73 protein-coding genes and 4 pseudogenes (2 of these 77 running past the window's edge) are annotated in these 53,251 nt (G+C 49.1%); 54 read left to right on the top strand and 23 right to left on the bottom strand.

Annotated elements, in window-relative coordinates:
- Together BDE27_RS08115 and BDE27_RS08110 are read left to right on the top strand one after the other, a co-directional pair.
- Positions 1 to 417, top strand: the 3' portion of a protein-coding gene (locus BDE27_RS08115; RefSeq protein WP_099134136.1) for an antiterminator Q family protein. The gene continues 99 nt to the left of window position 1, outside the view; 417 of the gene's 516 nt are visible here — the last part of the coding sequence; its start codon lies beyond the left edge, outside the window; it ends in the stop codon at positions 415 to 417.
- A gap of 181 nt (positions 418 to 598) precedes the next feature.
- On the top strand, positions 599 to 778 hold the full coding sequence (locus BDE27_RS08110) for a hypothetical protein (protein WP_099134137.1): 180 nt from the start codon (positions 599 to 601) through the stop codon (positions 776 to 778).
- Between the two features lie 10 nt (positions 779 to 788).
- Here the strand turns inward: BDE27_RS08110 and BDE27_RS19610 are convergent, their stop codons facing one another.
- The 6 genes from BDE27_RS19610 to BDE27_RS08090 all read right to left on the bottom strand — a co-directional run bounded on the left by BDE27_RS19610 (position 789) and on the right by BDE27_RS08090 (position 3,177).
- Positions 789 to 1,196 carry a hypothetical protein gene (locus BDE27_RS19610; RefSeq protein WP_208638576.1) on the bottom strand — a complete coding sequence of 136 codons (408 nt, stop codon included), beginning with the start codon at positions 1,194 to 1,196 and terminating at the stop codon, positions 789 to 791.
- Complete coding sequence (locus BDE27_RS19605) at positions 1,171 to 1,401, bottom strand: hypothetical protein (RefSeq protein ID WP_208638575.1); 231 nt, start codon at positions 1,399 to 1,401, stop codon at positions 1,171 to 1,173. Before BDE27_RS19605 ends, BDE27_RS19610 begins: the two co-directional genes overlap by 26 nt.
- A gap of 48 nt (positions 1,402 to 1,449) precedes the next feature.
- Complete coding sequence (locus BDE27_RS19600) at positions 1,450 to 2,109, bottom strand: IS4 family transposase (RefSeq protein WP_208638574.1); 660 nt, start codon at positions 2,107 to 2,109, stop codon at positions 1,450 to 1,452.
- A gap of 130 nt (positions 2,110 to 2,239) precedes the next feature.
- Positions 2,240 to 2,596: a type II toxin-antitoxin system HicB family antitoxin gene (locus BDE27_RS08100; RefSeq protein WP_099133748.1), complete on the bottom strand. Its 357-nt coding sequence runs from the start codon at positions 2,594 to 2,596 to the stop codon at positions 2,240 to 2,242.
- Positions 2,593 to 2,871 (bottom strand): type II toxin-antitoxin system HicA family toxin, encoded by a 279-nt coding sequence (locus BDE27_RS08095; RefSeq protein WP_208638584.1) that lies wholly within the window; start codon positions 2,869 to 2,871, stop codon positions 2,593 to 2,595. The genes BDE27_RS08100 and BDE27_RS08095 overlap by 4 nt, the downstream gene beginning before the upstream one ends.
- Before the next feature lie 126 nt (positions 2,872 to 2,997).
- Positions 2,998 to 3,177, bottom strand: a complete 180-nt coding sequence (locus BDE27_RS08090; protein ID WP_208638573.1) for a hypothetical protein — start codon at positions 3,175 to 3,177, stop codon at positions 2,998 to 3,000.
- A 99-nt stretch (positions 3,178 to 3,276) separates the two neighbouring features.
- Here BDE27_RS08090 and BDE27_RS08085 point away from each other — a divergent pair.
- The 3 genes and pseudogenes from BDE27_RS08085 (at position 3,277) to BDE27_RS08075 (ending at position 4,698) form a co-directional block, all read left to right on the top strand.
- A pseudogene (locus BDE27_RS08085) lies at positions 3,277 to 4,044 on the top strand (phage antirepressor N-terminal domain-containing protein).
- Between the two features lie 70 nt (positions 4,045 to 4,114).
- On the top strand, positions 4,115 to 4,288 hold the full coding sequence (locus BDE27_RS19895; protein WP_244208725.1) for a hypothetical protein: 174 nt from the start codon (positions 4,115 to 4,117) through the stop codon (positions 4,286 to 4,288).
- Positions 4,285 to 4,698: a type II toxin-antitoxin system death-on-curing family toxin gene (locus BDE27_RS08075; protein WP_099133747.1), complete on the top strand. Its 414-nt coding sequence runs from the start codon at positions 4,285 to 4,287 to the stop codon at positions 4,696 to 4,698. The genes BDE27_RS19895 and BDE27_RS08075 overlap by 4 nt, the downstream gene beginning before the upstream one ends.
- A 583-nt stretch (positions 4,699 to 5,281) precedes the next feature.
- Here BDE27_RS08075 and BDE27_RS08070 read toward each other — a convergent pair.
- The 7 genes and pseudogenes from BDE27_RS08070 to BDE27_RS20380 all read right to left on the bottom strand — a co-directional run bounded on the left by BDE27_RS08070 (position 5,282) and on the right by BDE27_RS20380 (position 9,020).
- Entirely contained in the window at positions 5,282 to 5,752 is a 471-nt protein-coding gene (locus BDE27_RS08070; protein WP_255430602.1) for a DUF1367 family protein, read from the bottom strand.
- 93 nt (positions 5,753 to 5,845) lie between these two features.
- The gene (locus BDE27_RS08065) at positions 5,846 to 6,469 is read right to left on the bottom strand and encodes a hypothetical protein (RefSeq protein WP_099133746.1); all 624 of its coding nucleotides are present in this window, start codon (positions 6,467 to 6,469) and stop codon (positions 5,846 to 5,848) included.
- Between the two features lie 82 nt (positions 6,470 to 6,551).
- On the bottom strand, positions 6,552 to 6,929 hold the full coding sequence (locus BDE27_RS08060) for a hypothetical protein (RefSeq protein ID WP_208638572.1): 378 nt from the start codon (positions 6,927 to 6,929) through the stop codon (positions 6,552 to 6,554).
- A 454-nt stretch (positions 6,930 to 7,383) separates the two neighbouring features.
- Positions 7,384 to 7,626, bottom strand: coding sequence for an Acb2/Tad1 domain-containing protein (locus BDE27_RS08055; RefSeq protein ID WP_099133745.1), 243 nt, complete (start codon positions 7,624 to 7,626; stop codon positions 7,384 to 7,386).
- 42 nt (positions 7,627 to 7,668) lie between these two features.
- Positions 7,669 to 8,166 (bottom strand): lysis system i-spanin subunit Rz, encoded by a 498-nt coding sequence (locus BDE27_RS08050; RefSeq protein WP_244208724.1) that lies wholly within the window; start codon positions 8,164 to 8,166, stop codon positions 7,669 to 7,671.
- A 245-nt stretch (positions 8,167 to 8,411) separates the two neighbouring features.
- Positions 8,412 to 8,679, bottom strand: a pseudogene (locus tag BDE27_RS20385) (IS1 family transposase).
- Between the two features lie 65 nt (positions 8,680 to 8,744).
- On the bottom strand, positions 8,745 to 9,020 hold the full coding sequence (locus tag BDE27_RS20380; RefSeq protein WP_370588224.1) for an IS1-like element transposase: 276 nt from the start codon (positions 9,018 to 9,020) through the stop codon (positions 8,745 to 8,747).
- Between the two features lie 228 nt (positions 9,021 to 9,248).
- Between BDE27_RS20380 and BDE27_RS08040 the strand changes: the two are divergent.
- A pseudogene (locus tag BDE27_RS08040) lies at positions 9,249 to 9,332 on the top strand (IS5/IS1182 family transposase); the annotation flags it as partial.
- A 102-nt stretch (positions 9,333 to 9,434) separates the two neighbouring features.
- Here the strand turns inward: BDE27_RS08040 and BDE27_RS08035 are convergent.
- On the bottom strand, positions 9,435 to 10,478 hold the full coding sequence (locus BDE27_RS08035) for a hypothetical protein (protein WP_099133744.1): 1,044 nt from the start codon (positions 10,476 to 10,478) through the stop codon (positions 9,435 to 9,437).
- Positions 10,479 to 11,421: 943 nt separating this feature from the next.
- Complete coding sequence (yegD, locus tag BDE27_RS08030; RefSeq protein WP_099133743.1) at positions 11,422 to 12,774, bottom strand: molecular chaperone; 1,353 nt, start codon at positions 12,772 to 12,774, stop codon at positions 11,422 to 11,424.
- Between the two features lie 372 nt (positions 12,775 to 13,146).
- Here yegD and BDE27_RS08025 point away from each other — a divergent pair, with 372 nt between their 5' ends.
- Positions 13,147 to 14,556: an aminotransferase-like domain-containing protein gene (locus tag BDE27_RS08025; protein WP_099133742.1), complete on the top strand. Its 1,410-nt coding sequence runs from the start codon at positions 13,147 to 13,149 to the stop codon at positions 14,554 to 14,556.
- A 55-nt stretch (positions 14,557 to 14,611) separates the two neighbouring features.
- Here BDE27_RS08025 and efeB read toward each other — a convergent pair whose 3' ends face one another.
- The 6 genes and pseudogenes from efeB to BDE27_RS19890 all read right to left on the bottom strand — a co-directional run.
- A complete protein-coding gene (gene efeB / locus BDE27_RS08020) occupies positions 14,612 to 15,904 on the bottom strand; it encodes an iron uptake transporter deferrochelatase/peroxidase subunit (protein WP_099133741.1) in 1,293 nt (430 codons plus the stop codon).
- On the bottom strand, positions 15,901 to 16,800 hold the full coding sequence (locus BDE27_RS08015; RefSeq protein WP_099133740.1) for an EfeM/EfeO family lipoprotein: 900 nt from the start codon (positions 16,798 to 16,800) through the stop codon (positions 15,901 to 15,903). The genes efeB and BDE27_RS08015 overlap by 4 nt, the downstream gene beginning before the upstream one ends.
- Positions 16,790 to 17,629 carry an FTR1 family iron permease gene (locus BDE27_RS08010; RefSeq protein WP_099133739.1) on the bottom strand — a complete coding sequence of 280 codons (840 nt, stop codon included), beginning with the start codon at positions 17,627 to 17,629 and terminating at the stop codon, positions 16,790 to 16,792. The genes BDE27_RS08015 and BDE27_RS08010 overlap by 11 nt, the downstream gene beginning before the upstream one ends.
- Before the next feature lie 22 nt (positions 17,630 to 17,651).
- Positions 17,652 to 17,978 (bottom strand): cupredoxin domain-containing protein, encoded by a 327-nt coding sequence (locus BDE27_RS08005; RefSeq protein WP_274540010.1) that lies wholly within the window; start codon positions 17,976 to 17,978, stop codon positions 17,652 to 17,654.
- Between the two features lie 90 nt (positions 17,979 to 18,068).
- Positions 18,069 to 18,623, bottom strand: a complete 555-nt coding sequence (locus tag BDE27_RS08000) for an iron transporter (protein WP_099133737.1) — start codon at positions 18,621 to 18,623, stop codon at positions 18,069 to 18,071.
- A gap of 109 nt (positions 18,624 to 18,732) precedes the next feature.
- A pseudogene (locus BDE27_RS19890) lies at positions 18,733 to 18,889 on the bottom strand (IS630 family transposase); the annotation flags it as partial.
- A 291-nt stretch (positions 18,890 to 19,180) separates the two neighbouring features.
- On the opposite strand from BDE27_RS19890, the gene BDE27_RS07990 reads away from it, so the two are divergent.
- The gene (locus BDE27_RS07990; RefSeq protein ID WP_099133736.1) at positions 19,181 to 19,750 is read left to right on the top strand and encodes a HutD/Ves family protein; all 570 of its coding nucleotides are present in this window, start codon (positions 19,181 to 19,183) and stop codon (positions 19,748 to 19,750) included.
- A 302-nt stretch (positions 19,751 to 20,052) separates the two neighbouring features.
- Positions 20,053 to 20,994: an omptin family outer membrane protease gene (locus BDE27_RS07985; protein ID WP_099133751.1), complete on the top strand. Its 942-nt coding sequence runs from the start codon at positions 20,053 to 20,055 to the stop codon at positions 20,992 to 20,994.
- 362 nt (positions 20,995 to 21,356) lie between these two features.
- Here BDE27_RS07985 and BDE27_RS07980 read toward each other — a convergent pair whose 3' ends face one another.
- Entirely contained in the window at positions 21,357 to 21,992 is a 636-nt protein-coding gene (locus BDE27_RS07980; RefSeq protein WP_099133735.1) for a hypothetical protein, read from the bottom strand.
- Positions 21,993 to 22,173: 181 nt separating this feature from the next.
- Between BDE27_RS07980 and BDE27_RS07975 the strand changes: the two genes are divergently transcribed.
- The 45 genes from BDE27_RS07975 (at position 22,174) to BDE27_RS07755 (ending at position 53,193) form a co-directional block, all read left to right on the top strand.
- Positions 22,174 to 22,413, top strand: coding sequence for a helix-turn-helix domain-containing protein (locus tag BDE27_RS07975; RefSeq protein ID WP_099133734.1), 240 nt, complete (start codon positions 22,174 to 22,176; stop codon positions 22,411 to 22,413).
- A 2-nt stretch (positions 22,414 to 22,415) separates the two neighbouring features.
- The gene (locus BDE27_RS07970; protein WP_099133733.1) at positions 22,416 to 24,452 is read left to right on the top strand and encodes a Mu transposase C-terminal domain-containing protein; all 2,037 of its coding nucleotides are present in this window, start codon (positions 22,416 to 22,418) and stop codon (positions 24,450 to 24,452) included.
- Between the two features lie 17 nt (positions 24,453 to 24,469).
- Positions 24,470 to 25,363 carry an AAA family ATPase gene (locus BDE27_RS07965; RefSeq protein ID WP_099133732.1) on the top strand — a complete coding sequence of 298 codons (894 nt, stop codon included), beginning with the start codon at positions 24,470 to 24,472 and terminating at the stop codon, positions 25,361 to 25,363.
- A gap of 10 nt (positions 25,364 to 25,373) precedes the next feature.
- Positions 25,374 to 25,649 carry a hypothetical protein gene (locus tag BDE27_RS07960; protein ID WP_099133731.1) on the top strand — a complete coding sequence of 92 codons (276 nt, stop codon included), beginning with the start codon at positions 25,374 to 25,376 and terminating at the stop codon, positions 25,647 to 25,649.
- Between the two features lie 13 nt (positions 25,650 to 25,662).
- Positions 25,663 to 25,869 carry a hypothetical protein gene (locus tag BDE27_RS07955; RefSeq protein WP_099133730.1) on the top strand — a complete coding sequence of 69 codons (207 nt, stop codon included), beginning with the start codon at positions 25,663 to 25,665 and terminating at the stop codon, positions 25,867 to 25,869.
- A 23-nt stretch (positions 25,870 to 25,892) separates the two neighbouring features.
- Positions 25,893 to 26,531, top strand: a complete 639-nt coding sequence (locus BDE27_RS07950; protein WP_099133729.1) for a DUF3164 family protein — start codon at positions 25,893 to 25,895, stop codon at positions 26,529 to 26,531.
- Between the two features lie 87 nt (positions 26,532 to 26,618).
- The gene (locus BDE27_RS07945) at positions 26,619 to 26,807 is read left to right on the top strand and encodes a hypothetical protein (RefSeq protein ID WP_099133728.1); all 189 of its coding nucleotides are present in this window, start codon (positions 26,619 to 26,621) and stop codon (positions 26,805 to 26,807) included.
- Between the two features lie 93 nt (positions 26,808 to 26,900).
- On the top strand, positions 26,901 to 27,437 hold the full coding sequence (locus BDE27_RS07940; RefSeq protein ID WP_099133727.1) for a hypothetical protein: 537 nt from the start codon (positions 26,901 to 26,903) through the stop codon (positions 27,435 to 27,437).
- Positions 27,434 to 27,742 (top strand): hypothetical protein, encoded by a 309-nt coding sequence (locus BDE27_RS07935; protein ID WP_099133726.1) that lies wholly within the window; start codon positions 27,434 to 27,436, stop codon positions 27,740 to 27,742. Before BDE27_RS07940 ends, BDE27_RS07935 begins: the two co-directional genes overlap by 4 nt.
- Positions 27,729 to 27,971, top strand: a complete 243-nt coding sequence (locus BDE27_RS07930; RefSeq protein ID WP_099133725.1) for a hypothetical protein — start codon at positions 27,729 to 27,731, stop codon at positions 27,969 to 27,971. The genes BDE27_RS07935 and BDE27_RS07930 overlap by 14 nt, the downstream gene beginning before the upstream one ends.
- Positions 27,964 to 28,497, top strand: a complete 534-nt coding sequence (locus BDE27_RS07925) for a gp16 family protein (protein WP_099133724.1) — start codon at positions 27,964 to 27,966, stop codon at positions 28,495 to 28,497. The genes BDE27_RS07930 and BDE27_RS07925 overlap by 8 nt, the downstream gene beginning before the upstream one ends.
- Positions 28,494 to 28,994: a hypothetical protein gene (locus tag BDE27_RS07920; protein WP_244208722.1), complete on the top strand. Its 501-nt coding sequence runs from the start codon at positions 28,494 to 28,496 to the stop codon at positions 28,992 to 28,994. Before BDE27_RS07925 ends, BDE27_RS07920 begins: the two co-directional genes overlap by 4 nt.
- Entirely contained in the window at positions 28,976 to 29,428 is a 453-nt protein-coding gene (locus tag BDE27_RS07915) for a Mor transcription activator family protein (RefSeq protein WP_099133723.1), read from the top strand. The genes BDE27_RS07920 and BDE27_RS07915 overlap by 19 nt, the downstream gene beginning before the upstream one ends.
- Before the next feature lie 15 nt (positions 29,429 to 29,443).
- Complete coding sequence (locus BDE27_RS07910; protein ID WP_099133722.1) at positions 29,444 to 29,962, top strand: hypothetical protein; 519 nt, start codon at positions 29,444 to 29,446, stop codon at positions 29,960 to 29,962.
- A 92-nt stretch (positions 29,963 to 30,054) separates the two neighbouring features.
- Positions 30,055 to 30,513, top strand: coding sequence for a mor transcription activator family protein (locus tag BDE27_RS07905; protein ID WP_099133721.1), 459 nt, complete (start codon positions 30,055 to 30,057; stop codon positions 30,511 to 30,513).
- Positions 30,514 to 30,652: 139 nt separating this feature from the next.
- Positions 30,653 to 30,907: a phage holin family protein gene (locus tag BDE27_RS07900; protein ID WP_099133720.1), complete on the top strand. Its 255-nt coding sequence runs from the start codon at positions 30,653 to 30,655 to the stop codon at positions 30,905 to 30,907.
- Positions 30,908 to 30,909: 2 nt separating this feature from the next.
- Positions 30,910 to 31,446, top strand: a complete 537-nt coding sequence (locus BDE27_RS07895) for a lysozyme (RefSeq protein WP_099133719.1) — start codon at positions 30,910 to 30,912, stop codon at positions 31,444 to 31,446.
- A complete protein-coding gene (locus BDE27_RS07890) occupies positions 31,443 to 31,904 on the top strand; it encodes a lysis protein (protein ID WP_099133718.1) in 462 nt (153 codons plus the stop codon). Before BDE27_RS07895 ends, BDE27_RS07890 begins: the two co-directional genes overlap by 4 nt.
- A gap of 5 nt (positions 31,905 to 31,909) precedes the next feature.
- A complete protein-coding gene (locus tag BDE27_RS07885) occupies positions 31,910 to 32,113 on the top strand; it encodes a hypothetical protein (protein ID WP_143707538.1) in 204 nt (67 codons plus the stop codon).
- Positions 32,110 to 32,325, top strand: coding sequence for a hypothetical protein (locus BDE27_RS07880; protein ID WP_099133716.1), 216 nt, complete (start codon positions 32,110 to 32,112; stop codon positions 32,323 to 32,325). The genes BDE27_RS07885 and BDE27_RS07880 overlap by 4 nt, the downstream gene beginning before the upstream one ends.
- Before the next feature lies 1 nt (position 32,326).
- Positions 32,327 to 32,827 (top strand): DUF1804 family protein, encoded by a 501-nt coding sequence (locus BDE27_RS07875; RefSeq protein ID WP_099133715.1) that lies wholly within the window; start codon positions 32,327 to 32,329, stop codon positions 32,825 to 32,827.
- A complete protein-coding gene (gene terL, locus BDE27_RS07870) occupies positions 32,820 to 34,451 on the top strand; it encodes a phage terminase large subunit (RefSeq protein ID WP_099133714.1) in 1,632 nt (543 codons plus the stop codon). Before BDE27_RS07875 ends, terL begins: the two co-directional genes overlap by 8 nt.
- Positions 34,452 to 34,466: 15 nt before the next feature.
- Positions 34,467 to 36,047, top strand: a complete 1,581-nt coding sequence (locus BDE27_RS07865; RefSeq protein ID WP_099133713.1) for a DUF935 domain-containing protein — start codon at positions 34,467 to 34,469, stop codon at positions 36,045 to 36,047.
- A complete protein-coding gene (locus BDE27_RS07860; RefSeq protein ID WP_099133712.1) occupies positions 36,034 to 37,203 on the top strand; it encodes a phage head morphogenesis protein in 1,170 nt (389 codons plus the stop codon). The genes BDE27_RS07865 and BDE27_RS07860 overlap by 14 nt, the downstream gene beginning before the upstream one ends.
- Positions 37,190 to 37,726: a phage virion morphogenesis protein gene (locus tag BDE27_RS07855; RefSeq protein ID WP_099133711.1), complete on the top strand. Its 537-nt coding sequence runs from the start codon at positions 37,190 to 37,192 to the stop codon at positions 37,724 to 37,726. The genes BDE27_RS07860 and BDE27_RS07855 overlap by 14 nt, the downstream gene beginning before the upstream one ends.
- Positions 37,727 to 37,984: 258 nt before the next feature.
- Entirely contained in the window at positions 37,985 to 39,085 is a 1,101-nt protein-coding gene (locus tag BDE27_RS07850) for a phage protease (RefSeq protein ID WP_099133710.1), read from the top strand.
- The gene (locus tag BDE27_RS07845; protein ID WP_099133709.1) at positions 39,085 to 39,483 is read left to right on the top strand and encodes a hypothetical protein; all 399 of its coding nucleotides are present in this window, start codon (positions 39,085 to 39,087) and stop codon (positions 39,481 to 39,483) included. Before BDE27_RS07850 ends, BDE27_RS07845 begins: the two co-directional genes overlap by 1 nt.
- 9 nt (positions 39,484 to 39,492) lie before the next feature.
- Positions 39,493 to 40,401, top strand: a complete 909-nt coding sequence (locus tag BDE27_RS07840; protein ID WP_099133708.1) for a Mu-like prophage major head subunit gpT family protein — start codon at positions 39,493 to 39,495, stop codon at positions 40,399 to 40,401.
- On the top strand, positions 40,401 to 40,727 hold the full coding sequence (locus BDE27_RS07835; RefSeq protein ID WP_099133707.1) for an HI1506-related protein: 327 nt from the start codon (positions 40,401 to 40,403) through the stop codon (positions 40,725 to 40,727). Before BDE27_RS07840 ends, BDE27_RS07835 begins: the two co-directional genes overlap by 1 nt.
- 2 nt (positions 40,728 to 40,729) lie before the next feature.
- Positions 40,730 to 41,158 carry a gp436 family protein gene (locus BDE27_RS07830; RefSeq protein WP_099133706.1) on the top strand — a complete coding sequence of 143 codons (429 nt, stop codon included), beginning with the start codon at positions 40,730 to 40,732 and terminating at the stop codon, positions 41,156 to 41,158.
- A complete protein-coding gene (locus BDE27_RS07825; RefSeq protein ID WP_099133705.1) occupies positions 41,155 to 41,805 on the top strand; it encodes a DUF1834 family protein in 651 nt (216 codons plus the stop codon). The genes BDE27_RS07830 and BDE27_RS07825 overlap by 4 nt, the downstream gene beginning before the upstream one ends.
- Complete coding sequence (locus tag BDE27_RS07820; RefSeq protein WP_099133704.1) at positions 41,802 to 41,993, top strand: DUF2635 domain-containing protein; 192 nt, start codon at positions 41,802 to 41,804, stop codon at positions 41,991 to 41,993. The genes BDE27_RS07825 and BDE27_RS07820 overlap by 4 nt, the downstream gene beginning before the upstream one ends.
- On the top strand, positions 41,986 to 43,419 hold the full coding sequence (locus BDE27_RS07815; RefSeq protein ID WP_099133703.1) for a phage tail sheath C-terminal domain-containing protein: 1,434 nt from the start codon (positions 41,986 to 41,988) through the stop codon (positions 43,417 to 43,419). The genes BDE27_RS07820 and BDE27_RS07815 overlap by 8 nt, the downstream gene beginning before the upstream one ends.
- A gap of 10 nt (positions 43,420 to 43,429) precedes the next feature.
- On the top strand, positions 43,430 to 43,804 hold the full coding sequence (locus tag BDE27_RS07810; RefSeq protein ID WP_047769769.1) for a hypothetical protein: 375 nt from the start codon (positions 43,430 to 43,432) through the stop codon (positions 43,802 to 43,804).
- Positions 43,801 to 44,148, top strand: a complete 348-nt coding sequence (locus tag BDE27_RS07805; RefSeq protein ID WP_099133702.1) for a hypothetical protein — start codon at positions 43,801 to 43,803, stop codon at positions 44,146 to 44,148. Before BDE27_RS07810 ends, BDE27_RS07805 begins: the two co-directional genes overlap by 4 nt.
- Positions 44,148 to 44,342, top strand: coding sequence for a hypothetical protein (locus BDE27_RS07800; protein ID WP_099133701.1), 195 nt, complete (start codon positions 44,148 to 44,150; stop codon positions 44,340 to 44,342). The genes BDE27_RS07805 and BDE27_RS07800 overlap by 1 nt, the downstream gene beginning before the upstream one ends.
- A gap of 3 nt (positions 44,343 to 44,345) precedes the next feature.
- Positions 44,346 to 46,601 (top strand): phage tail tape measure protein, encoded by a 2,256-nt coding sequence (locus tag BDE27_RS07795; protein ID WP_099133700.1) that lies wholly within the window; start codon positions 44,346 to 44,348, stop codon positions 46,599 to 46,601.
- Positions 46,598 to 48,037, top strand: a complete 1,440-nt coding sequence (locus tag BDE27_RS07790; RefSeq protein ID WP_099133699.1) for a DNA circularization protein — start codon at positions 46,598 to 46,600, stop codon at positions 48,035 to 48,037. The genes BDE27_RS07795 and BDE27_RS07790 overlap by 4 nt, the downstream gene beginning before the upstream one ends.
- Positions 48,021 to 49,232 (top strand): phage baseplate assembly protein, encoded by a 1,212-nt coding sequence (locus tag BDE27_RS07785; RefSeq protein ID WP_099133698.1) that lies wholly within the window; start codon positions 48,021 to 48,023, stop codon positions 49,230 to 49,232. Before BDE27_RS07790 ends, BDE27_RS07785 begins: the two co-directional genes overlap by 17 nt.
- Positions 49,232 to 49,885, top strand: a complete 654-nt coding sequence (locus BDE27_RS07780; RefSeq protein WP_099133697.1) for a phage baseplate assembly protein V — start codon at positions 49,232 to 49,234, stop codon at positions 49,883 to 49,885. Before BDE27_RS07785 ends, BDE27_RS07780 begins: the two co-directional genes overlap by 1 nt.
- A gap of 64 nt (positions 49,886 to 49,949) precedes the next feature.
- Positions 49,950 to 50,300, top strand: coding sequence for a phage GP46 family protein (locus BDE27_RS07775; RefSeq protein ID WP_099133749.1), 351 nt, complete (start codon positions 49,950 to 49,952; stop codon positions 50,298 to 50,300).
- Entirely contained in the window at positions 50,300 to 51,364 is a 1,065-nt protein-coding gene (locus tag BDE27_RS07770) for a baseplate J/gp47 family protein (RefSeq protein WP_099133696.1), read from the top strand. Before BDE27_RS07775 ends, BDE27_RS07770 begins: the two co-directional genes overlap by 1 nt.
- On the top strand, positions 51,361 to 51,921 hold the full coding sequence (locus BDE27_RS07765; protein ID WP_099133695.1) for a YmfQ family protein: 561 nt from the start codon (positions 51,361 to 51,363) through the stop codon (positions 51,919 to 51,921). Before BDE27_RS07770 ends, BDE27_RS07765 begins: the two co-directional genes overlap by 4 nt.
- Positions 51,922 to 51,925: 4 nt before the next feature.
- Positions 51,926 to 52,765, top strand: coding sequence for a gp53-like domain-containing protein (locus BDE27_RS07760; protein ID WP_120211335.1), 840 nt, complete (start codon positions 51,926 to 51,928; stop codon positions 52,763 to 52,765).
- Between the two features lie 2 nt (positions 52,766 to 52,767).
- Positions 52,768 to 53,193 carry a tail fiber assembly protein gene (locus tag BDE27_RS07755; RefSeq protein ID WP_099132157.1) on the top strand — a complete coding sequence of 142 codons (426 nt, stop codon included), beginning with the start codon at positions 52,768 to 52,770 and terminating at the stop codon, positions 53,191 to 53,193.
- A gap of 26 nt (positions 53,194 to 53,219) precedes the next feature.
- Here BDE27_RS07755 and BDE27_RS07750 read toward each other — a convergent pair whose 3' ends face one another.
- Positions 53,220 to 53,251, bottom strand: the end of a protein-coding gene (locus BDE27_RS07750) for a phage tail fiber protein (RefSeq protein ID WP_120211332.1). Its footprint extends 694 nt past the window's final position; 32 of the gene's 726 nt are visible here — the last part of the coding sequence; its start codon lies beyond the right edge, outside the window — the gene reads right to left on this strand; the stop codon is at positions 53,220 to 53,222.

The following is a 53,251-nucleotide window of genomic DNA, read 5'->3' as shown; positions in this document are numbered from 1 at the left end:
TCCGGCAGATTGGATAAGCGTCAAAGTAGCGTGATTGCGGAATTTATGGCACGAGTAGAGCCTCGAGATTATCCAGAACGCCCGATATGCAATGACGACGAAGGCATGCTAATCGCCAGAGTGGTTGATCATATCTACCATCTTGACCGGGTAGCCTTTGCCATATTGTTAAGCCGGTATGTCTTTAATCGTTCAGATAGAGCCATTGCCCGCTATTACCATGCCATCGTTAAACCGAGAAAAATGGTACGTCGTAGCGGTCAACTGGTTTTACGGAAACCTTCTCTGTCAACCTGCCGCCGTGAAGTTGAGGAAATATTAAAAGCCACGGAATATTTGCTTTACCAACCGCTGCAAGGTGCCTTTTCGTGTCGGGAACAGGGAAGAAAAGCAAAAATCTTGTCGCGAATGTGTTGACATCCTTGAGCCATTGAGCCACTATTTCAGTATATGTTGCGCTATTTGTAACCGTGACAAACAAGCCTCGCCAAGCGCGAGGTTTTTTTATGCCTGAAATAAACATAAGACTTGCTGTTGTGCTTGGTCAGAGTTACATGTGTGTTCACGCCGACTAATTGACCAGAAGGTTAAAATTATCATGCTAAAACATGAAGATATGACAACAATAGCCGCCTGTGTTCTGGAAACAGTACCTCTGTATGATTGGGCCTCTGTTTCCGATATTTCCACTCTGACGGGGCTATCCGCGCCACGTTGCCAATTACTGTTAACTCAATTTTGCCTGGCTGGATTGATGGAAAGCCGGGACAACGACTAATACCGCTCGCTTAAGCGTGAGCGGTTCTCTTTTTATAAGGGTAACGTGATGTTTTGCAGAGTATTTGCCGTGGGACGGATGGGCGTTTTTGCTTCGGCGGTAAGATCAGTCTCTTGCCATTCTCCCTGAGCGCTTTTAATTTTTGTGGGATCGTACCGGGGCTACGTCCCGAACACCATAAAAACTCATCCTGTATCAGCCGTAACGCATTGATAAAGCTTATCCGAAGCGGTTCAACACGATAGACTTTTGCCATCCGGCTCATTTCCAGCCGAACCACGTTATAGGCAATCAAGATGCCCCATAATTCCTGATAAATACCGGCCCGTGTCTGGCTCCTCAGGATGGCGGTGTTATTGAGTAGCCTTTGTTTCAGTTCACCATAACCGGTTTCAATCCCAACGTTCCCAGTACACACCCAGGATAGCGTTGAGCGGATAGGTTACCGGGCATTCCATTGAAGTGATAAACCCTTTAATTTCACCTTTCGGATCCGGAATTAAGATAAGACGTGCCCGCCAGGTTTTTCCAAGGTGAGGATGGGCTTGTTGGGCCTGGGGAGAAACCGGCATCTCGATCAATTTATCATAAGGGCTGTATTCCTCAACAATGTCATAACGCATCTTGCTTTTTATCGGCGTCAGCCAATGGGTATTTTTGCCGGCTCCCCGTCACGATTGAAATAATTCCGCAGAGAGAAAACCCCGGTCAAACAACGTCAGCGTATTTTCGGGCGCAGAACCAACCAATTGTTGGGCGTAGCTCATTTCACTTTGGGTGATGGGGCCAAACGCCACATCAGAGATAAGGTGTGTTCGTGCGGACATCAGCGTCAGCGCTAACACGGAAGGAAAGGTGGCTTTACCGGAGGCATAACCCAATTGTTGGTTATCGCCTGTTTCAGGCACCTTAAACTGGGTGCCATCCACACATAAAATTTTCAGGCCACACACAGAATACGTTGTGTCCTCTTTTTCCCATTCGGTGGCGGTGGTATGAAAAAGAAGCCGCAAGGGTTCAACACCAATGCGGTGTCTGGCTTTTGAGATACGGCTTGACGCTAATGATGGCAGTTCCCCCTTGGCGTCAGGAAAAGCCAGGTCTAATTTGTCACACACATCATTGATAGAACGGTTTCTCATGAGCCCAATGCCCAGCACTAGCCACACGGCTTGTTCGGCGGGAAATCGACGTTTTCGCACCGTGGCTCGGCCGGTTTCTTTAACCGCTTTAGTCACCCATGCCATCGGAATGTTTTGGCTAAAGGCATCCAGAGATTCGGGGTAATTAAATTCCGCAGTAGCTTGGAGTTCACGAGAAAATTCAGACATAAAAATCGGCCTCAAACAATCAGTTGAGGACGATTATGACTTATCTTGATTTGCTTAAGCGAGCGGTATTACGCATTAAAACGGGTTTAATGATAGCTTCGTGACAGGTCACGCAATAATAACGGCGATTTTAGCCATTTCTTAGACGTTCATCCAACGTGTCTAGAATGAACGCGTTAACCGAAATATGGTGCTCACTGGCCGCCTGATTTAAACGTTCGCCAAATGATTCAGGATAACGCAGGGTAAATGTTTTGGTTTTCTCACGATGCTGATAGGGTTCAATATCAGCCGCGCGGCAATCGTCCAGATATTCATTCAATGACAGTTTGCCTTCGGCGTGCAATCCCGCGATACTGTCCGCCACAAAATCACAATAGCCTGACAAGCCTAAAAACTTTCCCCGAAACATGCCAATTTCAGGCACATAGCTGATAACCGCCGACAATCCGGCTATTTCCATCACATTGGTGTGTTGTTTACTCATAATGGTGTCACTCCGATACTTTCCAACCATTCCCGCAAGCCAGCGACAGCGCCTTTATCTGTCTCTGGCGACGGGTGGGGACGATGAAAATTGGCAATACTCCCGTTTAACAAAAACTTACAGCGCGAACCCCGGCCTTCCTTTATTTCACCACCTAGTGCCTTGATTAAGGATTCAATATCTGACCACTTAATTCCTGAAGATACAGGCGTTCTGAAGATCTGTTCCAATGTGCGTTGCTGCCACGTTCGGAGCGCTGAAACTTGTTTGTTCATATGCCAATACACCGTGACTTCAAATATTGAAGTCATATTAGCGTTGATAAAAATGAAGTCAAGCAATGAAGTCATTAAAAAACCCGCAAAGCGGGTCCCATGATAGTAATGTGACATGTCACACAATTACAATTTTAACGCATGCCAGCCTAAGGTATTCCAGCACGCGGCTTCACCAGAGAAGCAACATTCCGTCACCGGAAGTGCATCACCACATTTTCCACATTGCTGTGCTGCCAGTGTTTCTATTTTTTGACGTAACGCCGCATCATCTTTGCGGATCAATAAGGTCAGGTATTCAACCATACCCAACAAAACACCCAAATGATAAAATCTTGTTGTGACATAGCCTTTTGTTCCTTTATTTCTCTTTGTTTGTCAACTTAAAGTTATAAAGGAGCGGCTATGTCATTTCAACTCACCATAAAAGTCGAGCATCGCGTTAACGTTCCATTTTATGGCACCGATCTATATGTCGTTAATTATAACGGCGAGCCATATGTGCCAATGAAGCAGATTGTCGATGGCATGGGGCTAGCTTGGCAATCGCAGTTAGAGAAGTTAAAAACTCGCTTTTCAAAAGGTATCACGGAAATCGTTATACCTACAAAAGGTGGTTAACAATCAATGGCTTGACTCGCCATCCGCAAACTTGCTGGCTGGTTAGCAACAATCAGCCCCAATAAAGTTAAAGTGTCAATCCGTGAGAAAGTAATCCGCTATCAGGAAGAGTGCGACGATGTGCTTTATGAGTACTGGACGACTGGCGAAGTTAAGGCGAAGGGAACCACAACCCAAGACCGCACCCCTCTTTGTGGACTGGTTAATACTCTGATGGGTAAGTATGGAGTCAGTAATAAAAAGCTATTCCAGATGGTTCATCATGAGTTCGGGGTAGGTCATATAAATGAGCTAACCCATGACCAACTCCCATCTGCGATAGAATATCTGGCAACTAAGGCGATTGAAGGCGAATTTCTTGGCCGGGAAGAATTGCCAAAGCTAGAAATACACATGGATCTCTCAATTGAACTCAGGAACGTTAATGCATTGCATAAGAACTTAGCGCACTTAAAGAATGCATGGGACAAACTAAATCCACACCTGTTTGTGCTAACACCTGATATAGCACATGCGTTTAATGGGGCAAAGCCAAGGATGGCTTGTAACTAGCTCTGCATTATATACATTGACTGTCTTATTGGTGCTGCTAATCTGTACACATACAGAAAAAGAGGTGTATATGGAAAAAGCTAACGACATACAAAAAATAACGAGACAGGCTGATAATTCAAAGCATGAGCCTACTGATGCAACTAACTCTATTGATGATGCTCGTTCCGAAGCGTTCAGGAAAGCCTTGCTGCATACTCAAACTAAATATGCAGATATTATAAAGGCATTGGAAGATAAATAATGGATATTCAATTTCTCTCAACAGAAGAACTTATTGAAATTCAGAGAAAAACACTTCCGAATGGCGGCGAGCCTGATGTTAATAAACTTGAGGGTGCTTTATTTCGTGTCCAGACATTGAGAGATTATGAAGGGTGCGAAGATGTTTTTAAATTTGCAGCTATGTACTTGATAGCGATAGCTAAATCACACGCTTTCAATGATGCAAACAAACGAACAGCTTTTCAGGCAACGAGCATCTTCTTAATACTTAATGGATTTGAACTCAATGCGTCATTTGAGCTGGTAAAACTGACAATATTGGCAGCTATTGGTGAGGCTGATTGCGACAATACCGCTTTTGCGCTAAAGATTTTGTCTAACTACCGGAATGACCTTTTGGAAGAGGCTGTTACTGGCTATGGGATATAATCAGTAATCACAACCGTTAATATTCACTATGAGAAAAACAATCCATTCAGAACTCACGATTAAGCGGCGGCATAATCATGCGGTCGCGCAACAATTGGGTGAGTTTATTTATGAAGAAAAGCCTCGCTGTTAAACGGCATCACATGTACCGCTTAAAGGTAAAACGCGGTAGGTATAATAATGCTGGTGGTCAACCTGATAAAACATCAGCAGAGATATGTTACAGAACACCTTGCCTATGCTCTTGCTGGATGTGTGCAAACCATCGCGATGTATTTGGTATGAGTATCAAGGAAATTCGGGATAGAGCTAAATATACTGATTACCCCCAAGTCACGGATGGCTTTAAATGAAATTTATGACAGGCGATTAATTAATCAAATAGTAAAAAGAAAATACCCGCTGTAGTGTGTGCTAGACAAAATAAAGAGGAGGATCGATTCATGAATCAATATATTGTTACCTATAGCGGCCTTGGTAGTGACAACTCAGTTCTGGTTAACTCGCAGATTGCTTTAGGTTTTGATTGGAGTACGGGTGGGGTTAGTGATTTTTTAATTGCGGTGGAGAATGAGGCGCTCACTCAAGCCACGGGATTTAATAGCTCTGTAGCAAGAATCGCTATTGTTAGAATATATACTCTGCAATAAATAACCCCCCATGAATTCAAGGCTACGCATTGCGTAGCCTTTTCCATACATGCCACCCACTTCATAATGTTGTGAGCACGATTTTTGGATAAACCCGTAAGGTATTCATCAGCGGCGGATTGCAAGGCATCTTCACTACCCGCGAAGTGAGCCAGAAATTGTACGTAACCGCGTACAATAGCCTTTTCTTCGGGAGAAATCGTGCCACCGGTGGGTTCCCAATATTCAAAACCGAGATTCAGCAGGGCAAAGTATTTACGGTGGAAACGGGGATTGCGGGCTTTCTTAAAATCAGCCTGCAACACATCGCCGCATTTGATTTTCAAATGCAGGTATTCTCTGGTCGCTGGAGTAGCTGGCCGTAGGGTGTCGGCGGAAATTTTGATAAAACTATGCTGCGCCATTCTTGTTCCCTTAAGGTAATGGCACAGCAGCATAAGTTTAGGTTCGGATGTTCAGGCCGATGGTATTATTTTAGCGAGTTACAATCCGTTATGCTACCGCCTATTTTCTCTTGGTACTCGTTGACTAACAAACGCATCAAATTCGCTGTCTGAATCTGATTGCTGCGTTTGAGGGTCATACCATCTATACAGCCCATAGCCAGGATCATGTCGCAATTGTCTATCCCTCTCTTCTGGGAAATATTGACTATCTCTATCTGGCTTATCAATAAGGTAACGAGTTATATGAAGATTTGGACGTAAGCTAGCGGTTGAGCTCATTCTCGTCCCTCCTAAACAACCTTTAACAGGCATATGGAGATGATTAGCTAATAACTGAGCAAGCCCATTTGTACCAGAGTAACAAGCTATTATTCTGATACTCTGAATATTTTGTCCTTTGTTTTTTAGTCCAGTAACTAATTTATGAACTGTGCTACAAAATTTCACTTGATTCATTCCATGGGCCTGCAACATTGTTCCCCAAAATAATATTGAAGAACCAGGGGGAGATGAGTGTCCCACAATATTGAGCCTATATTTGGGTTTGTATTTCGGTTCGTCTAAAAAACAATAAAACTTACCCTCATCATAAGTGTGCCATTGAACTGTTTTCTGTATTAATTCATCACTAGCCATCGCCATGACATTAGATACTGTGTGCCGATATTGTCCCATAACTCCCCCTACATTAAATTCGGCTTTTAATATATGTGACAGAGACAATCTGTAAATGCAACGATACGCCAGAAATAACACTTTATAGCGTTAATTTCAGTTCATGCCAGCCCCATGTATTCCAACACGCGACCTCACCTGAAAAACAGCATTCCGTCACGGGTAAAGATTCACCGCATTTTTCACAACATTGTTGCTGTAACTCAACCATTTGTTTTTTTAATGAACGGTCATCTATTCGGATTAGCATTGTGAGATACTCATTCACGTCGTAAGGTTCTCTACCCGGTCTACGCAATGCACAATTGCGTTTGAGCATCTCCAATTCTTGGGTACCTCGAGGGTTCATTTCTATAGGGTTAGGTTCGGTGTAATTAAAAGGCGCTTTCGGTGCGCCTCGGAAATAAAAATGCCACCATCCCGTGTGCGTTGGGTACGCAGTGGGAACGGGTGGCGGCATGAGTTATTCCTGTAGCCACTCAGGGAGTGGACACAGAAATATTGGTTTTAGTTTCAAGCGTTAATCAATTGTTAAATATTATTCGCTTATTATTGGGTGGAAATAAGTTTATTAGGTTAATTGGTCTTTGTTGTAGTCAGTAAGATAAGGTGAATAAAATGAAAAAATATCTTCTTCTTTACCTGTTGGCGGGTTCGGCTCTTTTTGCTTCAATGCTAACTTATGCTAACACTCCCAGTGCATTATCGCATGGTATTGTATGCGTTCTAACACCTACAGGGGAGCACTGTGTAATGCCTTTTCCACCGCCGCCTCCCTTTATTCCACCAATAAATTAACCAAATTGAACATATTGATAAATCGAGTAGGACGGCAAAATTCCCGCCGTCCTCTCGTAATGACACTGCATTTAGTCCCGCCACTTCAGCATCATTTGCTATGAGGTGGTAGTTGGTCAGAATGTTGTTGGCTGAGCCACTGCACGAACCCAGCACATAATCCCTTTTTGTAGATCAGTGCGGCCTTCGTTCAGCCAACGCATGTCAATTTGGTGATTGCCCGTTTGTGCATTTGTGATGACAAGATAGTCATAAAGCGTATCCAGATCCTCCCCAAGCGCCTTAATCTTGTTCATGCAATCAATTTCATCTTGGGTTAATTCACGGTAGCCAGTGATTTTACGGTGTTGGTTTTCCATTGTTTCCTCTGCATTCAGCCTTAACATATTCCTGCAAATATCTCAGTTTTGCCCGGTCGTTGATGATGCCTTCTCGAATATCGAGAACAGTTGATCCAGTTTCTCCAGTGAGTTCGACGGGGTTCCATCGACCACGCCGCCGGCGGTAACGGTTTCAGACACGGAGGGACAGACGGCCTTGATGCGCAGCTTGCGACGGCCAGCGGCAACATCAGCCTGAAGAGTGTCAATTTCAGCCTTGGCATGGACGAGTTCCTGAGTGTGAGTCTTGTCTAGTTCTGCGAGGCGCTGGATGCGTTCTTGTTGGGTGGTGATAATGGCGTTTTTCTCTGATAGCTTAGTTGTCAGTGCCTCATTCTCTCCAGAGAGTCGCCCATTATTCCGTAAGGCATAAACAGGATTTCCCCTGACCGTATTAGCAATGGGGACATTGGTCTCCAACAACCGTTTTCTGACTGTGCCGCAGTTTAAGCCAAACGCCTCAGCAATCTTGGCAACACTCCAGTTGTAGGCGTCCTCCAGATTACTGACGTTAGACATCGACACCTCATACTGTCAGGTAATTACGTGATTTTTATATTTTAATCAAATAGATAAAAGACATCGAGGTGACAGCTCTCTCAGAAATTTGTCACCTCAAAGCCTTTATTCTTTGTGAATATCAATGTGTTAACTGACCTGCTGCTGACAGCATGGAAATCGGAAAACGAGCCGTTTCCCGCGAGTGCGCCGCCCCGTGGTAAGGGCACCCTCTGAGGGGTCATGACTCCAATAGTTAGATCACCCTATAAAGAAGAGTATTCACGTTCGATGAAACGCCCTATCACCTTGTCGTGTATCTCCTTTGATTTGGAATAGCCCATCGTCCTTCGATTCAGTCTTTTTAAACGGGTACGGAATATCAAATTAGTTCTTTCTATACGTTGGGTATAATGTTTTCCAACAATATGTTTTTCTTCAGGAAGTTCGATCACCAAAAACATGCGCCACAACTCGCTTGAGGCGAGGTTCCCAAGCATACCAGAGCCAGCGTTGATTTTTCTTACTACTCACAAATGACCATTGTTCATCAACGTCACAAATAAGTTGGATTTCATTTCCCTCAAGGGGAAGGCGGGTCACATTTTTCGGGGTGAGTTTTTTAACGTGCGAATGACGGTGTTAACCCCTATCTTCAGTACACGGGCGGTATCACGGACACCGGCGTTATTCATTGCCATATCAATAATCTGCTCTCTCACACCGGGATGACAGGCTTGATAGGTATAGTTCAGTTGAAAGGTTTTACGGCAGGCATAGCAGTGATAGCGGGGATGACCAGTACGCCCTTTTCCATGCCCTTTGACCTCTTCTGTTTTATGACAGTAACGACAAACCACATCAACTTTAGCCATATCTCCCCCATAATAAAAAGCAGGGAGTTTATCACAATATCTAATCATTGGGAGCATGACCCTCACTTTAATGTACCAATCCGCAAGATCAAAAAAAGATCTTATCTCCCGCCTAGCACCAATACGGGCAAAATACCAATTGGTCAGATCGCAAACAGCATAAAGACAACGTCTTTACCGTTGCCGAAAAAACGCGACCTGTACAAACAGATTGGTAACCAGTTACCAAGATACGATAAATTAGAACGAAATTACGCCAGTATGTTGGCACTGGCGTTTATTATTGTCTGGCTGCCAATGTGGGTAGAATAAATGATGAACACAAAACGTCAACAACCCCTAGGTACTACAGCCATAATTATCCCCAAATTAACGTGTTATCTGATAATCAATAAACTGAGAAATCTTATTATTTCAAGCTGTTCTACGGGTATATTTCCGATTGAGAAAAACAAATTTTGGACACGTTTGATTATTGACATTAGAATTCAGCTCTCTATTTTCCTCGGGGGGAGGTGGATCGTACCTACGCGTGCAAGAAACCATGGCCCGGATCCAACGCCTCTCACCATCGGATAAATGGATCATGTGTCTTGCAAGGTGTTGATATTGTGGTTGATTATAAAGATAAAGTGCTTGCAAAAATTCAAATTGATAATTTTCCATAAGACCTGGCTGTGGCCTATCTTGTAAAGTTTCAAGAGAGGCAACACCCAGTTCATCATTAGTATGCCATCTCTCGCTTGATGGTGGATAAAGCGAAATTGCATTTGTTCTTGTTCTTGGATGAGAAAGCCCTACTGCATGTCCAAATTCATGGAGAATAAGTGTGTAAACGAAATTTTCTAGTAAAACTGTCCTATTGTTGGTTCCAAAGTTAGTTTCTAATTGTTGTAACTCTGCTCTAGTTATTTCATCACTTTGCCTAACATATATTCCAGGCGATGTAATAAAAGAGTAGTGGCTATTAAGATATCTTAATCCTGAATAACCTGCTTCATATGTAATTGCCATAGAACTTTGCATATTAAAATCATCATAAAAATAAGAATTTGGAACTGTTTGTATAATAAAATTTGGAATGCCACCACCTGACGAAAATGGTACTATAGTCAGGCCCTGATCTCCAAGAATTTCATTCCAATATGTTGCTGCTTCATCAACAAGAGGTTGCAAACGAATATCTTCACTCTCACCGCCTTCTATATTAAAACGAATTGTTATTTGTGGATCTATGGTATAACGCATAAAAGGTCCATAATGGTGTACTGCTGAATATGGCCTAGGGATAGTGTGCAGTGTTTCTTCTTCAATGAAGACGCTAACATGATTATAGGCTGGATCAGATGGGTCAAAATTAGAAGGTTGAGGCTGAGCATAGCCATGAATCGTTGCTGTAAGTAGAATAAAACTTAACAGGTTAAATATTCTTAATGGCTTGAAAAAATTCTTATACATATGGTTTCCCTTTTATTTTATATGTAATTAAAGATACATTCTAAAGTAGGATGCTTAATGCACCCATCATTTCAGATCAGACTGAATTTATGGGGCTAAGAATGATATAAATGATATGTATATAAAATCCTCTTTTGTAATCTGAGGAAAAATAAGATTGATTTATGATATAAAATTTAATAAATTATATTTTATATTTGTACATCTCTAAAAATTATGATGCCAATTTGAAAATTTTGAATTGCGGGCAAGACTTGTCAAAAGCTTATCTGAAACAAAACACAAGGTGAAGAAAAAGAAATCACAATAAAATTGTTATTTATAATGTAAAGTTGAATAATTACATGAAAAATTTTTATTTTTTTCTGTCTTAATATCGCTCGTATTGCCGATAAATTGGTAAGCTTAATATCGCTTTCATAATTTTCCTCTTAAAATCCTGACTGCCAAAAAGCCGCTTTAATTTTCTGTCGGCAAAATATTGCAATTGTTGGGCCTGTAAAACCTTTTCGATTTAATATCAATACATTAAGATGATGGACATCGAAGCTCACTTTTAGCGATTACGGCTATCTAAGAGCCACGATACTCCCTCTATTCTATAGAGTCAATTAATGCATAGTGCCAGCTACAATCGGTGGGACTCCTGCTATTAACATAGCGAGGGTTAGTATTAATCCTCCTCCAGCAATAGCATCAACAAAACCAGAAAATATAGCTATAAAGAAGAGAGTGCATTTATTGAAATATCTGTATTATGTAGAATGCTTTCATGTTCCTCGTTTGATTTTCTTTCATACTAACAGATTGTCAAATACAAGGCTGGAAAGTACAGGAGAAGATAAATAGTTTATTAATATTATTTAAATTGGATGAATATGACTGAGAAAAAATTGTCGATAATATTAAGGCAGGCTCAATAATATTGAGCCTGCCTAGCTTATTAAGCAAAACAAATTTTTGCCCAACGTGCCAGACCCGTTGTTACTGAACCGAAATAATTACCTCCAACCAGCGGGATCCCCGGTAATTTTTGTTCAACTGCCTGGCGCAGAATGGGGGAACTGGCTGAGCCACCTGTCATAAAGATCACATCAGGTTGGGTTCCACTTTGTGCCACAGCTTCACTAACCAATTTTGCTATTTTCTCTTTAGTGGCATCGATTGCCGCAATCATCTGATCACGTTGAATATCAACTTCAATTATCTCTGATAATAGATTGAGTTTAACGCGGCACTCAGCTTGCTCTGAAAGAGTAATTTTGGCTTCCTCTGCACTGCGAACGAGGCTGTATCCTAATGTCTCTTGGTGCACTTTCAATAAGCGGGCGAGTTTTTCAGGTTCTTGAGCATCTCTGTGCAAGGATTTTAATGCCGTTAAATTCTGGCGAGAGTAGAACTCTTTTTGGGCCTGTATGTCATTGATGGCAATCGGGTTCCAAAACTGCGTCAGTGGCATGTCAATACCTGAGGTAACTTTGCTGCCTAATCCAAAAGGATGCATGAGTTGTTTAAAAGTGAGATTAATATCTAAATCATTTCCCCCGATACGTTGACCAGTGTGTGCCAGTAAGCTGTCATTACGCTCAGATAGGTCTCGCCAGCTTGGCCCCATTTGAATAACCGAGCAATCTGTTGTTCCGCCGCCAATATCGACGACCAATACAGTTTTATCTTCTGTTAATGTGGCCTCATATTCCAAGCCTGCTGCCACTGGTTCAAATTGGAATTCAATGTTGCGAAAACCTGCCCGTTTTGCTGCATTAAGTAAGATTTTCTCAGCTTGTTGATTCGATTTATCGCCGCCACGTCCATGAAAATTGATTGGGCGGCCAATGACGACGTCTTCGACAGTTTGCTGTTTATTGGTTTCTATTTGTTGTTTGATATTTGCCATCATGGCACAAACCAGATCCTCAAAAAAACTGATTTGAGTATCTCTTAATCCCATTGCACCCAGAAAAGACTTGGGTGATTTAACGTAATAAATATCTTGAGGATCTTCCAAATATCGAGCTAATGCTTTTTGTCCAAATATGAGATCACCTGGCAAAAGTTCAATACCTTCTTCTCGGTTTGCCGTGATCGCGCTACGAAGTAATTGCTCACCTGTTTGATTACTTGGTTTGATATTCCAGTGGCGAAATAAGTGCTCAGAAACTGACTCTCTGGTCGGTGCCGCCAGAGCTGAAGGCATGTAGAAGTTATCATTCTCAATAGCAATTAGCTGTGGCGTATCTCCGATCATCTCTGCTACTGCGCAATTTGATGTGCCATAATCAAAACCGATGAACATAGGTTTCCTCATATTTAATCGTAGAAAATTTTAAAAAGGGCGCAGATGCTATCCTAAATTAGTTCTGAATAATAGATAGGGCAATCATAAAGATTGAAATAATCCATTATTTTTCTCTTAGAATGTATTATGCCAAAACTAGAGAGAAGTATTGTATTAATAATAAATTTATTCTTAACAGTATTGAAAAGATCATTAATTAAAATGCATTGTTTATTATGCAATTTCTGATCGTAGGTATATGGAAATTATCTTTTTCAGGCGGATTTATTGACTCTAATCATAGAGTGATTTTTGTTTCTGAAAATACCAAGTATAATATTGAAAATTTTTCATTTTATACCTATAACAGTTTAGACAAAGGCCAAGCATATGACGCGTTACGAACAATTGGCGGGCATGATCCGCCAACAAATAGAAGACGATATTTGGCAAGTGGGTGATAGGTTACCCTCATTGCGGGAATCGGTGAAATCGTCGGGTTTGAGCTTGATGACGGTGCTACAAGCCTACCAGTTGCTGGAAAGTCAGGGTTGGATCGTGGCGCGTCCACAATCAGGGTATTATGTTGCCACTCGGCTGAAACCCTTTGCGGCGGCAAAAGGAGGGAAGGGACTCAACTTAAGTGAAAATGTGGAGATCAGTGCCTCCATATTTGATGTCTTGCAGGCATGCAAAGATCCGCAAATTATTCCTTTCGGTTCGGCATTTCCCGATCCTTCTTTATTAGTCGAACCCAAATTGTCAAAAATACTGGCTTCAGTCGCCCGCCGTTTCGTGCCACACAGTTCGCTGGCAAATTTGCCTCCAGGTAATGAAAAGTTACGACGTAATCTATCCCGCCGCTATGCTTCCCACGGTATCCATGTTTCTCCTGAGGAAATTGTTATTACTGCCGGGGCAATGGAATCGTTAAGTTTCAGTTTGCAATCCGTTACTTCACCGGGGGATTGGGTGGTGATTGAATCGCCCGCTTTTTATGGGGCGCTGCAAGCGATAGAGCGGTTACGTTTGAAAGCCATAGCCATTAAGACAGATCCTCATACGGGTATTGTTTTGGAAACTTTAGAAGAAGTTGTGAAGAAATATCCAATAAAAGCTTGCTGGCTGATGTCGCGTTTTCAAAACCCACTGTGCAGCACAATGCCCCCTGAAAATAAACAGCGATTGGTAGAGATTTTGAACCAAAACCAAATCGCCCTGATTGAAGATGATGTATATGGTGAATTGTATTTCGAGCAGGAGCCTCCGGCACCGATAAAAGCATGGGATACCGAAAATAATTTCATGCACTGTTCATCATTTTCAAAATGTCTTGCTCCTGGTTATCGGGTAGGTTGGGTTGCCGCAGGTAAACATGCGAAGAAAATTCAGCAATTACAGATGATGAGCACGGTATCCGCCAGCACGCCAACCCAGTTGGCGATTGCGGACTATTTGGCGCAGGGAGGGTATGACAATCATCTGCGTCGATTGAGGCGGCAGTTGGAACAACGGCAAAATCGGATGTTATGGGCAATCAGTGAATACTTTCCCCAATCTGTGAAAGTAAACAGTGCACGTGGTGGTTATTTTCTCTGGCTGGAGTTTGAACCCCCTTTTAATGCCAACCGACTCTATCAACAGGCATTGGCAAAGAATATCAGTATCGCACCAGGTAGCATGTTTTCCACGAGCGCCCAGTTTGATCATGCCTTTCGCTTGAATACGTCATTTGCCTGGAATGAAACTCAGGCTTTGGCAATGAAAGAGTTGGGGAATATGTGCCATATGCTCTTGTAGCGGCCGTACCACAACGCTGGGGAGTGGAAAGATGCCCATGCCTACCTGTCATAAATTAAGTGAGGGCGCGAGCGGCTCGGATCAAACTCTCGCCAAGATAGTCATATGTGGATGATATACCCGGTAAAACCAGATAGTAACCACCGCCGAAAGGTTTAATGTAACGCTCTAAGGGTTCACCATTTAACCGTTTTTGGGTATCAATAAAGCCTTTCTTCAGGTCATTTTGGAATGAAACAAAAATCAGCCCCATATCGAGTTGCCCTGTTGATGTTAACCCAAGAGAGTAACTGTAACTGCGCCGACGTAATTTGGAAACATGTCGTTCGGTTGTTCGAGGTTCCGCTCGACGCATATGGGAGTCAAATAATACCCGATCACCATGTGGATCACGATTAAACTCGGGGTCGTCGTGCTCATGCTGTTTTCCCATCGGCGCACCGCTAGCTTTATGTCGTCCAAAATCATTTTCTTGATCTTCAAGCGGTGTTCTATCCCAAAACTCCAATGCAAATCGGATAAGACGAACGGCTTGATAACTGCCATTTTCTATCCAAGCGGGTTCTTTTTGCGTAATCCAGACGAGGGAGTCCATTAAGTCATCGTCTTTCGCATCGGCATTGCCGGTGCCATCTTTAAATCCAAACAAATTAATGGGCGTTGTTTTGCATTCAATATCACGAGCAGGTAAAAAACCATCTATCTTCCAAAGCGGTGCAACCTTTCCCGATAACTGACGCAAAACGTCACGTAATGCATAAATCACAGTTTCTCGGCTATTGGCGCACAATTGCAGTAAGAGATCACCGCCACACCATGACGCTTCTAAGTGGTCATTTGGGAACTCGGTCATCGCAACAAATTTTTTCGGCTTTAGCGAGGTTAATCCAAAGCGGTTATCAAAGAGCGAATGACCGAGTGAAACCGTTATGGTTAAATCATCCGCCGTTAAATAACGACCAAGGATCCCAGATTCTGCTGGCGGCATACGGTCATTCGTGGTTTTTTCCGCCTGACGGTTTTGCGTTAATCGAGCAATGCATTGCGTTAAGCGCTTAAAAATGTCTTCAACCTCATCAAGGGTGGAAACTGTTAAATTCAGCGACAAAAAAATCGCTTCTTTTTGTTCTGGTGTAATCACGCCTGCCTGATGTTTTCCTAAATAAGGAATGGCGTGTGTGCGGCTGAGGTTGTCACATGTTTTTGTTTCCGGTGTCGCCATTGTCGGTAAACTCAGTGCCCCACTGGATAACAGAACACTGCCTGCTCCCAGCCATTTCAATGTCATACGTTTACTCAGCGAAATCGATTCATTCTCACTGGGGAGCGTGTTTTTTTTGTGTTTCATGGTTCGTTCCGGTATTTATAATACACATCTATCTTCAATGCTGCCCGCAGTCCAGACAACGTTTCCGCTAACTGTGTCAGTTGGGCGTAAAGCGTATGTTTATCCTGAGGAGAGAGTTGCTCATAACGAAAATATTGCTTTTGTGCAGAGCGATAATTTGCCATCACGGAATCAAGCGCATCAAATTGCGTATTGAGCGATGTTACTATTTCAGGGGATAAAAATGGCACCAACCCGTTAACTATCCAGCGAGCACCTTGCAAATTTGCTGCAATATCCGCTAAGTCGCTGCGGCTGTAACGGTTTTCATCACCACCGAGTTTTGTCTCTAAAATAAGCTCGATGCTGTCATCTGCGGATTGCACTAACTTTGCTATCGGAAGCGTTTCCACCGCTACACGTTGTTTTAAATCTTGTACATTATGCAGTAGCGCTTGCGTTGCTGCCAAAGCATCCGATTTATCGTTGGTTGAAAACAGTGCGTATTCAACACGATGAAAACCAATAAATTTTGGATCGCGCTCCTGTTTAAGAAAATAACTGGCATGGGGGTTAATCACACGATCTGCATGACCAAAAACGACAACCACCGCGCGGATCGTCTCATAATCATAATGAGCCTGAATATACGCTTGCTGTGCCGCTTGCCAATTTCCTGCGTTTAATGCACGTTGTAATGTTATCAACTGCGCTTCGATGGCCGCCACTTGTACGCCCATCATTTTCATATAGACCGCAATCATCGGTTGATATTGCGTCGGCGTAGGAATATCCCCTTTGGCAATAACGATTTCATTACCTGTGTTTGGAAGCCCCGCGCGATACTTTTCCGCTTCCGCGCCTAAACTCAATAACAGTAATAGCGAAACAGTCATTCTCAACATATTACGCAGCATGACGACGCCCCTGACGACGGAATAACACAATTACAACGATCCAATAAACGGCAAACGTCAGCACACTTATCCCAATAGGTTGCGCCCGATACCCAAACAGGGTAGCCATAAAATTCCCTATCAACCCTGAGTCATCTAACCAATTGCAGGTATCCCATAATGGATAGATAAGAAAATCATTCTGCTCAATATCGTGTTCTAACAGCACATTGGAAATCTCTTCCACGCCTTTGAGAAGCAATGAACAGGCTAAGAAAAGCAGTATGATACTAGTGATACGGAAAAACCATTTCCACGCAATTTTCTGATAGCTAAGTGAGAACAGATACAATGTCAGTGCGGCTATCACGATGCCTAATACCACTTCCCCCGTAAACGACCACATGGAATCTCGCGTTAGCCCCATCACGACACTGGAGAGAAAAACAACGATTTCACTACCTTCACGGGCAATCGCGATTGCGACGATAACCAATGCGCCCCACCAAGAGTGGTGTTTTGCGCTACGAACCATTTCGTGTTCAATACCCGATTTGAGTGAGGCGCTGTGCTGGCTCATCCAATACACCATTTGTACGATAAGGACACAGGCAAAGAGCGCCATCCCAATCATAAAATAGGTTTGTCCGCTGTCATCGAGCACGTTAAATACGCCGTAAATTAACAGGGCTAAAAAGAGGGATAATGCTCCCCCAAGCGCGACACCGCCCCATAAATAACGGCGTCCTGTCTCAGCATCAGGGTGTTGTTTGATCCACGCATAAATAATGCTGACCACGAGTAGCGCCTCAAAGCTTTCGCGCCATACCACAAAAAGAACTTGTCCCATACCATATCCTGCAACCAAATGATTACTCAGCTATTATCTCACCGGCGGGGTGCGCGAGATGAAAATCATCAAAAAATGTATATTTTCCCGGTTTAAGCGGTGCAATGACCACCACTGAGTTTGCTCCGGGCGCCAAGACTTTTTCTTTACGCAATTGCGTGCTTTCAAATTCAACAGGCTCCGTACCGGTATTGCGAATTTTGATCCGAACGGGCGTTTTCGCAGGCACACTTAATATCGGTGGAGTTAACTCACCGTTATTCATTTCAAGTTCAAGAGTAAATTTTTCAGCCGCAATCGTCATGGGCGCATAAATCAACGACACGACCGAGATGCACAGAGTGAAAATGAACGATTTCAAGATAAACCTCGACGAGAGCGTGACGTCCAATGTCTAATAACAGCGAGCGCTTTATTCTTGCTCGCTGTTTTCAATAACTTAATAACTGCCTTTGCGACCTGTTCCGGCGTAATCGAAGTCCCACGAAACATCAAAGGGTTCAAACCATGCTGCTACACCAGTTTCTTTATCGATATGACGTCCGAATGTAACCTCATCATTCATACTTGGTGGAGAAATACGATATTCCACCCGGTATTTTCCATAACCATTCAGTTTTAAATTTTCACCATAGTGAGGACCATCGCTAGCGACCATTGCCATAAATGTGCCGGATTGTGTTTTTTTCGGCTCATCTAATTTAGTAACCTTATAATCGACTTTCAGGTATGGGATCCAATCCCCTTCGGCAAAACCATTTGGATTCTCTTCGACTGCGTGAATATCCGCTTCCAAATGAATATCGGATTTTTCAGCCGCCAGATGGTGCATTTTATGTTTGCCTTCCATCGACATGGTGATCGGTTGCAAGTAAACCCCTTGAATCTCCATGCCATTTTTGATAACCGGTTTCCCCAGAGGATATTCCAACGCCATAGCCGATGTTGATACCACTCCCAGTAACGTTGCCGCGACACTCATCCCGATACGCATTTTGATACCTCGTTGTTATTGTGCAAATAGTTATTGATAATAATGATAATCATTATCACATTTACTATTCAAGAAAAATTGTTATTTATCCTAGATTTTTTAATGACATGAGTGAATTTTGTGAGAGTGATATGTTTAATAATTCATTGATTTTATGAGTAATAAGTTCAAGTTCCCGGCGTGAGCCAATATAACCAAAATCTTGCGGAGAATGTAAACCACTCAATCCAGTGATTGACAGAAGAGCGTGCCGCAGAGAGGGTTTTAGGACGGCGCTAAAATAAGTGAATACGTTAGGGAGGGTATTATTTGCGATTTGTTTATTTGCTCGAACGATTCCCGGCTCAGATTACTTGGATATTTTTTTCTCACCTCAATGTTGTACAACTTATTAAGGGAGCGTAAACATGCTCTTAAGAGAATGCGGGTAATCAATCACATTTCAACTATCTCAATATTGTCGTAGGGGAAATTATTTGCCAATGTTCCTGTTAACAAGTTGACACTGGTTATCTTTTAGCACTGTAAACAAAATTTAAAAGTGGTGAGGGAGTGGCATGAAAATGAAATGCTTCGATTATGCGACATTGCCAAGAGTACAATGGTCTGGAGGGGAGGGCGAAACCAGGGATATTGTTTGCTGGCCTGTGTCTGATGATTTCGCCTGGCGAGCCTGTTTTACGACTGTCCATCAAAGTGGAATATTAGGGCAATTCCCTGATATTGAATGCTCAATCGTTTTATTAAAAGGAAAGGGAGTCCGCTTGACCAGTCCGGGCTTTTTGGAGCACGAATTGGTGAAAAAGATGACGCCATTTAACTTTTCGGGTGATATTTTGGCCCATGCGGAATTATTGGATGGTCCTGTTCAGTGTTTCAATATCATGACTCGCCGTTCATGTTGGGCTTCTGAGATTTCAGTTATTTCTGATGAACGTTTACTGCCAACATCACACAGTGGTGTACTTTATGTTTTAAAAGGACGTTGGGAAATGACAGGAGCGAATTGTGTCCAGCTTGCTTTTGGTCAAGGCGCATGGTGGTTACCGGATATACGAGAAGGGGTAATTAAGCCGTTGATTGCGGATAGCCAGCTATTGTGGGTTGATTTGCGTCCGATTGGGTGAATAGGATAATCATTGAAAATTAATATAATTAATGGCCTGCTTTGTAGCAGGCCGTTGAGTTTTATGCAACTAAATCCAATGAATTTAATTTTTAGTTAAAAAAATTTACCTAAAAAATGAAAAATAGCTAAAAGAGTATAATCTTAAACTATAAGCATATAACGATAAAAGTAATATACCAAAGATATTATTATTTCTGTTATTGATAGTTAAATAAATTATCTCTTCTAGTTGTGGATAGCTATCAGGGTAACAGAAATTATGAAAATTCAATTTACACTCTGATAAGGTTATTAATAATGATGAAAAAAATCTTGATAGCTACTCCATTGTTGACTTTTTCTTTTGGGATCATGGCAGCACCTGCTCTATCACAATTGGATTGGTACGATGGCAGTGTATCTTTTTCGCTTGGGCTTGGTTGGCTAAAAGGAGAATCTAACGAGCATCTCTATGGATATTCCAAAGATCCAAAATACAAAAGCAGTCAATTGAATTGGAAAATTGGCGATGTTCTGATTGCCAGAGGCAAAGTTTCCTGGGATCCCCTTGACAGGCTAACTGTGAATGCGGGTGGTTGGGTCAGATTATCGTCACGTGATAGCAAAATGGTTGACTACGATTGGTTGGATGTAAACCAGAATCATTGGACTCATTGGTCATCCAGCTCAAATACTTCCCTAAACGATGCTAATGAGTTTGATTTAAATGCCGCAGGTTGGTTAATTAAACAATCGAATTACAAATTAGGGGCGGTATTAGGTTACCAGGAAACACGTTTCAGTTGGACGGCTTATGGTGGTCATTATATCTATGATAATGGTGCTAATATCGGCGAATTTCCTGCCGGGATGGCCGGAGTTGGCTATAAACAAAAATATAGCCTACCCTATATTGGATTAGCTGGACAGTATCGTTATCAGGATTTTGAATTTAACCTTTTACTAAAATATAGTCCGTGGGTAAAAGCCTGGGGCAACGACGAGCACTATATGCGTCGTTTAACCCTTCCTCAGCGATCTGATAAGGTACGTTACATTGGTGCCAGCATTGATGCTGGTTATTATTTGACTCAAAATACGAAGGTGTATACGGCGTTTATCTGGAATAAATATCGCGAAGGTAAAGGTCAAACGAGGCTTATCGATTATGATGCTGGCAACACCAAAGATTTAGGTGATAATTCTATCGGAATTGAAAACCGAAACTACAGTATCGATCTTGGATTACAGTACCATTTTTAATTTTCTTATAATCGTATCACTGACAGTTACCGCTTTTTCGGTATCTGTCAGTTTAAGCCATACCAATTCCTCACAGTTCAGTAAAATATTGCCTCACAATTTCCCTGCCAATCTCCATAGAAGCTGTGGCTGCCGGTGACGTGTGGGGAGGTGATCAATTCTGCACTAAATAAAAAGATAGGGAATTGGCCGAAAAGCCTTGATATGATTGAGGTATAGGGATAAGAGGCGATTTTGCACTAATCAGAGAGAATTGATAATTTTTGTTATTTTATGCGTTTAATTCTGCACTGTTTTGATCATAGTTTGAGAGGGTTTAAACAACATTTACAGGGTGATTGATCAGGTATGAAATATCATAATCACCCTGCGTTTTTATTTACCGCCTGAACGATACCAGTTTCAGGTTCCACGTCTCCTTCGTTCTTGCTAATGCGACGCAAAATCTCTTTGTCGAGTGCTTCATTACCAGGTAGAGCAACCTTGATTGCTTGTTTTAATGTGTCTCTGATAGGCAAGGAATCAATAGTGTCCTCAATTGCATCTTGCAATGTTTGTTTCTGTCCTCTATTGAGGATGCTAACAACTCCATTTCTATGTATATACTTTAATAATTCACTGGCTTCATTAGGTTCTATAGAATCAAACACCATATCCCAAGCCTGTTTTAATTGAGTTAACTCTTGTTTTGATATATCAGTATTGACCGATTCAACAATGCCCGAGGCAATAGGGTCAGCGACTTCTCTAGTGCCATTGGCAAGCCAATCTATACTAATGTTCTCAATAGAAGATATTGTATTTATTACACTTAAAGTCGGCTCAGTACCTCTATTAAGATAATTGTTCAAAGTTGATACAGATAGTTCCCAATCTTTTGCTGCTGCCCTTACACTTCGCTTACCTATCAGCAGCTTCAATCGGTCTTTAAAAGTTTCTTTTTCAGTTTCTTTTCCCTTGGGAAGAAAAGAAAGTTTCTCCGTTTTTACCGCACTCATTTTCCTTTCACCTAACTAATTGATATTAAAATTATTTTGCCATATTGAGATAAATAAACTCAAAAAGACAAAAGAAAGTGGTTTTTTTGCTTTACGTGAGTTCAATTTGGATCAATACTATATCCAGACGGATAACCCCAGCGGATTATCCGCGTAGATAATATTTTAGGGTAGTCGAAATATGAATGGAAATGAAGTGGTAATTCCCGTTGATTGGCATCGCATTGATATTGTGGCAGCTATACACAAAGCCGGTTTCACAATGAGGGAGCTTTCAACATTGGCAGGGTTAGCCCCTGACACATTAAAAAATGCCCTTTCACGTTCTTACCCGAAAGGCGAAAAAATCATCGCGGATGTTCTGGAAACCACCCCGGAGCATATTTGGCCCAGTCGTTACTCATATAAACGTAGGATGTGATTATGTTTCTGACAGCGAATGAGTTAATAGGATTGCCTGCATTGCCCGGTTCGGTTCAGGGGATGCGTATGGCATTGAACCGGTTAACCGGGGATAACCCTGAGTTTGTTCGCCAGCGTCAGGGAAGTAAGGCGATGGAGTACCATATTGATTGTTTACCGGATGTTGCACGGGAGGCCGTGCGCCGCCAGTATTTTGCGGCCGTGCTGGCACACCCCGTTAATCAGGATGCGATCAATACCCCCGTGGCGCAGCCCGTGCGCCCGTTGGAGGAATTGCAGTTAATGCGCCAGTGTCCGGCACTGCTCACCCGCGAACTGTCATCCCTGACCGATCAGCAACGGCAGGTGGCAGATGCCCGTGCCCTGCTGGCGCTGGAGGTGTTGAACTTACGGGATGCAGGGATGTCCCGTTCGGCGGCGGTACAGTATCTTTCTGACGGGTCACGCCAGGGTACGTTACCCAGTGCGTTACAGTCAGCCGCTGACGGTGCCAATGCCCGTAAGGGGCGCCGTCGCGGCGTTGGCACCCGTGCCTTGCAGGAGTGGGTGACGATATACCAGAGCACCAATAACGGCGATGAACGGCTGGCCTTACTGTCACCCGGTCATAATAAAGAAGTCCAGCCGGAGCAGGTGCAATGGTTTCCTATGTTCCTGTCGCATTATCGTAATGTGAATGGCCCGTCATTACAGGCGGCCTACCGCAGCTTTTGCGAGGAATGGCAGCAGCTCTACGCTGACCAGCCCCCCATGCTGGAAACGCAGCCATCGTATGATGCGGTACGCCGGCTGATGGCAAAACTGCCGAAGCGGGAAAAAGCCCGTGGCCGTCTCACCGGCTCCGCTGCCCGTGCACTGGAAACCTACCAGAAACGGGACTGGTCACAGATGCCGGTGAATGGCTGCTGGATCAGCGATGGTAAGAGCATGAATTTGAAAGTGGCGCACCCCATTCACGGGCGTCCATTTACACCGGAATTGACATTGGTGCTGGATGGCCGTACCCGCTATGTGGTGGGCTGGTCGCTGGATCTGTCCGAAAGTACGATTGCGGTGGCCTCGGCGTATCGCCATGCCATGAAGCATCACGGTAAACCGCTGTTTGTCTACTCCGATAACGGGGGCGGCCAGACTAACAAAACACTGGATGCCGATATCACCGGGATTTTTCCCCGGATGGGTATTGACCACATGACGGGTATTCCCGGCAATCCGCAGGCACGCGGCATTATCGAACGCCTGAATGCGGTGATCCCCCGGCGTATTGCGCAGAAATTCCAGACCTATAACGGGCTGGGGGCTGATCCGGAATCGGTGCGCGTCACTGACCGCCGGATACTCTCTGCGGTCAAAGCGCAGGAAAACCAACGGGAACTGAATGCTGTGCAACAGGCTGCACTGGCAAAACTGCCAACATGGCAGCAATTGCTGGATGCGATTGAGGAGGAAGTTGAGCACTACAACACCCGGCATGAGCACAGTGAGCTGCCCAAACACAACGGGCGCCACATGACGGCGGCAGTCTACCGCAAAATGGTGCTGGAAACCGAAGGGGATGAAATCGAATACCTGACCCAGATTGAACTGCGCGAGATGTTTATGCCGGAGGTCACCCGTATCGCCCAGCGTGGCTGGGTGGAGTTCAACAATAACCAGTATTTTGCGGAAAATCTTATCCAGGTGGATGGCGAAAGCGTGCGGGTGGCCTACGACATTCATGATGCCGGGGAAGTCATCATCCGCAGAATGGATGGTCGCTATGTCTGCACCGCTATCTGGAATGGCAACAAGGTCGCCGCTGTACCCACCACGGCGATGGCGAAAGCCGTGGAAGCCCGCCGCAGCCGCCGCCTGGCACGGGTTGAGGATAAGCGCCATGAGATTGAGGCGGAGGCACGGCCTGTTCTGGAATCTAAGCCATTGCCGGACTTTGGCGGATTTATTCCCGTGCCAGAAACAGCCGCATTACCGAACCGCAGCTATTCCTTCCTGCAAACGGAATTTGAGCAGCATATGAAAGATGCCGGAAATTACTAATATTTTAGGGGGTTATGATGTCTCTTGTTCAAGAACTGATGGAATTAATGGACGAAAAAGGGTTTTCACAAGCGCAGGTGGCACGGGGCATTGGCCGCAGCACCGCCATGATTAACCAGTATCTACAGGGTAAATACGTGGGCGATACCGCCACACTGGAAACCCAACTGGGGCAGTTTATCCGCCGTGAGCGTGACCGGGAAAAGGTACGCCATCTGAAACCCACATTTATTGCAACCTATACCGCCCGCAAGGGGTTAGAGGTTTGTCGTCTGGCGCATATGGACGGGGAAATCAACGTGATCTACGGCGATGCCGGGATGGGTAAAACCATGGTCATGCGGGAATATGCCAGACAGCAGTGTGATGCCATTTTGATTGAGGCTGATCCTGGCTATACCGCCCGCGTGATACTGGAAGAGCTGTGCAGCCGTCTGGGCGTTAATCGCCGTGGCAACCTGCATGATATGAGTGAAGCGTGCATTACAGCTTTGCGCGGTTCGGGGCGGATTATCCTGGTGGATGAGGCGGAGAACCTGCCTTACCGCGCACTGGAAACGTTGCGCCGTATCCATGATAAATCCGGTGTCGGTATCGTTCTGGCGGGCATGCCACGCCTGATACTCAACCTGAAAGGGACGCGCGGCGAGTACAAGCAGCTTTATAGTCGCGTCGGTTTTGCCCTGCCAATGGGGGACAGCCTGCCAGAGGCTGATATTCAGGACATTGCCCGCAGTCTGTTGCCTGAGATTGAGGGGGATGATATCCGCCAGGCGTTGTTTACCGCCTGTAAGGGGAATGCCAGACGGTTGTTCAAATACTTGCGCGGTGTTTCCCGTGCCAGTCAGTTGAGTGGTCAGCCTGTTGATGTCGGCATGATTAATGAGTTCTCAAAAATGCTGATTAATTAATGAGGTACATATGTTAATTGATTTGAATACCCAGAATAACCAATTGCTGTCTGCCCTGATTCAGGCGGAATCGGTGGTCACCGCGTTATCTGAGCGGGGGATCACCGTGCTGAGTGTGATGATGCGGGATAACAGGCCCCGTATTCACATTGTCCGTCACGCCTATTGTGAGCAGTTAATCCGTGATGGTCAGGCCGCTTATCTGCATTTTGGTCAGGGGCAGTTTAAACAGGGAATTTTTAATCAGGATGGTTGTCAGGTTTATTGGTCGGAATCTTTACATTAAGGGGCGCAATATCATGGCAGTAAAAATTGAGATCTTAATTACCAGTGAGTCGGGGGAATTGCGGCATGAGCTGCAAGCAGGCGCAGCCGTTGCCGGGGAATTCACCCACCAGGAATACCGTGCAGCCGAAAATTTGTACAGTGCGATTGGTGAATTGCTTAAGAACCATAGCGAAGGTTTGGTCATGCATCAGGCAGCCACACAACATAATCTTCACTAACTTTAACGTAATCAGGAAAAAACATGTCAACGAAAATACAACAATTTACTAAAAAATCCGCACCGGACGGCTATTGGATTGATGCGAAAGGGGTGTTGACTCCGGTGGAAATCATCAAAGAAATCGACTTTGAGCGTGACGCGCTGGTAGGGGAGCTTGTGCAGATGGCTTTTCGGGCGAATGAAGTGCTCGAAGAGCTGAAATTACGGGGATTTGCGGATATACAGGCGTTTGTTGATCTCTCTGCCGAAAAGTACGGCGCAGTCAAAGGCGGCAAAAAAGGCAATGTCACGCTGTATTCCTACGATGGGGACTACAAAATCCAGCGTGCCATGCAGGACAGAATTGCCTTTGATGAACGTTTGCAGGCAGCCAAGGCCCTGATTGATGAATGTCTGGCAGACTGGACGGAAAATGCCCGCCCGGAAATTCAGGTGCTGATTAATCAGGCCTTTATCACTGACAAAGAAGGTGAGATTAACACCGGGCGCGTACTGGCACTGCGTCGTCTGGATATCGACGATGAGCGCTGGGGTAGAGCCATGATGGCCATTGGTGAGGCGTTGCAGGTGGTGGGCAGTAAATCCTATCTGCGGGTGTATGAGCGTATCAGGGATACTGACCAGTACCGCCCCATTGCTCTCGATATCGCGGGGGTGTGAGATGGCCGGACGCAATGGCACGTATCTGGGCAGAACGGCGCTGCGCATTTTGTCAAAACGCCGCCACCAGGGAATGGGGAAAGCCGGATGAAAGCGCAGCAGTTTAACCAGCGTTTCCCGATAGGGCACTGTTTTATCTATCAGCCTAACCGGGTTTTACGGGGCGGCCAGACCGTCAGAACGATTGAGCGGGCGCAGGACTTAAATAATATGACCGTGGTGGAAATCAGTACCGAACCTTATTTAGTCCGAATTGAACATTTAACACCGGCTTAATGTAACAAACTGAAAATTAATAATTTTTAAAAATGGCGTAAATCTGCCAGGGGCTGGCTTACGCCAAAATTCAGCCTAATTGATGAGGAAGTTATGTCTTATTCTTATATTGCAACCCATACAGGACGTCATTTGAACTATTCCAATGTCACGCCTGCGGATATTGATATTCACGATATCGCGCAGGGTCTGGCGAATGAATGCCGCTTTAACGGCCAAATTGGAAACTTTTATTCTGTTGCCCAGCACAGCATCTACGTTAGCCAGCTTGTTCCGCCTGATTTTGCGCTGGAAGGGCTTTTGCATGATGCCGCAGAAGCCTACTGCAAAGATATTCCCAGCCCGCTCAAAGGCTTGTTGCCCACTTATCTGATCATCGAAAGAAAAATTGATGTTGCTGTTCGGCGGAAATTTAGTTTGCCTGTAGGTCTCAGCCATGCAGTTAAGCACGCCGATCTGGTTATGCTGGCAACAGAACGCCGCGATTTAGAAGTGGATACGGCGGGAAAACCTTGGCCTATCCTGACGGGGATTACTGCCAGTGACGATATCGCCATCATGCCACTCACGCCACCGCAAGCTCTGTCCGCCTTTATGAACCGCTACCATGAATTAACGGGGGCGTTATGAATCCACGTTACCAATGTCCTGTGTGTGAGAAATATACATCCGTTGATCGTTCCGTATTATCGGTGGGCGACAGGGTGACTTTTACTCAAATGACTCAGCGAGAATACCGCCACCGTATCACCTGCCAAATAAAAACCGTTAAGGGACGTATTGAGCAGATACAGGGTGAGCAGGTCTCAGTGCGTTACGGTAAGAAACTGTATTCGATGAATCTGAATGAAATCAATCCGGCGGGTGCACCGTCAGCACTCTTCCGGGCTATCGTGGGAACCTGTACGTGTGGAGATAATAATGAGCATCGATAATCTGGATTTAGTGCTGTTAAAACAGGAGCTTGTTGAGTGGCATGAGACAGCTCTCGAAGGCTGTGAGCTATTACTTGAACCTGCGGATAAAGCGATGCTTTTTCCATCACAGAAGAAAAAGTTGCAGTTTAAAACGGCCGCCGAAATCAGCGCATTCCGGGCGGGTGTCATACTGGCGCGGGGCCAGTTTAGTGATCTGCCTTTTGATGACGAGGTAGAAAATGACTAACCAACAACTGATCCGCCTTATCCATATTGCCAAAAACAAACAGCAACTGGATGACGCCACCTACCGTTCGGCACTGCTGGCTGCCACAGGCAAAGACTCTTGTGGGAAGATGACCCATTCCGAGCTGAAAGTGGCTTACAGCGCCTTTGTGGCCCGTGGCTTTAAACGGCGTTTAAACCGCACTCAACAGCGGGTTAAACCCAATTTAAAAGGGCAACATCGTGTGCCGGAAATCGGCAAAATCCGCGCTATCTGGATCACAATGCACCAGCAAAAATTTGTGATTGATGGCTCTGAAACCGCGCTTAACCAGTTTGTCCAGCGCCAGACGGCTAAAATCAACGGCGGTGTCGGTGTAGCCGAAGTGGGCTGGCTTGATGCATCACTGGCCAGTCAGGTTTTGGAGTCCCTGAAACAGTGGCACGGTCGGCTCATGTTGGGAGTGATGCACGTGCGAGGTCAGCACCTGCCGGAACGGCGGGGGTATGATGCCTTGTGTGATGCGTACAATATGGGGAAAGCATGATGAAAATTGGTCGTTGCCCAATTTGCCATTCTGATTTTCATCTGGATGCCCTGTTTGAGGATGATGCTGCCCGCCAGTTACTGGTAACAATGACCGGATTGCAGGGCGATTGTGCCCGTCATTTGGTGGCGTATATTGGGTTGTTTCGCCGAAGTAAAACGAACCTGTCCAACAGCCGCGCATTAAAACTGGCGGAAGAGGTGCTGGCAATCTACCCCGCTAACCGGGTACTGACCCACGCCCTGAGTGAAACGGTTGAGCGCATTCGGGAAAAACGGGCACAGGGCGATGCTAAGCCGCTCTCTAACCATAACTATCTGAAAACCGTCTACCAGTCCTCAGAACAGTTATTTGCCCAGGGCAGTAATATCCGCGCACGGGAAAAACAGCAGGTATCGGGTTCAGACAGCCGTGAAGCTTATTTTCAGCAGATGCACAAGCTGGGCGTCGATGTCGCAACCTTGCCGGGTGGTGCAGAATGGCTAAAGAACCAATAGCACTGGAACATATCCAACCATTATTGCCGGAGTCGCTCCGGCATATTGCGTCATTGATTGGCTATCCGGCGACGTTAAAATTAATTGACGTGTTTGGCGGCACTACATTCCCGTTCGGCCGTGGAAAACACCCACGAGGCCAACATAGACAGGCGATGCTGGTTGCGGCGATTGGTGAAGAGGCGGCAGCATGCTTGTCTCAGCATTTTGCGGGGACAGAGCTATATATCCCCAATGCCGCCGCGGCGATGCGGGAATGGCGTAACCAGCGATTTTTATCTGAATTCAATCAGTTGCTCAATGAGGGGAATTCGGCATTGATGGCAATTTCCAAACTGTGTCCTATATTTGGTTTTAGTGATAGACATGCGTGGTCACTCTTATCGCGTTACAAACATTCTGGTACGCTTAATCATCAATGTGATTTGTTTTAAACGGAGGTGATGAAAATGAAACGTGTTTTACTGGGGCTGATGCTATCAACATTATCACTGAGTTCTTGGGCTGTGGATGGTTACAAAGATGTAAAATTTGGTTCTAGCGTTAAAGACCTTATGAATTCTAAGCTTTGCAATTTTCAAAAAATTCCACCTGCATCAACTATAAAAGAACTCTCACTTTATTCTTGTCTTGACTTTAATTTTTCAGGTAAGAAAACTATGGCAATAGCGACATTCCTGAATGGTAAGTTTAAGAGATTCCTTATTGGTGTGGATTCAAATATTAATCCATTAATTGATGCGTTAAATAAAAAATATGGATTGCCTTCATCAATGACATCTGAAGACATAATGGTTCGAGCTTTAACTACAGGTGAGCCTGTTTTTGTTCGTTATGATAATGACACGGTTATTATTAAAGTTGAGAAAAGTAATGGTCAAGAAGTTACTATGCTAATGTATACAGATTCTAAATTTGATGATGAAATAAATGCATTATCTCAAAATAAAATTGCCAATGACATCTAACCACTGAACCCCTTCAACCTATCTAATGCCGCAAAACCTGAAATACTGAACACCTTCCATTTTTTGGCAGGTGTTTTGTTTTTGGGGGAGCGATGCAGATCATTATTGAACACACCGAATTAGCGCAACTGGAATCCCTGCTACCGGATTCCGCCCTGCAATTGATCGAGGTGATTGGCTATCCGGCCACCGCCCGCCTGGTTAGCCGTTTTGGGGGCGTGACCCTGTCCGCTAAAACCGGCAAAGCGGCCGAACGCAGCGGCGGCGTTTATCGCCTGTTACGCGAGGTACTGACTGACGAGGAGTGTCACACGCTGATGGGCTATTTAGGGGATGCGCCATTTTATATTCCCCGTTGTGAAGCGGCGTTCCGTTCCCTGCGCAATGCCCGTTTTCTGGCGGAACTGGCGGGATTGTGTCAGGACGGATTGTCCCGCCGTCAGGCGATGGCGCTGCTGTGTCCGCGGTATGGTTTTAGTGATCGCATTGGCTGGAAGCTGGTCAGTGAGCAGGATGCAGACGTGGCACCGCAATCCCGTTTATTTGATTGAAATGCCCCTCATACCTGTGACACACTGAATGGCATATTCAGCAGGTCAGTCGCCTGCTGAACCCCTTCAAACGCTTCCCTTTTTTTCCCTGCCCTACACTGCGTTCATTGATTAAGCAGCGACATGAGGCACCGCAGGGATGACCACTGATGATAAATATTCCCATGCCACCTACGGTATTTCCGGGCTGATTGCCTTCTTTACCGGGTTATCCCTGTACGAATGGGGCTTTCTGATTGGCGTATTTGCCAGCATCCTGTTGGGAACGCTGACCTATCTACTGAACCGACGGGAGCAGAAAAAGCGTACAGAAATCTTGCAGCACATTCTGGAGCGCAGTGCGTCACCGGAAACGCTGTCAGAAATCATTACCCGTTCGCCCAAGGACGTCTAGTCATGGAGATGAAGAGCCGTCTGAGTGCGGCGGTTATTGCCGCTATTCTGGCGGGGGCAGGTTCGGAGATTATTCTGGCGCAATTTCTCAATGAAAAAGAGGGCAACCGGCTATCGGCCTATCAGGATGCGGGCGGCATGTGGACGATTTGTCGCGGTATCACACGGGTACAGGGCGCGCCCGTTCGTCGGGGTATGACGCTGACCGCTCAACAGTGTGATGCATTAAACCGGATTGAAGCGCGGCGTGCCATTGACTGGGTAAAACACCATGTACAGGTGCCACTGACAGAGCCTCAGATAGCCGGAATTGCCAGTTTTTGCCCGTATAACATCGGCCCCGCCCGGTGCTTTTCCTCCACGTTCTACCGGAAACTCAACGCAGGGGATAAACGCGGGGCCTGTGCTGAGATCCCGCGCTGGATTTTTGATGGTGGCCATGATTGTCGTAAAACCAAAGGTCAGGCGAACGGCTGCTATGGTCAGGTTGAGCGACGTGCTCAGGAAGCGGCACTAACATGTTGGGGGCTGGATAAATGAAATTCACATTAACCGGTTACACGATGATTGCACTGGCCGTTGTTGCAGGCATCAACTCATTTGGCAGTTACTACTATAGCAATCAGTATGCGAAACAGAAACACGCCAATGAACGTCAGGCCAGCGAAATCCAGCAACTGACCGACACTATCCATATCCAGAACACGCATATTGATATGTTGCAGGAACTGGATACCAAACATACTGAGAAACTGGCTTATGCCCAATCTGAAATTGACCGGCTGCACGCTGATTCTGTTGTTCATCCTGAGCGGGTGTACATCCAGGCCAAATGTCCCGTGCCTAAAACCGTTGCCGCCACCCGCGTGGATGATGCAACCCCCGCCCGACCTACAGACACCGCTATCCGAAATTATTGGTTACTCAGGCAGCGAATTGCCACCTCAGAACAAATGATTCTGGGGTTGCAGGACTATATCAAAACACAATGTCAATAAGGTGAATGATGACAATTTATGATTTTCCACCCTATGGGGTCAGTAGCCAGATGTATCCCATAACAGTTGTTTTAGCGCGTATCACGCATTTTCATTCCATTGATTACAACGGTAATCGCGGTACAGCTATTTTTCTGGATACAGGGGGAGAGGTTCGCACCAGTATGCGCAGTTGGGATGTTGGCAAATTGCTGAGAGAAACACCATGAAAAAGAAAAACCGAAACAACCAGGTTTTAACCGCCCTGAATGCATTAAATGCCCGTTTGGATCATCTTGATGATCAGATGGACGCTATTCGCGAAGAGGCCACCAATGGCGCCATGCGGCGTGGAGCGATTGCGGGTGCCGTTTCCGGCACGGTAGCAGGCTGTCTGGTCTCAATGGTCGTGCTGTTGTTACGTACCAAAATGGGGGGCTGATATGGCCTATCCGCAGGAAACGCGGGATAAACTCCGTCGCATGTATATCTTCAACCAGTTATCGCTGGAAGTCACCGCGGCACAGTGTGGTGTGGCGTTTGTCACCGCCCGGCGCTGGAAAAAAGACGCACAGGATAAAGGCGACGACTGGGACAAGATGCGTGCTGCGCAGACAATGGCCGGCGGCGGCATAGAAGAAGCTGGTCGAGCGGTGCTGATGAGCCTGGTGGTGCAATGCCAGACCACAATGGAACTGCTCAACACCACGCCGGATATGCTGCCCCAGCAACGGGTGGAGTTATTGGCGAGCCTGGCGGATGCGTTTAATAAGGCGACCAGTGCCAGCAAGAAGATCTTGCCGGAAACCAACGAACTGGCGACTGCACTGGAAATTGTCCAGAAACTGGGCGCGTTTATTAACGACAAGTATGCACAACATAACGCAGCCTTTCTGGACATACTGGAAGCGTTTGCCACTGAGTTAGAGCAACACTATGGCTAAAAAATTTTCCCTCAAAGACTTCCGGGCATCGCTTCAGGACTATATCACCAGCCTGCGCCAGACCATTGAGGCGGAGTGCCTGGGATTTGATGCCGATCCCAACGCGGCCGAAGAGCGCCGCCAGAACGTGGCCGATGCGGCTGAGGGCTACAGCTTCTTTGTCCAGACCTATTTCCCGCACTATGTGCGCCATCCGTCGCGCAGTCAGTTACACAACTATCTTTTTACCCGCCTGCCGCAAATTGTCGCCAGTCCGGCGGCCGAAAGCGACGCGATTGCCGCGCCCCGCGGCGAAGCCAAATCGACACTGGTCAGCCAGTTGTTTGTGCTCTGGTGCATTATTCGGGGTATCAAACGCTATCCGGTCATCATTATGGACAGTATCGATCAGGCGTACCCGATGCTCGAAGCCATCAAAGCGGAGCTGGAATATAACCCGCGCTTGCGTAATGACTACCCGGATATCTGCGGCCAGGGGCGCATCTGGCAGATGGGGACTATTGTCACCCGCAACAATATCAAGGTGACGGTAGCAGGCTCCGGCAAAAAGTTACGCGGCCTGCGGCATGGCCCCTACCGCCCCGATTTGGTGGTGCTGGATGATATCGAGAATGACGAGATGGTCCGCAACCCGGAGCAGCGTGACAAATTACACGCATGGCTGACCAAGACCGTGATGCCGCTCGGTGAGGCAGGCGGCAAAACCGATATGGTCTATATCGGTACAATACTGCATTACGATTCCGTGCTGTCCCGTACCCTGAATAACCCCCTGTGGCGAACGGCGCGGTTTAAAGCCATTATCCAGTGGCCGGCCAATATGGCGCTGTGGGATCAATGGGAAGGGCTGGTCAATAATAAGCTGTTGGATGCCGCTGACCGTTTCTATCACGAGCACGCCGCGGCCTTACTGGAAGGGGCAATCGTTTCGTGGGCAGCGCGTCCCCTGCTGGCGCTGATGCGTATCCGCGTGCGTGACGGGCACGGCACCTTTGACTCGGAATACCAGAATGATCCAGTCAGTGGGGAAGATGCGATTTTCGCCAACAGCATCATCTTCTGGTCGAATCATTTATCTGACTGGCTCTATTACGGGGTGTGTGATCCGAGCCTTGGCAAGATGAGCAAGAACCGTGACCCGTCCGCTATTCTGGTGGGCGGCTTTAACCGTATGACCGGCATTCTGGATGTGGTGGAAGCCGATATCCGTCGCCGCCTGCCTGACAAAATTATTGCCGACATTATCCAGTATCAGCGCCAATACGGCTGCCTGACCTGGGCGATAGAGTCCGTCCAGTTTCAGGAGTTTTTGCGTACTGAGTTGGTGAAGCGGTCGGCACAGCAGGGTATCCCCGTGCCGGCGGTGCCGGTGATACCGTCCACCGACAAAATCTTACGTATCGAGTCGTTACAGCCCCATATGGCGAACGGACTGATCCGTTTACATCCCACCCAGCATACCCTGATTGACCAGTTACGTCATTTTCCGAAAGCAGATCACGATGATGGCCCCGATGCGCTGCATATGTTGTGGTCACTGGCGGTATCCCGTGCAGGCAGCACCGAAATTTATACCCGTGCCCGGCGTGACGGTGGACAACGTTTCGGGGCGGGCGCATGGTAATAAGGAACAAGAGAAATGCCAATTGTTGATATTTACGGTAACCCCCTCCAGCGGGAGGCACTGAATACACCCCAGACGGTGAAAATTGCCCAAATGCAGCGCATTTACCCTGACCATCCGTCACGGGGACTCACCATCCGTAAGCTGCCGCGTATCCTGCAAATGGCTGAACTGGGCGACCTGAGTGCGCAGGCCAGCCTGTTCGGTGACATGCTGGAGCGTGACGGTCATATCTTTGCGGAAATGGAGAAACGTAAGAACGCGTTATTAACGCTGGACTGGTCGATTGAACCGCCCAAACGCGCGACAGCACAGGAACAGGCCATCACGGCACAGGTGCAGGAATGGTTTGATGCCATGCCGGAAATTGAGGACATCATCCTCAACGGCATGGAAGCGGTCGGGCATGGCTTCAGTTGCCAGGAAATCGAATGGGAACGGGTGGAAAAAACCTGGCTGCCGAAGACACTGCATTTGCGTCCCCATTATTGGTTTCGTACCTTGCCAGAGCAGCGGGATGAGATCCGGCTGCGGGACAATAACGGGCTGTATGGCAGCCCGCTGTGGCCGTTCGGCTGGCTGGTGCATCGTCACAATGCCCGCAGTGGGTTTATTGCGACCAGCGGCATTTATCGGGTGCTGGTGTGGCCGTACCTGTTTAAAAACTTCAGCCTGCGCGATTTGGCGGAGTTCTTAGAGATTTACGGCCTGCCTGCCCGTATCGCGACTTATGCGGCCGGCACCTCGGATGCTGACCGGGATCGGTTGCTGGATTCACTGGTGCGACTGGGGCATGAGGCGGTTGCCGCTATCCCTGCGGGCAGTGATATCCGGTTCGAGAGTGCCGCATCCGGTGGCAGTGATCCGTTTATGGCGATGATTAACTGGGCCGAACGGACGCAATCCAAAATCATTCTGGGCGGCACACTGACTACCCAGGCAGATGGCAAATCTTCCACGAATGCGCTAGGGAATGTGCATAACGAAGTACGCCATGACCTGATGACCGCCGATGCCCGCCAGTTAGAGGGCATGTTTAAGAATCTGATCCAGATGCTATTAGCGCTGAATGGACAGACTGAGATTAACCCACACCGGATGCCACGCTTTGTGTTTGATACCCGTGAAGCGGTGGATCTGCCCCAGTTTGCCACGGCCATATCCACCCTGGTGAATCAGGCGGGAATGAACTCTATCCCGGTTTCCTGGGTACATAAAAAAGCCGCGATACCGACTCCGCAGGATGACGAACCGACATTAAAACCGCGCATCAATACGGTGCTGCCTACGCCCCTCAGTTATGGTGTCTCGCGTTATGGGCTGGGGGTCTTAAGCCAGGTTCATGAGTCAGCGGATATCGATCCGGCTCAGATTGCCCTGGATAATGCCCCGCCGCTGTCTGACCCGATTAGCGTGGCAATGAGCCAGTTACTGTCCCCGCTGGTCAGCGCACTGCAATCCGGCCAGAATGTGGATGAGGCGATGAATATTGTGGCGGCCAGTTACCCCGATTTGGATGACAGCACCTTGCAGCAGTTACTGGCGCAGGCGATTTTTGTGGCCGATGTCTGGGGTTGTCTTCATGCCGACACGTAATAAAACCAACCTGGGGTATGTGATTGGCTTGCCGCCTAAAGAAGCAATTGACTATTTCCAGCGTAAAGGCTTTGCCATCGGTTTTAACTGGCACGAGGTGGAAGCCCTGGCGCATGCCCGTGCCTTTACCGTGGCCGGCGTGTTAAAACTGGATGTGCTGGCCGACATTCGGACGGAACTACAAAAATCATTGGAAACCGGGCAAACCTTCCGCGACTTTCAACGGAACCTCCTGCCGATGCTGGAACGAAAAGGCTGGCTGGGCAAGGGATTGGTTGCAGACACGGAAACAGGCGAACTGCACGGTAAGCGGCTGACCCCCCGCCGTCTGGAGACGATTTTTACGACCAATATGCAGTCGGCCTATATGGCCGGACGCTATCAGCAGCAAATGGAAAACGTGGATGACCGCCCCTATTGGGAGCGTGTGGGCATTATGGATAGCCGTATCCGCCCCTCACATGCGGCTCTCGATGGATTTATCGCCCGCTATGACGATCCCATCTGGCAATCCATCTACCCGCCGGATGGCTATCGGTGTCGTTGCCGGGTGCGTACCCGCAGCGCAGCGGATGTCGAACGGCTGGGATTGAGGGTGCAATCCACCGAGGGGCGGCGGATTGAGGTGCAGCAAGAGTACGGCGAACCGGGTGAAACCCGTCCGGTGATGGGCTTTGAAAACCCGATGACCGGCAAGGTGTATGCCCCCGATCCGGGCTTTGGGTTTAACCCCGGTCAGGTGAGCTGGCAGCCCGAACTGGATAAATACCCGCAACCCGCAGCCAGTCAGTATGTCACCGGGACATTGACCGGTCCAGACTTTATCCGGGTATTTAACGAGGCACTGAAACAGGATGCGCCGTCATCGTTACAGCGTTATCCGGTTGCCGTGCGCCCGCGCTCTGGCGGGTTGCAATCCGATCCGGTGACGGTCGATGCACCGACCCTTAAGCGACTGGCAGATAAGGCGCGAATTGATCTGGCCGATTATCTGGCGCTCCAGCAGATTATTGAGCACCCCGAACGCCAGCATTTGGCGAAAGACGGAACGCAGTATTATGGCGCCATGCGGGCGGGGGTATGGTGGATAGTCAGCGTGCGCGAGGGGCAATTGCGCAATGTGATCCAACAGGCGGATTTCCATGTTCCAGATTGAGATTGACTTAAAAGAATTTCAGCAGGCCATGCAGCAACTGACGGACGGGCTGGGTGACCGAACCCCCATGATGCGCCAGATTGCCGCGACGATGGCCGATGCGGTCGAGGAAAATTTCAGGCAGCAGGGTCGCCCTGCCTGGCTGGGCTGGAGTCCGGCTTATGCCAAAAAGCGGGCGGGCGGGAAAATCCTGCAACACACCGGGCGACTGGCCAGCAGCATCCAGCAATTCAGTGATAACGATGAAGCCCTGGTCGGTACGAATGTGATCTACGCCCGCATCCACCAGGAGGGTGGCACTATTAATATGCCTGCCCGCAGCCAGCAGGCACATTATCGGCGCAAAAAGGGGCAGAGCCGTTTTGCCCACAAAGCGAAAGCGAACCACAGTCAGTGGAATACGCTGCCGGCTTACAAAATCCAGATACCTGCCCGCCCGTTCCTGAAACTGACCGACAGCGACGCCGATCAGATCCAGGCTATTCTGGAACACTACCTGCAACGGCTGACCAATACGCCGTGACGAACGGAATATCAAAACGCCCTGAATCCCATTATGGGGCGTTTGCGCTGGTTGTGATACAATCACCGGCCTTTAACCGGTTACGTGCGTTTAAATCGTTTTTAAACGGGGTTTAAATGGGGTTCCGGTTCAGGGCAAAGCGCGATAGACTGCCTGCCAGAATTTTCCACCTGTATTTTTTGTTTTCCGCTCACTATTTCGTCACCTGCTGAACCCCCTCAACCGCATCGGTCGTGATTGCCCCGCTATGCTGTGGACATGAAAACAAACATTGCTGCACTAACCTCGCTTATCAGAGGAAACCATCACCACGAAATCCAGCTGTTTCCGGCGGGCGAATTTCGTGCCAACGATGGCCGCCCAGCCGATTGTGCCTGCTGGGTAATGACCCGCGAGATTGCGGAAAATCTGATCCAGCAAGTGGCATCACGTGCAACACCGCTGGTGATTGACTACGAGCACCAGACCCTGCGCGCCATTAAAAATGGTAAACCCGCCCCGGCGGCGGGCTGGTTCCATACCCTGGAATGGCGCGACAGTGAGGGACTGTTTGCAGTTAACGTTGAATGGACAGACAACGCGGCCAATGCCATTGCCGCCAACGAATACAAATTTATTTCCCCTGTATTTCTGTATGACAAACACGGTCACGTCACGGCACTGCTGCATTCGGCGCTGACCAACACCCCGGCACTGGACGGGATGGATGCGGTGATGTTAGCTGCGGCCTCCCAACTGGCTGCCCTGAACACCCCACAACCGGAGGATCATTCCGTGGATGACGAACTCATCAAGGAACTGTTAAACAATTTACGCTGGATGCTCAATCTGCCTGCCACCGCGACGACAGCCGATATCATCGCAGAGCTGCAAAAAGCCATTGATTTAATTTCGAACGGTCAGGGCACCGCTACAGCGGCCAGTCAAGGTCTGCTCGACTTGCTGCAAGCCCAGAGAACCCAGATTGCCGACCTGTCATCAAAAGCCTATGACCCGGCCAAGTACGTACCGATTGCAGGCTACCAGGAGCTTCAGGCACAACTGAACAGCGAACGCCAGCACGCACAGGTGAGCCAGGTTGACAGTCTGGTGCTGGCGGCGCTGAATGACGGCCGTTTAACACCGGCTCTGGAGGACTGGGCTAAAGAGCTGGGGCGCACAAACTTTGCGGCACTGACCACCCATCTGGAAAAGGCGCAGCCTATCGCGGCACTATCATCCCTGCAATCAGGGGGACAAACCCCAGCAGCCGTATCCCCGACACACACCCTGACTGAACTGGATACAGACGCCTTAGCGATTTGTACTCAGTTCGGTTTATCGCCTGAAGACCTGAAAAAACAATTGGGAGAACGCTAATGGATCGCAATACCCCTCATCGCGATGGTGAGTTATTCAGTGTGCCGTGTGAAGCCGGTGCGCAAATCGGGGGCGGACATTTGGTCTGCGCCAATGCTGCCGGTTTTGCTGTGCCCGGTCAGGCTGATGCCGGACTGACGGTGCTGGGCGTGGCCGATGAATTTGCCGATAACCGCGATGGTCAACAAGGCGAATGTGCCGTCCGGGTTCGTCGTGGCAGGGCCTTCTATTTCGATAATGACCGCGCCCAGTCGGTGACTCAGGCACAGGTCGGCCGGGCGTGCACCCTGGCCAACAGTGTGACGGTCAAGGCGATAAAAGACGGCGACAAGCTGCCCGTGGTCGGTCGTGTACTGGAAGTATCCGTCATTGATGGCGTACTGGTTCTGATTCAATAGGAAAATCTGATGCTTGTTAATAAATCGAATTTAAACGTGCTGTTTCTAGCGATTACGACCACCTTCCAGAATGCGCTGGAGGCGGCGCCGTCGCAGTGGGAAAAAGTCGCTATGAAAGTGACCTCAACCAGTAAGGTGAACGATTACACCTGGCTGTCGAACTTCCCGGCCATGCGCAAATGGGTCGGTGAAAAAGTGGTGAAATCCCTGTCCGGGCATAAATACACCATCGAGAATGATGACTGGGAAGCCACGATTGAAGTGGATCGTAACGATATCGAAGACGACCAAACAGGCCAGTACGCCATTCAGGCCAAAAGCGCTGGGCAATCAGCGGCGGCACTGCCTGATGATATCGTTTTCGAATTGGTAAACTTGGGATTTGAGCGCCCGTGCTACGACAAACAGTACTTTTTTGACCGTGATCATCCGGTCGGCATCCGGTCGGTTTCCAACAAAGGGAAAACGGCACTGTCTATTGAATCGATGGCGAAAGCGCAGGCATCCTACGGTGCCGCCCGCACGGCCATGCGCCAGTTTACCGACGATGACGGCCGCCCGCTCAATATCAACCCGAATATTTTGCTGGTGCCGCCGGCACTGGAATACACCGCCCGTGCCCTGATGACCGCTGACCGGCTGGAAGACGGCAAGGTCAACCTGTTTAAAGGCACGGCGGAAGTGGTCGTCGAACCGCGCCTGACCCACGATACCCGCTGGTATTTGCTCGACACCACTAAATCCGTGAAGCCGATTATTTATCAGGAGCGCAAAGCCCCGGTGATGGTGGAACAAACCAGCCTGGACAGTGACGACGTATTTACCCGCCGTCAATACAAGTTTGGCGCCGAAGCCCGTGCCGCAGGCGGTTACGGTTTTTGGCAATTGGCTTACGGATCAACCGGAGAAGAACAATAATGCCGATTTTAATTACTGCCAAAGTGGCGGATTTCCGCCGCTGTGGTATCGCCCACAGTGACAACACCACGTCCTACCCGGATGACCGTTTTACTGCCGCGCAACTGGCCGAATTGCAAGCCGACCCGATGTTGGTGGTGTCTGTTGTCAATGAGGCAGATGTGCCGTCACCGGGGGCGGATAGCCAGACTCAGGTTGCCGGACTGACTGAGGAAGTCTCACGCCTGACGACCGAACTGGACACGGTGACCGCAGAGCGTGATGCCCTGAAAAAAGACCTGGCGGCACTGAAAAAGGACGCGAAGAAGCCAACTAAAGAGGACTAACTATGTATGCCACCCAGCACGACATGATCCTGGCCTTTAGTGAGCGTGAATGTGTCAGTCTCTGCGATCCCGAAATGACCGGACAGATTGATGAGCAAACCATGAATGCAGCCTTAACCCGTGCCAGTGCCGAAATTGACGGTTATCTGGTCGGGCGCTATGCCACGCCGTGGCCGGATACGCCGCGCATTCTGGTCGGCCGTTGCTGTGATATCGCCCGTTATCATCTGACGACAGCCCATCGGGTGATGTCAGAAGAAATTCGCCTGCGCTATGAAGATGCCATTCGCTTTCTGGAGAAAGTGGCCGCCGGGCAGATCAGCCTGGGACGGGCGGATAACGGGCAAATTATCCAGTCCACACCGCAAATGGCGTTTGGCAGCCGTCCCCGCCAGTTCGGCCGTGATGCGACAGGGGGAGGTGCCTTTTGATCACCCAGATTGAGCAGGCCATTTGTCAGCGGCTGACCGAAGGGCTGGGGCAGATGACCCGTACCGTGACCAGTTACGGCGGGGAAATCGACGAAGATTTAGGGCGGATTGTGCGCGTGTTGCCGGCGGTGTGGGTCACGTTTGGCGGTATCAGCAAAACCGAGCCATTCAGCGTATCCAAACGCCAGTACAAACCGACCGGACAATTTGTCGTGATTGTCGGGGATTACAGCACCCGCAGTGAAGCGGCCTCCCGTAGGGGTGGCGTTAACGTCAATGAGGTCGGGTGTTATCGCCTGGTCTACGCGGTCAGGCGATTACTGACGGGGCAGGATTTGGGATTGAAAATCAATCCGCTGGTGCCGGGTCGTGTCCGTACCCTGTTTAATACGCAGGTCGCTGAACGGGCACTGTCCGTCTTTGCCTGTGAGTTTGATACCCAATGGCTGGAGGGGGCACTGGCGTCAGGTGCCTGGCCTGAACACACCCGTGACCGGGCACACCCTGACTGGCTGTATAACGAATACCACGGCCAGTTGTCGCAGCCTGACCCTGACCTGTTACGGGTGGGCACGCGCTACGACCCGCCCGGCATGGGGTTACCCGATGATCCGGCCGATTTAGTGAATCTCAGGAAAAACACATGAGTACATTAATTGTGACTGCCGCGGCGGGGCTGCATGTCCCGCTGGAAAACCAGTCGCGGCGCTATATTGGTGCCGAACCCGTGACGGTGCCGGATAGCGCCTATTACCGTCGGTTAATCACGGCGGGCGATTTAGTGCCTGCCGTTCCCACCACGACGAAGGTGGGTAAGTCGAGGAAACATGATTAGTTTTGATACCATTCCGTCCAGCATCCGCAAGCCGGGCAAGTATTTTGAATTTAATACCCGCATGGCGGTTCGCACGCTGCCGGGTAACCCACAGCGGGTATTGATTATTGCCCCGATGGGCACGCAGGCGCAGGCGGCGGCACTGACCCCGCTGGATATCTATTCCGATAACGAGGCCGCCCGCCAGTTCGGGGCCGGCTCACTGGCGCACCTGATGGCCCGTGCTGCCATTCAGGCCAACAGCTATCTGCAATTGCAGGTGATTGGCGTGAAAACCGCCACCGCAGGTAACGCGGCCACCGCTACCCTGAGCCTGACCGGTGCCACCACGGGCAGTGGCACCCTGTACTTATGGGTGGGTGACCAGCGCCTGGAGATTGCTGTCGAGTCGGGTGACAGTCTGGCCGCCCTCAACAGCGCCGTGGTGGCCGCGGTTGAGACGGCAACCGCGTTACCAATCATTGCCTCGATCCGCAATCAGGGCACCGACGAAACACCCCGTGACGTCATTACGTTGACGGCCCGTCAGGCAGGGGCATTTGGCAATGCCGTCTGCCTCAGAGCCGAATGTACCGCCAAAGGTATCAGTATCACCCTGTCCGACATGGCCGGCGGTGAAAATGACCCTGATATTCAGCCGGCACTGGACGCCGTTTTTGCTGCCGGACATCAAATCATTATTTCCCCCTTCAGTACCCCGGCGGCGTTGCTGGCGTTGCGTACCCATCTGGAGCAGACCGGCAATGCGATGGAGCAGCGCGGGGCGATTGGCGTCGCGGGCTGGACAGGCACCCTGGCAACGGGCACCACGCTGGCGGGCGAAATAAACGCGGGTCGTCTGACGATAGGCTGGTATCCGGGGTCGGCCAAATTGCCCGCCGAACTGGCGGCAGCCTATGGTGCCGTGATGGCCAGTGAGGAAGACCCCGCACGCCCCTTAAATACTTTGCCCCTGGCCGGCATGGATATTACCCCGGTGACACACCGCGCCAGCCGTAACGAGCAGGAAAACGCCCTGCATAACGGCCTGACGCCGATTGAGGTCGGTGCAGGGAATCGCGTGCAGATTGTGCGGGCTATTACTACCTACACCCGAAATGCCGAGGGGGTCGACGACATTTCCCTGTTGGATCTGACCACTATCCGCACACTGGACTACACCCGCAAGGCGTGCCGTGAGCGCATTTCACAGCGGTTTCCCCGTGACAAGCTCAATGAGCGCACCCGCCAGAAAGTCCGTTCCGAACTGCTGGATGTCCTGCTTAAGCTGGAAGAAAGCGAAATTCTGGAGCAGGTCGAGGAAAACAAGGACAAGTTACTGGTTGAACGCAACGATAAAGATCCCAACCGGCTGGATGCAGAAATTCCGGCGGATGTCGTCAATGGCCTGCACGTTTTTGCCGGCCGGATTGACCTGTACTTATAAGAGGTAACCCATGTTAGAAGAATATGTTGGTGCCATTGTGTTAGAAGTCGATGGCCGTGAAATCGAGGTCACTGATTTGGATGTGCAAATCAACACCGGCCGCAAGCTGGTCAAGACCATGAATAAAACGGGCAGAGCCAAGGGGTACACCAGTGGTATCGCGACCTACGATCTGTCATTGTCGGTGGTCATTCCGCTGGAGGGCGATCTGGACTGGGGCAACCTGGTGGGCGTTAAAATCACCCAGTACCCGGTCACGGGGAAAGGCGGGCGCCGCACCTCTTATCTGGACTGTTTTACCACCGAAGTGGGCGCGAAATACACCGTGGATAACGAAGCCAAACGGGATATCAAAATGGCCGCATTAAGGGAGGTCATTGAATGATAACCCAAATAACCCAAAGCGGAACACTGCTGTATGGCGTCGAACACACTGGCCGTTTGCATCATGCATTTACCGTCAGGTTGCCCACCATGCGCCAGAGCTACGAGGCGCTGGACGAAACCGAATCGGTGTGCGGCACGGTTGACGGGCATGCAGCCGATCTGCATTACCGGATGGCCGTGGTCGCCAAATGCCTGGTGACGCTGGGGACTATTCCCGCGCCAGACATCACCACCGAATTGTTGCTGGATCAACTGACCAGTGACGATTTTGAGGTGCTGGAGCAGGCCATTGCTGACGTTAAAAAAAAGCGACTGCTGCCACCGAACGACGCCGCGGAATAATGCTGGCCAGTATTGCCCTGGGGCAATACGGTCTCAGCCATGAACGCATCCTGACCATGAGCCGCCCCGAACTGGACGGCTGGATTGCGGCATTAAGGCAATTACAGGGGGCACCTGCCCCTAAAAACAAACACCGCAAGCGGGTTAAATCCCTGCGTCAGACACCCAAACCGCTACTAACACAACGGGGTTAAGGTATGGCACGTGATCTCAAAATATCCCTGGCAGTCTCATTCCGTGATGAAGCATCGCAAAATATCATTAAACTATTGCGGGATGTAGTCAAAGGTGCGGAAGATGCCGGAAAAGCCGCCGACAAGGCCGCCGAGCGTGAAAATCGCCAACAGAAGCAGCGCCGCAAAGCGTCACAAGAGATGACCGCCGAAGCCCGGCGTCAGGCACGGGATGCCCGCGCCCGTGAAACTCTGGGCGTGCGCGCTGAGCGATCCATTCAGCGGGAAATCACCCGCACCATTGCCAGCTATAACCGGCTGGCTCGCAGCGGGACACTGTCCATCACCGAACAAAGCCGAGCCTATGACGCGATGCGCCAGCGTGTCGCAGCCCTGCGTAATGAAATGCAGGGCATCAGCCGGCTGGCAAAATTAGGAGCATTTGGCAGCAAAATGATGACCGTGGGCGGGGGGTTAGCTGCGGGTGGTATGGTGGTGGCGAAGCCGGTCAAGGCGCAGATGGGCTATGAACAGCGGCTGGCGTATCTGAGTAATACGGCCTTTAATGAGCGGGATGTCGCCGGCCGAAAAGCGGGCAAGGCCGAGCTGCATACCATTATTCGCGATTCGGTTGCCGCCGGGGGAGGCACCAAGGAGCAGGCCGCTGATTTACTGAGTGAAATGTTAGCCAATGGGGCATTCAGTTTTGAAGAAACCAAAGCGTTGATGCCCATATTACAACAATATGCGACGGTCACCGAGGTCAGCGGCGCGCAGTTAGCCAAAGTTATTGAGTCGCTTAAAGGATATGGTATCACCTCCGCCGACGATATGATGAAAGCCCTGGACGCCGCCATTCGTGCCGGACAGGAAGGGGCATTTGAATTTGCCGATATGGCGCGCTGGTTACCGGAAATTTTGTCAAAAGCCAATGAAAACGGCTACAAAGGCCTGGAGGACTTGGTTAAAATTCTCGCCTATACGCAAGGGGCGAAAAAAAATGCCGCCTCATCGGATGAAGCGGGCAATAACCTTGCCAACTTAATCGCTAAGCTGAACAGTACCGATTTATCCCGGCGGGCGGCCAGGATTAAAGTCGATAGATATGGTATCGATATTGCGAAAACCCTGGCCGATGCGCGGGGAAAAGGCATTGATCCGCTGGAAACCCTCGTCTTATTGACAGACAGGATCGCCGCGCAAAACCCCGAATTACGCCATATAGAAAAAGGGCTGGCGAGTACAGACCAGAAGTCACCGGAATATCAGCGGATATTACAAGCACAACAAAAGATATACGAAAGCGCGTCCATTGGTCAATTAATGGCTGACCAGCAGGCGATGATGGCCTTGCTGGCGATACGTAACTACCGTCAGTTCATTGGCGACGTTCAGGCGGATGTGCGCAACCAATTAACGATGCCCAAAGGCCAGGGGGAAGGGGCAAAGTCTCTGGCCGTTATTGCGGATGAGAATGAGTTTAAACTCCAGCAGGCGAAAAATGCCAAAGACTTTGCTGAGATGGATGCTGTCAAACCGTTATCAGACTTCACGGGCGATGTCTCAAAATTGCTGACTGATTTTAGCAAAGAATTCCCCAATCTCACTACCGCCGTTGTCGGGGCTACCACCGCCATTGAGGCGATGACTGTCGCCGCCGTGGCATTTGCCGGCCTGAAATTTATTACCGGCCGGAGCGGTATACCGCCCGGCAGTACAGCGGCGGCAGGCGGCGGCTCTGGTGGCGGTGGACGGTTCGGTCAATTTGGCCGCTGGCTGCGTACCTCGACCAGCGGCCTGACGGGTGGACTATCACGGCTGTTATCCACGCCAGCGGGTCGCGCCATCCCGGTTATTGGCACCGGGGTGGCGGCCTATCAGGGCACCCAGGACTTTCCTTTGATCCAGATCCAGGGCAAGGATGAAAAACTGGCCGAAGTGCGCCAGCGTTTGGGTCGTGAGTTAACCGAATTCGAAAAAACCTACTATGGCACGGCCGGGGCAAAAGACGCCTGGCATGATATTAAGTCCCTGTTTAACTTCGATGATGAACTGTCCATTAAAAAAGCGCCCATCACAATACAGGATGCCGAAAAAGCGGGCATTGTCATGGCACCGAAGACTAACCTGGTTCAAAAACTGCCGGACAGTCAAACATCGCCCCTGCCCCCGATCACGTTTACCTCTCAGTTACTGCTGGATGGCCGAACGCTGGCCGAAGTCACCAATGAGTATAACGCGGCCGAAGCCGGGCGCGGCACCGGAGGGGTATACCCATGAGCTGGCGTGATGATCTGCAAGATGCGGCCTTCCGTGGGGTGAAATTTGATGTCCTCAATACCCAGGACAGCATGGCCCGTGACCATGAAGATCACGAATACCCGTTTATTGACGGGGCAACTGTCATGGATTTAGGCCGCAAGGCGCGGAACTTTCGCCTGACGGCGTTCCTGTGGGGAGAGAATTACAAACACCAGTTAGATGCCCTGATGAAAGTGCTCGACCAGCCCGGCACTGGCGAGCTGATCCACCCGATTTACGGTTCTGTGCCACAGGTACTCTGTATTGAATATCAAATTCAGCATGAAGCTGAAGGACCGGACAGTTGCCATGTGGAGCTGGTATTTCTGGAATCCACCCTCGGTACGAAATTGCACAGTGACGTTCACCCTGAGCAATTGGGTGACAGCCTGTTTGATGCGATTAACGAGCTGACAGAGCGTGCCTCAGATTTGTTTGAGCAGGTGATGGCACCGGTGCATAAAGGAATGCGCTTTCTCGCCAAAGGCAAGGCGGCACTGGCTGGTATGTTAAATACCCTGACCATTATGCGCGGTGATATCGCCGGGGTCATCAGTCAGGGCGTGGATTACCTGAAATACCCCCGCGCCTTTGTGCATGATTTGTTGTCCATTCTGGATGTGCGCACGGGCGGTATCGGGGATTTGCTGAACCTGAAACTGTCTGATGTGATTCAGTTAGACCGGGGAGCACGTCCGCCCAACTGTCATGCCTCATCTGCCGGTTCATCCGCCTCGCGCCGCCAACAGGATGGCTATCTGCCGGGAACCGTCACCACGGCGGCGGTGCTCAGCCAGGGGGTCAGTGCCACCACGTTATTATCCGCCTGGGGGGACAGTGTGGCGGTCGTACATCAGTTGACCGCATTGCCTGCGGCGTTGGTTCAGCGTGATATCACGGCACCCGTTCCCATGCCGGTGGATGCCAGCCTGGCGGATGTCCGCGATCTGGGCGTACTCTACCAGGTCATGGCGGCCGGGGAATTGGCGAATCTGGCAACTGCCCTTTTATCTGACGAGGTCCAGCCTGACCGATTATCGCCGGCGGATATCACCAGCATCGTCAATACCGTCAGGACGGCTATTCTGACCGCGATTGCTGAGGTGCGCACCCAGTATCAGCCCAGCACCCAGCGTATCAGCGAAGACAGCGAGCCGGTGGGGTTGTTGTGGCGTGGCGTGGTGTCCCAGTTGAAACACATTGCCCTGGAATTGCAGACCCTGGCGATCATCGTTATGAACCGCCGCCCGCCGTTAACCCGCCGAACGGTCACCACATCAACCAATCTGCACTTGCTGGCGCACGAGTGGTACGGCGACTATCACCGCGCCGCCGAACTGGCGCGCCTGAATCCGTGGTTACGTGACCCGAACGCGATTAAAACCGGAGATATTCTCAATGCCTATACCCGATAATCAATTCGAGGATAAGCCCGTGCTGCTATTGAATGGCAAGGCACACAGCGACTGGCAAAGCTATCGCATTGACAGTGATTTTTTGAAGGCTACGGATGCATGGCAACTTTCATTGGGATTGCCTGACGGGGTATTCCCTGTGGATGCCGTCCGCGGCGCGCCGGTGAAAGTGAAAATCCGTGATACGGTGATTTTATCCGGCCGGGTTGACAGCGTCACGCGGGACGTTTACCGCCGTAGCGTCACGCTGAGTTTGAGTGGCCGCGATGATGCCGCCATTCTGGTGGATTGTGCTGCCCCTGTCTTCAGTGCCCGCCAGTTAAATCTGGATGAAGTGATTGCCAGCATCGTTCGCCCACTGGGTATCACCCGCATTCGTATTCAGGCGAGTGGCATGACACGTAATGACCGGGTGCATATCGAACCCGGTGAACGGGCGTGGGATGCACTGGCACGGGCAGCGGCAGCGCGTGGCGTTTGGCCGTGGTTAGATCCTGATGGCACCCTGGTTATTGGTGGCCCAGACTATAGCAGTCCGCCCGTGGCCGATCTCATTATGCGCCGTGATGGTCAGGGCAATAACCTCATTTCGTTGTCAGACATCCGCAATATACAGGGCTGTTTTTCCGAATTAACCCTACTGGCACAAAGCCATGCCTCGACAACCGATAACCAACCGAAAATTAAGCCGGTGGATGTCACTGCCCCGCCAACGTTCACCGCTGCGGCTGCCAGTGGTGGTTCAGGCAGCACAGCGAAAACAGGGCACAATAACTACCGGATTAAAGTCACTGACCCGACTGTTCCCTATTATCGCCCGCAAATCCTGACGAACGGGGATGTGGACAACCAGCAACAATTGCAGTACCGCGCCCGTAAGGCGATGGCGGATGCCCGTTTAACCGGACTGGATATCCGGGCGGAAGTTCATGGCCACCGTACCCCCAACGGCGAACTCTGGCAACCGGGGCAACGGGTACGCATTCAGAGCGAACTGCATGGCATTGATGGCATTTTCTTCCTGATGGGACGTGAGTTCATCGGCGGCCGTCCGGGGGGGGCAATGACATCACTGCGATTTAAAGAGGATGGTGTGTGGATACCTGACGCCTATCCAGACAAGAAAAAGAAAAAAGGCAGTAAGAAAAAAGGTAAAGATCAACTCCGGGCGGTTCCCGTGTGGGAGAATCAATAATGTGGCCGCAAGTGAATCAACGCATTAACCAGGCATTAAACAGCATTAGGCTGGCATTCAGGGTCGTGTTAGGCGCGACCGACAGTCGCGGAAAAGTGCAGACGATCCAGGCTGAGGGCCTCGCCGACGAACAGCTTCAGGGACAGGAATTTTTCCAGCAGTATGGCTACACCTCTAACCCGCCACCGGGCACAATGGGCATTGTCTTGCCCCTGAACGGCCGAACCTCACACGGTATTGTCATTGCCACGGAGCACGGCGCGTATCGCCTGACGGGGCTGAAGACGGGGGAAGTGGCCGTTTATACCGATGAAGGTGCAAAAATTGTGCTCAAGCGTGGCCGCCTTATCGAAGTGGACTGCGATACCTATCGGGTTAACTGCAAGACATTTGAGGTGAATGCGGCCAATAACGCGGATTTTAACACACCGATGGTGACAACCAGCGAACAATTGACGGCGATGGCACACATCACCGGTAACGGCGGGATGGCGATCCGGGGTGGCAAAGGGGCGACGTTTGAGGGTAATATCAACCAGACATCCGGCAGCTACCAAACCACGGGTGACGTTAAAGCGGGTAACATCTCAGTGCGCGGCCACAAACACACAAACGGCCATAACGGTGGCAATACCGGCTCATCCATTCCCTAACCTAACATCTTCTGCTGAACCCCCTCAACTGCTGATATTTACCCATGCTGCCACACTGTGCAGCATGGACAGATTATTAAATCCCCAAACGGGTGACTATACCGGCACCCGAACAAACAGCCTGGAAAATGCGGTTTACCTGCGGCTGATGACGCCCCTGGGCAGTTACTGGGCTGACCCTGCGCTGGGTTCCCGTTTGCATGAACTGACCCGTGAGAAAGACATGTCACGCATTTATGTGCTGGCGCGTCAGTATGCTGAACAGGCGTTACAGCCGATATTAGATGATGGCCGTGCCACCTCTATTAGCGTCACAGTGCATCGTGACCAGCACAAACGGGCGCAGCTCTGGATTAAAGTCACTGATGCCGCCGAACAGACGCATAATTTTAAACATACCGTGAGAATCGCCTGATGTGGATTACCCCGGAATTTCAGCAAATCCGCGATGATCTGTTGCGGGACATCAAGAATCAATTGCCGGATGCCGATATCGGCGCTGACAGTGATTATTTTGTCCGTGCCTCCTCGGTGGCGAGCGTGGCCGAGGGTATTTATCAACATCAAGGCTGGATTGTGCGCCAGATATTCCCGGACACCGCCGACAGCGACTATCTGGAACTGCACGCCCGTACCCGTAACCTGACACGCAAACCAGCAACGACGGCGATAGGCAGCGCCAGCCTGACCGGTTCGCCCGGCGCCGTTTTGCCCGCAGGGGCTGAAATGCGGGGTGAAACGGTCTCTGTTAAAACCACATCCGCCGTGACGATTGATCCGCACGGACAGGCAACAGTGGCAATCATTGCCAATCAATCCGGCGCAGCAGGCAACCGGTCATCCTCTACGGAGGCTGAACTGGTCAGTGCCCCGATGGGGGTTAATAGCCGTGCGGTTGTTCAGACACTGACAGGCGGCACAGATGCCGAAACCGATGCTAGCCTGCTGGTGAGACTGCTCGACATCATTCGCCGACCGCCCGCAGGCGGCAATAAATACGACTATCGCCGCTGGGCACTGGAAGTACCCGGTGTCACCAATGCCTTTGTTTACCCGTTACGCCGTGGCCTCGGCACAGTCGATATTGCGATCACCTCCGCCGATGGATTGCCGTCAGCAGACATCATCACTGCCGTGCAGGCACATATTGACGACGTTCGCCCCGTCACCGCTAAAAGCTCACTGGTATTAGCGCCCGCATTGCGTCCCGTGGATTTTGTTATTGAAGTCGTTTTGGATGGCATCACTCTTGAAGCCGCCAATCAGGAGATCAAGGCCGTGATTACCGATGCGGTAGGGCGGCTGGCACCGGGTGAGCCGTTGGTCCGCAGCCAAATTGAGATGCGCATTTCCCTCATTCCCGGTATTCGTGACCGCCGCCTGATGGCTCCCATCGCAAATGTTGTCGCACGGGTAGATAAGTATCACCTTGAATGGTTGCGTATTGGTAACATCACTGTAAGGCTCTTTTCCGCATGAAATCATTACTAAAGCAGTTATTGCCGCCGGTCAGCTATGCCATTGATGCCCCCCGTTTGGATGCCGAACTGGGGGCTGAAGCAACGCAGTTGCAATGGACAAAACAGAGCGCCCATCGTGTTAGTGGCGCTATCACACCGTTCTTTGCTCAGTCGTTACTGCCTGACTGGGAGCGCGTGCTCGGTATCACCCAAAATGCCGATAACAGCTACCAGCAACGGCTGGAAATGGTCTTGCTGAAGCTGGCGGAAACAGGTGGGTTATCCATCCCCTATTTTATTTCTCTGGCTGCCCGTCTGGGTTACCAGATTACCATTACTGAACCCGAACCCTTTCGGGCGGGCATAAACCGCGCGGGTGACAGGCTGATGCATCCTGATTCGATATGGTCGTGGGTCGTCAATATCTATGGAACACGTGTCCCCACCTATCGGTTCAGGGCAGGCAGTTCGGCGGCGGGCGAACGGTTGCTGTCCTTTGGCGATCCCGTTATTGAATCCGTTTTTAACGAACTGAAACCCGCGCATACCTTTTGTCGATTTACTTATCAGGATTAACACTATGCAAGATTTAATGCCCCCCGTTAATACACCTGGCAATATATTTGATGATGGCGATCCCAGTACCGGATTGCCCGGCACAATAGTGCCCTCTCAATGGTTAAATGATGTCCAATTCTCAGTCAGGGATATTCAACAGGAATGTAAAAACATTTTGGCGAAAGCCGGGATTACCCCAGACCCCAGAAAACAGAGTCAACTTGCTGACGCGATAACCGCGATTGTTGCCAAAGGTTGGCTGGAAAAATCCCGAAACGGCGCCGATATCCCCAACAAATCGGAGTTTGTGAAAAACCTCGGTTTACCCGAATTAATTGCAGGTAACCCCCCAGCCGCGTTGAATACGTTGGAGAAACTGGCTCAGGCAATCAACAATGACGCAAACTTTTCTAACAGTCTGTCTGAAATTATAAAAAATCGGCAACCCCTGAACGCGACCCTGACGGCACTGGCCGGATTGGTGACCGGAGGAGATCTGCTGCCGTATTTTACCGGGGCGGATACGGCAACACTGAGCCCCATCACACCCACTGGCCGGGATTTAATCTCACGGGGCAGTATTAATGCGGTTCTGGCGTATCTCAGGTTTGAGCATGGGCAGGGCTGGTATCGTTTAGGTGATATATACATTCAATTTGGTCTGATTGATTTCAGTTCGTCAACCCGCGTGTTTGTGGAGTTCCCGTTCAAATTCCCAACAACTGTTGACCACGTTATTGTTTCTGATGCAGGTTGGGCGACAGGACATACGTGGGGAGCAACAAACAAACAACGTAATGGTTTTGTTGCCCATGTCAATGTGCAGGGTGAGGGCGGTCAATATTTAGCCATAGGGAGATAGTAATGAGTAGATATATTTTTAGTGCGGCGCAGAATTCGTTCTTTCTGTTGTCTCTGAAAGATGCATATGTTGCCGCGGGGACATGGCCGGATGACGGGGTTGCGGTGCGCGAGGCTGTTTTTATTAAATTTACACGTGATATCCCCGCGGGGAAACGCCGGATTGTGGGATCTGACGGTCTACCTGCATGGGGTGATATCCCACCGCCGACACCAGCGGAATTGCAACAACAGGCTGAATCCCAGAAAAAATATCTCATGACTCAGGCGACCAGCGCAATCGCGCCGCTACAGTATGCCGTCGATCTTCAAATGGCGACGGCGGCGGAACTGTCAGCGCTAACAGCATGGAAAAAATATTGCGTGCTACTGAACCGTGTAGACTGTTCGACAGCACCCAATATTGACTGGCCTAAAGCGCCAGAATAACAATCAGGGGCACTATGCCCCTATATTTATTCCGACTCAGTCAATTTCCGTTGTTGCT

The sequence above is a fragment of the Xenorhabdus ehlersii genome, assembly GCF_003610465.1.
Taxonomy (GTDB): domain Bacteria; phylum Pseudomonadota; class Gammaproteobacteria; order Enterobacterales; family Enterobacteriaceae; genus Xenorhabdus; species Xenorhabdus ehlersii.
The sequence above is the reverse complement of the archived record's forward strand: the minus strand, read 5'-3'. Positions and strand labels throughout refer to the sequence as shown.

Coding starts and splice junctions, on each gene's coding strand:
- BDE27_RS07775 (WP_099133749.1), top strand. CDS start 49,950: ATGGACAGATTATTAAATCCCCAAACGGGTGACTATACCGGCACCCGA.
- BDE27_RS07895 (WP_099133719.1), top strand. CDS start 30,910: ATGGAGATGAAGAGCCGTCTGAGTGCGGCGGTTATTGCCGCTATTCTG.
- BDE27_RS07790 (WP_099133699.1), top strand. CDS start 46,598: ATGAGCTGGCGTGATGATCTGCAAGATGCGGCCTTCCGTGGGGTGAAA.
- BDE27_RS08100 (WP_099133748.1), bottom strand. CDS start 2,596: ATGAGTAAACAACACACCAATGTGATGGAAATAGCCGGATTGTCGGCG.
- BDE27_RS08025 (WP_099133742.1), top strand. CDS start 13,147: ATGACGCGTTACGAACAATTGGCGGGCATGATCCGCCAACAAATAGAA.
- BDE27_RS07950 (WP_099133729.1), top strand. CDS start 25,893: ATGTCAACGAAAATACAACAATTTACTAAAAAATCCGCACCGGACGGC.
- BDE27_RS19895 (WP_244208725.1), top strand. CDS start 4,115: ATGGAAAAAGCTAACGACATACAAAAAATAACGAGACAGGCTGATAAT.
- BDE27_RS08060 (WP_208638572.1), bottom strand. CDS start 6,929: ATGCCGCCACCCGTTCCCACTGCGTACCCAACGCACACGGGATGGTGG.
- BDE27_RS07795 (WP_099133700.1), top strand. CDS start 44,346: ATGGCACGTGATCTCAAAATATCCCTGGCAGTCTCATTCCGTGATGAA.
- BDE27_RS07875 (WP_099133715.1), top strand. CDS start 32,327: ATGGCCTATCCGCAGGAAACGCGGGATAAACTCCGTCGCATGTATATC.
- BDE27_RS19600 (WP_208638574.1), bottom strand. CDS start 2,109: ATGTCTGAATTTTCTCGTGAACTCCAAGCTACTGCGGAATTTAATTAC.
- BDE27_RS07880 (WP_099133716.1), top strand. CDS start 32,110: ATGAAAAAGAAAAACCGAAACAACCAGGTTTTAACCGCCCTGAATGCA.
- BDE27_RS07960 (WP_099133731.1), top strand. CDS start 25,374: ATGTTAATTGATTTGAATACCCAGAATAACCAATTGCTGTCTGCCCTG.
- BDE27_RS07925 (WP_099133724.1), top strand. CDS start 27,964: ATGACTAACCAACAACTGATCCGCCTTATCCATATTGCCAAAAACAAA.
- BDE27_RS07885 (WP_143707538.1), top strand. CDS start 31,910: ATGATGACAATTTATGATTTTCCACCCTATGGGGTCAGTAGCCAGATG.
- BDE27_RS08000 (WP_099133737.1), bottom strand. CDS start 18,623: ATGCGTATCGGGATGAGTGTCGCGGCAACGTTACTGGGAGTGGTATCA.
- BDE27_RS07835 (WP_099133707.1), top strand. CDS start 40,401: ATGCCGATTTTAATTACTGCCAAAGTGGCGGATTTCCGCCGCTGTGGT.
- BDE27_RS07810 (WP_047769769.1), top strand. CDS start 43,430: ATGTTAGAAGAATATGTTGGTGCCATTGTGTTAGAAGTCGATGGCCGT.
- BDE27_RS07900 (WP_099133720.1), top strand. CDS start 30,653: ATGACCACTGATGATAAATATTCCCATGCCACCTACGGTATTTCCGGG.
- BDE27_RS07970 (WP_099133733.1), top strand. CDS start 22,416: ATGTTTCTGACAGCGAATGAGTTAATAGGATTGCCTGCATTGCCCGGT.
- BDE27_RS07980 (WP_099133735.1), bottom strand. CDS start 21,992: ATGAGTGCGGTAAAAACGGAGAAACTTTCTTTTCTTCCCAAGGGAAAA.
- BDE27_RS08090 (WP_208638573.1), bottom strand. CDS start 3,177: ATGGTTGAATACCTGACCTTATTGATCCGCAAAGATGATGCGGCGTTA.
- BDE27_RS07865 (WP_099133713.1), top strand. CDS start 34,467: ATGCCAATTGTTGATATTTACGGTAACCCCCTCCAGCGGGAGGCACTG.
- BDE27_RS07830 (WP_099133706.1), top strand. CDS start 40,730: ATGTATGCCACCCAGCACGACATGATCCTGGCCTTTAGTGAGCGTGAA.
- BDE27_RS07965 (WP_099133732.1), top strand. CDS start 24,470: ATGTCTCTTGTTCAAGAACTGATGGAATTAATGGACGAAAAAGGGTTT.
- BDE27_RS07815 (WP_099133703.1), top strand. CDS start 41,986: ATGATTAGTTTTGATACCATTCCGTCCAGCATCCGCAAGCCGGGCAAG.
- BDE27_RS19605 (WP_208638575.1), bottom strand. CDS start 1,401: ATGCGTTATGACATTGTTGAGGAATACAGCCCTTATGATAAATTGATC.
- yegD (WP_099133743.1), bottom strand. CDS start 12,774: ATGTTCATCGGTTTTGATTATGGCACATCAAATTGCGCAGTAGCAGAG.
- BDE27_RS07930 (WP_099133725.1), top strand. CDS start 27,729: ATGAGCATCGATAATCTGGATTTAGTGCTGTTAAAACAGGAGCTTGTT.
- BDE27_RS07940 (WP_099133727.1), top strand. CDS start 26,901: ATGTCTTATTCTTATATTGCAACCCATACAGGACGTCATTTGAACTAT.
- BDE27_RS08035 (WP_099133744.1), bottom strand. CDS start 10,478: ATGTATAAGAATTTTTTCAAGCCATTAAGAATATTTAACCTGTTAAGT.
- BDE27_RS07840 (WP_099133708.1), top strand. CDS start 39,493: ATGCTTGTTAATAAATCGAATTTAAACGTGCTGTTTCTAGCGATTACG.
- BDE27_RS07755 (WP_099132157.1), top strand. CDS start 52,768: ATGAGTAGATATATTTTTAGTGCGGCGCAGAATTCGTTCTTTCTGTTG.
- BDE27_RS07890 (WP_099133718.1), top strand. CDS start 31,443: ATGAAATTCACATTAACCGGTTACACGATGATTGCACTGGCCGTTGTT.
- BDE27_RS07955 (WP_099133730.1), top strand. CDS start 25,663: ATGGCAGTAAAAATTGAGATCTTAATTACCAGTGAGTCGGGGGAATTG.
- BDE27_RS07780 (WP_099133697.1), top strand. CDS start 49,232: ATGTGGCCGCAAGTGAATCAACGCATTAACCAGGCATTAAACAGCATT.
- BDE27_RS07845 (WP_099133709.1), top strand. CDS start 39,085: ATGGATCGCAATACCCCTCATCGCGATGGTGAGTTATTCAGTGTGCCG.
- BDE27_RS07800 (WP_099133701.1), top strand. CDS start 44,148: ATGCTGGCCAGTATTGCCCTGGGGCAATACGGTCTCAGCCATGAACGC.
- BDE27_RS07985 (WP_099133751.1), top strand. CDS start 20,053: ATGAAAAAAATCTTGATAGCTACTCCATTGTTGACTTTTTCTTTTGGG.
- BDE27_RS07975 (WP_099133734.1), top strand. CDS start 22,174: ATGAATGGAAATGAAGTGGTAATTCCCGTTGATTGGCATCGCATTGAT.
- BDE27_RS08095 (WP_208638584.1), bottom strand. CDS start 2,871: ATGAACAAACAAGTTTCAGCGCTCCGAACGTGGCAGCAACGCACATTG.
- BDE27_RS08010 (WP_099133739.1), bottom strand. CDS start 17,629: ATGGGACAAGTTCTTTTTGTGGTATGGCGCGAAAGCTTTGAGGCGCTA.
- BDE27_RS07935 (WP_099133726.1), top strand. CDS start 27,434: ATGAATCCACGTTACCAATGTCCTGTGTGTGAGAAATATACATCCGTT.
- BDE27_RS07990 (WP_099133736.1), top strand. CDS start 19,181: ATGAAAATGAAATGCTTCGATTATGCGACATTGCCAAGAGTACAATGG.
- BDE27_RS07785 (WP_099133698.1), top strand. CDS start 48,021: ATGCCTATACCCGATAATCAATTCGAGGATAAGCCCGTGCTGCTATTG.
- BDE27_RS07770 (WP_099133696.1), top strand. CDS start 50,300: ATGTGGATTACCCCGGAATTTCAGCAAATCCGCGATGATCTGTTGCGG.
- BDE27_RS07805 (WP_099133702.1), top strand. CDS start 43,801: ATGATAACCCAAATAACCCAAAGCGGAACACTGCTGTATGGCGTCGAA.
- BDE27_RS07820 (WP_099133704.1), top strand. CDS start 41,802: ATGAGTACATTAATTGTGACTGCCGCGGCGGGGCTGCATGTCCCGCTG.
- BDE27_RS08055 (WP_099133745.1), bottom strand. CDS start 7,626: ATGGAAAACCAACACCGTAAAATCACTGGCTACCGTGAATTAACCCAA.
- BDE27_RS07905 (WP_099133721.1), top strand. CDS start 30,055: ATGCAGATCATTATTGAACACACCGAATTAGCGCAACTGGAATCCCTG.
- BDE27_RS20380 (WP_370588224.1), bottom strand. CDS start 9,020: ATGGCTAAAGTTGATGTGGTTTGTCGTTACTGTCATAAAACAGAAGAG.
- BDE27_RS07915 (WP_099133723.1), top strand. CDS start 28,976: ATGGCTAAAGAACCAATAGCACTGGAACATATCCAACCATTATTGCCG.
- BDE27_RS08050 (WP_244208724.1), bottom strand. CDS start 8,166: ATGTCTAACGTCAGTAATCTGGAGGACGCCTACAACTGGAGTGTTGCC.
- BDE27_RS08110 (WP_099134137.1), top strand. CDS start 599: ATGCTAAAACATGAAGATATGACAACAATAGCCGCCTGTGTTCTGGAA.
- BDE27_RS07945 (WP_099133728.1), top strand. CDS start 26,619: ATGAAAGCGCAGCAGTTTAACCAGCGTTTCCCGATAGGGCACTGTTTT.
- BDE27_RS08065 (WP_099133746.1), bottom strand. CDS start 6,469: ATGGGACAATATCGGCACACAGTATCTAATGTCATGGCGATGGCTAGT.
- BDE27_RS08015 (WP_099133740.1), bottom strand. CDS start 16,800: ATGCTGCGTAATATGTTGAGAATGACTGTTTCGCTATTACTGTTATTG.
- terL (WP_099133714.1), top strand. CDS start 32,820: ATGGCTAAAAAATTTTCCCTCAAAGACTTCCGGGCATCGCTTCAGGAC.
- BDE27_RS07850 (WP_099133710.1), top strand. CDS start 37,985: ATGAAAACAAACATTGCTGCACTAACCTCGCTTATCAGAGGAAACCAT.
- BDE27_RS07920 (WP_244208722.1), top strand. CDS start 28,494: ATGATGAAAATTGGTCGTTGCCCAATTTGCCATTCTGATTTTCATCTG.
- BDE27_RS07765 (WP_099133695.1), top strand. CDS start 51,361: ATGAAATCATTACTAAAGCAGTTATTGCCGCCGGTCAGCTATGCCATT.
- BDE27_RS08070 (WP_255430602.1), bottom strand. CDS start 5,752: ATGGCGCAGCATAGTTTTATCAAAATTTCCGCCGACACCCTACGGCCA.
- BDE27_RS07855 (WP_099133711.1), top strand. CDS start 37,190: ATGTTCCAGATTGAGATTGACTTAAAAGAATTTCAGCAGGCCATGCAG.
- BDE27_RS07760 (WP_120211335.1), top strand. CDS start 51,926: ATGCAAGATTTAATGCCCCCCGTTAATACACCTGGCAATATATTTGAT.
- BDE27_RS07860 (WP_099133712.1), top strand. CDS start 36,034: ATGCCGACACGTAATAAAACCAACCTGGGGTATGTGATTGGCTTGCCG.
- BDE27_RS07910 (WP_099133722.1), top strand. CDS start 29,444: ATGAAACGTGTTTTACTGGGGCTGATGCTATCAACATTATCACTGAGT.
- efeB (WP_099133741.1), bottom strand. CDS start 15,904: ATGAAACACAAAAAAAACACGCTCCCCAGTGAGAATGAATCGATTTCG.